At 75.4% G+C, this 57,090-nt stretch carries 47 protein-coding genes and 1 pseudogene (1 of these 48 only partly in view); 24 read left to right on the top strand and 24 right to left on the bottom strand.

Translation table 11 applies throughout. The annotated features are described in order from the left end of the window. Together AB0D45_RS17370 and AB0D45_RS17365 are read right to left on the bottom strand one after the other, a co-directional pair. On the bottom strand, nucleotides 1-31 hold the beginning of the coding sequence (locus tag AB0D45_RS17370) for a hypothetical protein (RefSeq protein WP_362459675.1). Its footprint begins 623 nt before the window's first position; the window shows 31 of its 654 coding nt (coding positions 1-31); it begins with the start codon at nucleotides 29-31; its stop codon lies off the left edge, out of view. Nucleotides 32-195: 164 nt separating this feature from the next. Further along, complete coding sequence (locus AB0D45_RS17365; RefSeq protein WP_362459672.1) at nucleotides 196-1,476, bottom strand: amidohydrolase; 1,281 nt, start codon at nucleotides 1,474-1,476, stop codon at nucleotides 196-198. Nucleotides 1,477-1,687: 211 nt separating this feature from the next. On the opposite strand from AB0D45_RS17365, the gene AB0D45_RS17360 reads away from it, so the two are divergent. Continuing rightward, nucleotides 1,688-1,861, top strand: coding sequence for a thiazolylpeptide-type bacteriocin (locus AB0D45_RS17360; RefSeq protein WP_007268044.1), 174 nt, complete (start codon nucleotides 1,688-1,690; stop codon nucleotides 1,859-1,861). 115 nt (nucleotides 1,862-1,976) lie between these two features. Here the strand turns inward: AB0D45_RS17360 and AB0D45_RS17355 are convergent, their stop codons facing one another. The 11 genes from AB0D45_RS17355 to AB0D45_RS17305 all read right to left on the bottom strand — a co-directional run bounded on the left by AB0D45_RS17355 (nucleotide 1,977) and on the right by AB0D45_RS17305 (nucleotide 19,038). Beyond that, nucleotides 1,977-3,941, bottom strand: a complete 1,965-nt coding sequence (locus tag AB0D45_RS17355; protein ID WP_362459669.1) for a TOMM precursor leader peptide-binding protein — start codon at nucleotides 3,939-3,941, stop codon at nucleotides 1,977-1,979. Continuing rightward, nucleotides 3,938-4,693: an ABC transporter permease gene (locus AB0D45_RS17350; RefSeq protein WP_362459666.1), complete on the bottom strand. Its 756-nt coding sequence runs from the start codon at nucleotides 4,691-4,693 to the stop codon at nucleotides 3,938-3,940. The genes AB0D45_RS17355 and AB0D45_RS17350 overlap by 4 nt, the downstream gene beginning before the upstream one ends. Further along, nucleotides 4,690-5,658, bottom strand: a complete 969-nt coding sequence (locus AB0D45_RS17345; protein WP_362459663.1) for an ABC transporter ATP-binding protein — start codon at nucleotides 5,656-5,658, stop codon at nucleotides 4,690-4,692. Before AB0D45_RS17345 ends, AB0D45_RS17350 begins: the two co-directional genes overlap by 4 nt. A gap of 109 nt (nucleotides 5,659-5,767) precedes the next feature. Then, nucleotides 5,768-6,874: a peptidase M50 gene (locus AB0D45_RS17340; RefSeq protein ID WP_362459660.1), complete on the bottom strand. Its 1,107-nt coding sequence runs from the start codon at nucleotides 6,872-6,874 to the stop codon at nucleotides 5,768-5,770. Continuing rightward, nucleotides 6,871-7,899, bottom strand: a complete 1,029-nt coding sequence (locus AB0D45_RS17335) for a lantibiotic dehydratase C-terminal domain-containing protein (RefSeq protein ID WP_362459725.1) — start codon at nucleotides 7,897-7,899, stop codon at nucleotides 6,871-6,873. Before AB0D45_RS17335 ends, AB0D45_RS17340 begins: the two co-directional genes overlap by 4 nt. 26 nt (nucleotides 7,900-7,925) lie before the next feature. Continuing rightward, a complete protein-coding gene (locus tag AB0D45_RS17330; protein WP_362459657.1) occupies nucleotides 7,926-10,688 on the bottom strand; it encodes a lantibiotic dehydratase in 2,763 nt (920 codons plus the stop codon). Between the two features lie 30 nt (nucleotides 10,689-10,718). Then, entirely contained in the window at nucleotides 10,719-12,263 is a 1,545-nt protein-coding gene (locus AB0D45_RS17325) for a SagB family peptide dehydrogenase (RefSeq protein ID WP_362459655.1), read from the bottom strand. Between the two features lie 48 nt (nucleotides 12,264-12,311). Continuing rightward, nucleotides 12,312-14,210, bottom strand: coding sequence for a TOMM precursor leader peptide-binding protein (locus AB0D45_RS17320; protein ID WP_362459652.1), 1,899 nt, complete (start codon nucleotides 14,208-14,210; stop codon nucleotides 12,312-12,314). Next, the gene (locus AB0D45_RS17315) at nucleotides 14,200-16,392 is read right to left on the bottom strand and encodes a TOMM precursor leader peptide-binding protein (RefSeq protein ID WP_362459650.1); all 2,193 of its coding nucleotides are present in this window, start codon (nucleotides 16,390-16,392) and stop codon (nucleotides 14,200-14,202) included. The genes AB0D45_RS17320 and AB0D45_RS17315 overlap by 11 nt, the downstream gene beginning before the upstream one ends. Nucleotides 16,393-16,467: 75 nt before the next feature. Beyond that, nucleotides 16,468-18,180, bottom strand: a complete 1,713-nt coding sequence (locus AB0D45_RS17310) for a BTAD domain-containing putative transcriptional regulator (RefSeq protein WP_362459648.1) — start codon at nucleotides 18,178-18,180, stop codon at nucleotides 16,468-16,470. A gap of 237 nt (nucleotides 18,181-18,417) precedes the next feature. Further along, entirely contained in the window at nucleotides 18,418-19,038 is a 621-nt protein-coding gene (locus AB0D45_RS17305) for an L-threonylcarbamoyladenylate synthase (protein ID WP_361611159.1), read from the bottom strand. A 179-nt stretch (nucleotides 19,039-19,217) separates the two neighbouring features. Here AB0D45_RS17305 and AB0D45_RS17300 point away from each other — a divergent pair, with 179 nt between their 5' ends. From AB0D45_RS17300 to AB0D45_RS17290, 3 genes are read left to right on the top strand one after another with little or no spacing between them, the layout of a single operon-like run. Continuing rightward, entirely contained in the window at nucleotides 19,218-20,630 is a 1,413-nt protein-coding gene (locus tag AB0D45_RS17300) for an Ig-like domain-containing protein (protein ID WP_362459645.1), read from the top strand. Between the two features lie 13 nt (nucleotides 20,631-20,643). Further along, nucleotides 20,644-21,957 carry an MFS transporter gene (locus AB0D45_RS17295; RefSeq protein WP_362459642.1) on the top strand — a complete coding sequence of 438 codons (1,314 nt, stop codon included), beginning with the start codon at nucleotides 20,644-20,646 and terminating at the stop codon, nucleotides 21,955-21,957. Beyond that, entirely contained in the window at nucleotides 21,954-23,138 is a 1,185-nt protein-coding gene (locus AB0D45_RS17290; RefSeq protein ID WP_362459639.1) for an anhydro-N-acetylmuramic acid kinase, read from the top strand. The genes AB0D45_RS17295 and AB0D45_RS17290 overlap by 4 nt, the downstream gene beginning before the upstream one ends. A 3-nt stretch (nucleotides 23,139-23,141) precedes the next feature. On the opposite strand, the gene AB0D45_RS17285 is transcribed toward AB0D45_RS17290, so the two are convergent. Further along, nucleotides 23,142-25,076: a hypothetical protein gene (locus tag AB0D45_RS17285; protein ID WP_362459722.1), complete on the bottom strand. Its 1,935-nt coding sequence runs from the start codon at nucleotides 25,074-25,076 to the stop codon at nucleotides 23,142-23,144. Between the two features lie 455 nt (nucleotides 25,077-25,531). Between AB0D45_RS17285 and AB0D45_RS17280 the strand changes: the two genes are divergently transcribed. From AB0D45_RS17280 to AB0D45_RS17255, 6 genes are all read left to right on the top strand, one after another. Next, the gene (locus AB0D45_RS17280; protein WP_362459636.1) at nucleotides 25,532-27,001 is read left to right on the top strand and encodes a multicopper oxidase domain-containing protein; all 1,470 of its coding nucleotides are present in this window, start codon (nucleotides 25,532-25,534) and stop codon (nucleotides 26,999-27,001) included. Nucleotides 27,002-27,115: 114 nt separating this feature from the next. Beyond that, nucleotides 27,116-30,310 (top strand): amidohydrolase family protein, encoded by a 3,195-nt coding sequence (locus AB0D45_RS17275; protein WP_362459633.1) that lies wholly within the window; start codon nucleotides 27,116-27,118, stop codon nucleotides 30,308-30,310. A gap of 72 nt (nucleotides 30,311-30,382) precedes the next feature. Further along, nucleotides 30,383-31,897, top strand: a complete 1,515-nt coding sequence (locus AB0D45_RS17270; protein WP_362459631.1) for an alpha/beta hydrolase — start codon at nucleotides 30,383-30,385, stop codon at nucleotides 31,895-31,897. Between the two features lie 147 nt (nucleotides 31,898-32,044). Then, a complete protein-coding gene (locus AB0D45_RS17265) occupies nucleotides 32,045-32,851 on the top strand; it encodes an MBL fold metallo-hydrolase (RefSeq protein ID WP_362459628.1) in 807 nt (268 codons plus the stop codon). A 112-nt stretch (nucleotides 32,852-32,963) separates the two neighbouring features. Continuing rightward, nucleotides 32,964-33,623: a DUF2278 family protein gene (locus AB0D45_RS17260; RefSeq protein ID WP_362459626.1), complete on the top strand. Its 660-nt coding sequence runs from the start codon at nucleotides 32,964-32,966 to the stop codon at nucleotides 33,621-33,623. A gap of 11 nt (nucleotides 33,624-33,634) precedes the next feature. After that, nucleotides 33,635-34,507: a methyltransferase domain-containing protein gene (locus AB0D45_RS17255; protein ID WP_362459623.1), complete on the top strand. Its 873-nt coding sequence runs from the start codon at nucleotides 33,635-33,637 to the stop codon at nucleotides 34,505-34,507. Here the strand turns inward: AB0D45_RS17255 and AB0D45_RS17250 are convergent. Both AB0D45_RS17250 and AB0D45_RS17245 read right to left on the bottom strand, forming a co-directional pair. Beyond that, complete coding sequence (locus AB0D45_RS17250) at nucleotides 34,410-35,471, bottom strand: N-acetylmuramoyl-L-alanine amidase (RefSeq protein WP_362459620.1); 1,062 nt, start codon at nucleotides 35,469-35,471, stop codon at nucleotides 34,410-34,412. The two genes, AB0D45_RS17255 and AB0D45_RS17250, sit on opposite strands and share 98 nt — an antisense overlap. A 235-nt stretch (nucleotides 35,472-35,706) precedes the next feature. Further along, nucleotides 35,707-36,141: a CBS domain-containing protein gene (locus AB0D45_RS17245; protein WP_361611193.1), complete on the bottom strand. Its 435-nt coding sequence runs from the start codon at nucleotides 36,139-36,141 to the stop codon at nucleotides 35,707-35,709. Nucleotides 36,142-36,323: 182 nt separating this feature from the next. On the opposite strand from AB0D45_RS17245, the gene AB0D45_RS17240 reads away from it, so the two are divergent. Further along, nucleotides 36,324-36,908, top strand: coding sequence for a TetR/AcrR family transcriptional regulator (locus tag AB0D45_RS17240; protein WP_362459617.1), 585 nt, complete (start codon nucleotides 36,324-36,326; stop codon nucleotides 36,906-36,908). 114 nt (nucleotides 36,909-37,022) lie between these two features. Then, a complete protein-coding gene (locus tag AB0D45_RS17235) occupies nucleotides 37,023-37,781 on the top strand; it encodes an SDR family oxidoreductase (RefSeq protein ID WP_362459614.1) in 759 nt (252 codons plus the stop codon). Here AB0D45_RS17235 and AB0D45_RS17230 read toward each other — a convergent pair. From AB0D45_RS17230 to AB0D45_RS17220, 3 genes are all read right to left on the bottom strand, one after another. Continuing rightward, on the bottom strand, nucleotides 37,709-39,346 hold the full coding sequence (locus tag AB0D45_RS17230; RefSeq protein ID WP_362459611.1) for an alpha/beta hydrolase: 1,638 nt from the start codon (nucleotides 39,344-39,346) through the stop codon (nucleotides 37,709-37,711). The genes AB0D45_RS17235 and AB0D45_RS17230 overlap by 73 nt on opposite strands. 116 nt (nucleotides 39,347-39,462) lie before the next feature. Then, the gene (locus AB0D45_RS17225) at nucleotides 39,463-40,044 is read right to left on the bottom strand and encodes an FABP family protein (protein WP_361609924.1); all 582 of its coding nucleotides are present in this window, start codon (nucleotides 40,042-40,044) and stop codon (nucleotides 39,463-39,465) included. A gap of 108 nt (nucleotides 40,045-40,152) precedes the next feature. Further along, a complete protein-coding gene (locus AB0D45_RS17220; RefSeq protein WP_361609925.1) occupies nucleotides 40,153-40,827 on the bottom strand; it encodes a hypothetical protein in 675 nt (224 codons plus the stop codon). Between the two features lie 253 nt (nucleotides 40,828-41,080). Between AB0D45_RS17220 and AB0D45_RS17215 the strand changes: the two genes are divergently transcribed. The 3 genes from AB0D45_RS17215 (at nucleotide 41,081) to AB0D45_RS17205 (ending at nucleotide 42,927) form a co-directional block, all read left to right on the top strand. Further along, the gene (locus AB0D45_RS17215; protein WP_362459608.1) at nucleotides 41,081-41,581 is read left to right on the top strand and encodes a hypothetical protein; all 501 of its coding nucleotides are present in this window, start codon (nucleotides 41,081-41,083) and stop codon (nucleotides 41,579-41,581) included. Nucleotides 41,582-41,616: 35 nt separating this feature from the next. Next, on the top strand, nucleotides 41,617-41,754 hold the full coding sequence (locus AB0D45_RS17210; protein WP_362459605.1) for a hypothetical protein: 138 nt from the start codon (nucleotides 41,617-41,619) through the stop codon (nucleotides 41,752-41,754). Nucleotides 41,755-41,832: 78 nt separating this feature from the next. Continuing rightward, nucleotides 41,833-42,927, top strand: coding sequence for a cation diffusion facilitator family transporter (locus AB0D45_RS17205; RefSeq protein ID WP_362459602.1), 1,095 nt, complete (start codon nucleotides 41,833-41,835; stop codon nucleotides 42,925-42,927). Here the strand turns inward: AB0D45_RS17205 and AB0D45_RS17200 are convergent. Beyond that, a complete protein-coding gene (locus tag AB0D45_RS17200; RefSeq protein ID WP_362459599.1) occupies nucleotides 42,924-43,892 on the bottom strand; it encodes an alpha/beta hydrolase in 969 nt (322 codons plus the stop codon). The genes AB0D45_RS17205 and AB0D45_RS17200 overlap by 4 nt on opposite strands. Nucleotides 43,893-44,069: 177 nt before the next feature. Here AB0D45_RS17200 and AB0D45_RS17195 point away from each other — a divergent pair, with 177 nt between their 5' ends. Next, nucleotides 44,070-44,540 (top strand): hypothetical protein, encoded by a 471-nt coding sequence (locus tag AB0D45_RS17195; RefSeq protein WP_361609929.1) that lies wholly within the window; start codon nucleotides 44,070-44,072, stop codon nucleotides 44,538-44,540. 136 nt (nucleotides 44,541-44,676) lie between these two features. Next, the gene (locus AB0D45_RS17190) at nucleotides 44,677-45,531 is read left to right on the top strand and encodes an SDR family NAD(P)-dependent oxidoreductase (RefSeq protein WP_362459596.1); all 855 of its coding nucleotides are present in this window, start codon (nucleotides 44,677-44,679) and stop codon (nucleotides 45,529-45,531) included. Between the two features lie 16 nt (nucleotides 45,532-45,547). On the opposite strand, the gene AB0D45_RS17185 is transcribed toward AB0D45_RS17190, so the two are convergent. Next, nucleotides 45,548-46,657 carry a mechanosensitive ion channel family protein gene (locus AB0D45_RS17185; RefSeq protein WP_362459593.1) on the bottom strand — a complete coding sequence of 370 codons (1,110 nt, stop codon included), beginning with the start codon at nucleotides 46,655-46,657 and terminating at the stop codon, nucleotides 45,548-45,550. A 387-nt stretch (nucleotides 46,658-47,044) separates the two neighbouring features. Here AB0D45_RS17185 and AB0D45_RS17180 point away from each other — a divergent pair, with 387 nt between their 5' ends. Beyond that, nucleotides 47,045-47,953: a hypothetical protein gene (locus AB0D45_RS17180; RefSeq protein ID WP_362459590.1), complete on the top strand. Its 909-nt coding sequence runs from the start codon at nucleotides 47,045-47,047 to the stop codon at nucleotides 47,951-47,953. Between the two features lie 60 nt (nucleotides 47,954-48,013). On the opposite strand, the gene AB0D45_RS17175 is transcribed toward AB0D45_RS17180, so the two are convergent. Further along, nucleotides 48,014-48,787 carry a polysaccharide deacetylase family protein gene (locus AB0D45_RS17175; RefSeq protein WP_361609745.1) on the bottom strand — a complete coding sequence of 258 codons (774 nt, stop codon included), beginning with the start codon at nucleotides 48,785-48,787 and terminating at the stop codon, nucleotides 48,014-48,016. 306 nt (nucleotides 48,788-49,093) lie between these two features. Between AB0D45_RS17175 and AB0D45_RS17170 the strand changes: the two genes are divergently transcribed. Further along, a complete protein-coding gene (locus AB0D45_RS17170; protein ID WP_361609757.1) occupies nucleotides 49,094-49,726 on the top strand; it encodes an NAD(P)H-dependent oxidoreductase in 633 nt (210 codons plus the stop codon). A gap of 24 nt (nucleotides 49,727-49,750) precedes the next feature. On the opposite strand, the gene AB0D45_RS17165 is transcribed toward AB0D45_RS17170, so the two are convergent. Further along, nucleotides 49,751-50,182: a VOC family protein gene (locus AB0D45_RS17165; RefSeq protein ID WP_362459587.1), complete on the bottom strand. Its 432-nt coding sequence runs from the start codon at nucleotides 50,180-50,182 to the stop codon at nucleotides 49,751-49,753. 499 nt (nucleotides 50,183-50,681) lie between these two features. On the opposite strand from AB0D45_RS17165, the gene AB0D45_RS17160 reads away from it, so the two are divergent. Continuing rightward, entirely contained in the window at nucleotides 50,682-51,260 is a 579-nt protein-coding gene (locus tag AB0D45_RS17160) for a sigma-70 family RNA polymerase sigma factor (protein ID WP_362459584.1), read from the top strand. A 920-nt stretch (nucleotides 51,261-52,180) separates the two neighbouring features. Further along, a pseudogene (locus AB0D45_RS17155) lies at nucleotides 52,181-52,897 on the top strand (IclR family transcriptional regulator C-terminal domain-containing protein); the annotation flags it as partial. Nucleotides 52,898-53,099: 202 nt separating this feature from the next. Here the strand turns inward: AB0D45_RS17155 and AB0D45_RS17150 are convergent. Beyond that, nucleotides 53,100-54,044 (bottom strand): nucleoside hydrolase, encoded by a 945-nt coding sequence (locus tag AB0D45_RS17150; protein WP_361609751.1) that lies wholly within the window; start codon nucleotides 54,042-54,044, stop codon nucleotides 53,100-53,102. A 245-nt stretch (nucleotides 54,045-54,289) separates the two neighbouring features. Here AB0D45_RS17150 and AB0D45_RS17145 point away from each other — a divergent pair, with 245 nt between their 5' ends. From AB0D45_RS17145 to AB0D45_RS17135, 3 genes are all read left to right on the top strand, one after another. Next, nucleotides 54,290-54,952 (top strand): DUF4360 domain-containing protein, encoded by a 663-nt coding sequence (locus AB0D45_RS17145; protein ID WP_362459581.1) that lies wholly within the window; start codon nucleotides 54,290-54,292, stop codon nucleotides 54,950-54,952. A 183-nt stretch (nucleotides 54,953-55,135) separates the two neighbouring features. After that, nucleotides 55,136-55,309 carry a hypothetical protein gene (locus tag AB0D45_RS17140; RefSeq protein WP_362459578.1) on the top strand — a complete coding sequence of 58 codons (174 nt, stop codon included), beginning with the start codon at nucleotides 55,136-55,138 and terminating at the stop codon, nucleotides 55,307-55,309. A gap of 276 nt (nucleotides 55,310-55,585) precedes the next feature. Further along, nucleotides 55,586-57,016, top strand: a complete 1,431-nt coding sequence (locus AB0D45_RS17135) for a nucleobase:cation symporter-2 family protein (RefSeq protein ID WP_362459575.1) — start codon at nucleotides 55,586-55,588, stop codon at nucleotides 57,014-57,016. The last annotated feature ends 74 nt before the right edge of the window (nucleotides 57,017-57,090 follow it).

Genomic DNA, 57,090 nt, shown 5'->3' with positions numbered 1-57,090 from the left:
CCTGCGGGCCGGCGGTGGCGTGCTGAACCATGGTGTTCCTTCGTCGGTGGAGGGTACCGCCGTCCGAGCGGTGCCTGGTGAGATGGTGTCGCCCGTCCGGGGAAGGCACAAGGGCGCGGCCGGCCCGGTGCAGGCCAACGGGCCCCGGAGGGCGCGGAATCGGGGCCGGCCCGACCGGCGCGTGCGCGTACGGCGTCACCTCGCGGGCCGCTCCGCGGCGCCCGGCGCGGCCAGGCAGGCCAGGGCCGCCGCCGTCAGCGCGCCCACGCCGGCCGGGAGGGCCGTGCGCACGTCCGGGGCGAAGTCCGGGGCGTGGTTGGCGGGCAGGGCCGCCAGTTTCCCGGCGGCGTCCTCCCCGGGCGCCGCCGCCCAGGCGGACGGCCCGATCACCCCCAGCATCCAGTAGGCGAGCCGCACCCCCCGCGCGCCGTGCAGGGACCGTCCCGCGTCGCCGAACAGCCCGAAGTCCTCCGTGGCGAGGGACGGCGGCCACATCGCCACCCGCTCCGCCCCCAGGTGCGCCGTGTGCGCCGCCCGGACCGCGGCCGTCGTCGCCGGATCGGGGTGGGTGACGGGGGAGGAGCCCACGCGGGCGATCTCCGGCTCCGCGGGGCAGCCCGAGGCGGCGCACTCGGCGCGCACGATCCGTTCGAGCGCCTGCGCCGCCCGTGCGAGCGCCGCCTCGCCGGCCGCCCGTACGGTGATCCCCAGCTCGGCCCGGTCGGGCACCACGTTGGCCCGCTCGCCCGCCCGCAGCGAACCGACCGTGACGGCCACCTGCTCCGAGGGCGCCGCCTCCCGGGACACCACCGTCTGCAGGCGGGTCACCACGTGGGCCGCCGTCACCACCGGGTCGACGGTCAGGTGCGGGGCGCCCGCGTGCCCGCCGCGCCCGTGCACCACGACCCGGAAGGTCACGCTCCCGGCGGTCATCGGCCCGTACCCGTGCGCGACCATCCCGGCGGGCAGCGGGGCGGCGTGCTGCGCGAGGACCGTGTCAGGGCGCCCGGTCCGCTCGTACAGCCCGTCGGCGAGCATCGCCCGCGCCCCCTCCAGGCTCTCCTCCGCGGGCTGCCCCACCACCACGAGCGTGCCCCGCCATGCCCCGGGGCCCGCCCCGGCCAGCAGGGAGGCGGTCCCGGCGGCCGCCGCCAGGTGGAGGTCGTGCCCGCAGGCGTGCGCCGCCGGGCCCTCGCTCGCGTACGGCAGCCCCGTGGTCTCCCGGACCGGCAGCGCGTCCAGCTCGGCGCGCAGCACCACGGTGGGCCCCGGTCCCCGGCGCAGCACCCCGGCCACGCCGTGCCCGCCGATCCCGCGCGTGGTCTCGAAGCCGGCGGACTCCAGCCAGCCGGCGAACCGGGCGGCCGTGCGCCGCTCCTCGCCCGAGAGCTCGGGGTGGCGGTGCAGGTCCAGGTACAGCGTCGTCAACGGCCGCAGGAGCGCGGGGAGTCCGGAGAGCACGGCGGAGGCGGTCATGACGACCATGCTCGGCCACCAGCTCCGGCCGGGACTGTCAGGTCGCTGACACTTTCTGTCAGAGGAGTGTCAGGAGTTGAGCAGGTGAAGTGAAGGCGTGACCGGTTCTCCTGGAAGGGCACCACAGGAAGCCACCACCCGGACCCGCGCCCGGACCGGACCGACACCGGTCCGGAGCGACCCGGGACCGGACCAAGCCAAGGAGATTCCCATGGAGAAGTCGCCGCTCGCCTCGCTCGCCGACGAGATCCTGGAGCTGGAGTCGGAGACCTTCGAGATCTCGGACTACTCGGACGCCAGCGAGGTCGTGCTCGCCGGCTCCACGAGCTGCAGCTCCACCTCGACCTGTTCCTCCACCACCAGCACCACCTCCTGCAGCGCCTGACGCCCCGGCGCCGCCGCCCGTACGCACCGGATGCCCCGGACCCCGCAGGAAGGGGTCCGGGGCATCCGGCGTCGGGAGCCCCGGTCACGGCGCCGGGCGGAGCCCGGGCCCCGGGTCAGGGGAAGGGGTGCGGCACCAGCCGGATCTCCGCGTCCGTCAGGGGGCCCTCGCGCAGCCCCGCCCGCGCGGCGGCCGTACGCAGCCGCGGCATGTACGGGGCCCGCTGGCGCGACCAGCCGAAGTCGATCGGCAGCAGGCCCGGCACGATGGCGCACACCGTGCTCAGCCCCATCCGGTGCTGCTCCGGCGTGGTCTGGTCGACGACGATCACGTCGTGCCCCGCGCCCGTCAACTCCCGCACGCACACCAGCAGATCGTCCCGCAGGTCACCGGTCCTCGGGCGTCCGCCCGCCTCCCACCCCGCGTACAGATCCGCCGACGACCGCACGGCGAGCGGCTCCCGGTAGGTGCGCACGTGCGGGGCCATGGCCGGCAGCCCGTACAGCTGCGCGTGGTCCTTGAGGTGCCTGACCCGACCGAAGTCCCTTGCCATCGCCTCCAGTTCGCCCTGCCGCTCGGCCACCTGCCGGGGCAGGTGCGGGATGTAGGTGAGCACCTCCGACAGCGCGGCCTCCACCGCCGCCGCCGGATCGAGCGCCGCGCCCGCCCCGAAGGAGTACAGCCCCGGCCCGCCGTCGCGCCGTACCGCCAGCCCCGTCACCACGGGCACGGCGAGGTCGATCCGGTTGTCGAAGGCGTGCACGTCGTACCCCTGGAGGGCCGCCCGGTCCACCATCATCCGCACCGCCGGCCCCGGTACGGAGTCCAGGTCGATCTCCGTCAGCCGCTGGCCCCCGTACCAGGCGAGCAGGAAGGCGTCCCGCTCGATCAGCTCCAGCAGGGCGCCGAGCAGCGCCTCCTCCGGGCAGCCGCCGATCGCGCAGCCGTTGGAGCACTCGAAGACGAAGTTGTCGGCGGCGAGGCCCGCGCTGTAGTACGCGAGGCGCGCCGGCACCAGGACCGGCCGGTCGTCGCGCAGCGAATGCCCGTACACCCAGGGGATCGGCCGCTCGGGGTCGAAGGGCGACACCAACGGGTCGTCGCGGTAGGTCTCGGGCGGGTAGAACCCGCACTCCGCCGGGTTCAGGGCCCGCTCGCCCAGCTCCGCGTAGGAGGCGGTGAGCGGCTCGGCACCGGTGCGCCGGTGCGTGCCCGCGTACCGCTCCAGCCCCTCCAGGAAGGCGAGGTCGCGGCTGGCGGAGAAGCTGTTGGCCTGCCCGCTCCAGGTGACGTCCGTCAGCCCCGCGTAGCCCCGCATGAAGACGCTGCCCGCCACCGGAGCGGTGGTCGGCGAGGTCACGTTGATCCAGGTGCCCCCGCCGAGCACCCCCGTCACCGGGTTGGCCAGCGCCTCCCGCGGCACCGGGTACGAGGACGCCCCGCGCAGCCGCTGGGCGTCCGGGGCCGGCTTGGGCCGGGAGGCCGGGGTGAAGGGCCGCGGGGCCTCGGCGGTGCGCGGCCCGCAGTCGGGGCAGAGCGGGTCGGCGGCCAGCGGGTACGTGCGCACCTGGAGGGTCTCCAGGTCCAGGCGGGACACCTGCGGCAGGGCCCGGTCGGCGGCCGCCGCGCCCGGCGCCCGCGCCTCACCGCCGGCCAGGGCCGCGTGCAGCGCCGCCACCGCGTCCAGTACGTACGGGGACAGCCGGGGCCACTGCGCCGAGACGGGGGTGTGCGGCCCGGTGCCGGTCTCCAGCGCGTCCCGTTCGCTCTTGCTGCGCAGCCGCTGCCAGCGCATGGCCAGGCACTGCCCGCAGGCGGGGGCGCTGCCGTCACCGCCCCAGGGCCCCAGCAGGACGGCCTGCGCGCCGAGGTGGACGCCGGCGGCGGGGCGGACCGCCGCGAAGGGGTCTCCGGTGCGCGGCCCGAGGGCGTCGTGCACCCCGAGCGTGACCACGTACGGGGCCGCCCCGGCGGGAGCCGCGGCGGCCAGCGCCCGCTCCAGCTGCCGGCGGGCCGCCTCCAGCGCGGTGCCGTCGGGGGCCGCGGCCGCCCGTACGGTCTCCACTGCGGTGCCGGTCATGACTGGTTGCTCCAGCGGAAGGTCTTCAGCCCGATCCCGCCGAACAGCAGCGCGAAGCCCGCCAGCACCGCGCAGCCGGTCCCGATCGTGGCGAGGGAGCCGGATCCGGTGAGCGCCCCCGAGGCGGCGTCGTTGAGGTAGCGCAGCGGCAGCACCCGGGAGACCGAGCGCAGCCAGCCGGGCATCATGTCGAGCGGCAGGAAGGAGCCCGACAGGAACGCCATGGGCACCATCAGGCAGTTGGCGATCGCGGCGACGGCCTCGGGCGTCCTGGCGTAGTTGCCGACGATCACCCCGATCGCCATGAAGGCGGTGATGCCGAAAACCAGCGCGGGCAGCACCAGCGGCCAGCGCCCGGCCGGTTCGAGCCCGAACCCCGGCAGCATGGCCACGGCGACGAACACCGCGGCCTGTACCACGCCGACCACCAGGGCCAGTCCGTAGCGCGAGGCAAGCACCGTGGTCAGGGGCGTCGGGCTGAGCCGGATCAGCCGCAGCAGGTCGTCGCGGCGCCACTGCATCAGGGTGAAGGCGATCCCGAAGACGGCGGCGTTGGCGACGCCCCACGACAGCACGCCCGGCGCGATGTACGAGATGTAGGGGCGGCCGCTCTCCTCGACGTCCTGGCCGCTGAAGATCAGGCCGAAGACCACGAGGAACAGCAGCGGGAAGGCGAAGGTGAAGAAGAGGGTGGCCTTGTCCCGGACCTGGGCCCGGTAGCCGGCGGCGGTCAGTGCCGTGTAGGCGCTCATGCGCGGGACTCCAGGGTGTGTGCGGGGGTGTGGCCGCCGGCCCCGGTGCGTCCGGTCAGCTCCAGGTAGACGTCCTCCAGGGTGGCCGTGCGGGTCATCACCCCGTCGAGCCCGGTGAGCGCGTCGAGGGCCTGGAGCACCTTGCCGGGGACCGAGGTCTCCAGCACCAGTGAGCCGCCCTGTTCGCCGACCTGCTCCACCCCGTCCAGGGCGGCCGCCTCGGCCCGGCCGATCCGCCCCGCGGGAACCAGCAGCCGGGTCCGGGCCCCGGCGGAGGTGATCAGCCGGTGGGGGGAGTCCAGCGCGGCGATGCGGCCGCCGACCAGGATGGCCACCCGGTCGCACAGGGCCTCGGCCTCGTCGAGGTGGTGGGTCGTGTAGACGATGGTGCGGCCCTCGCCCTTGAGGGCGCGCAGCACCTGCCACAGGTCGCGGCGGGCCTGCGGGTCCAGCGCGGCGGTCGGCTCGTCGAGGAAGATCAGCTCGGGGTCGTGGACCAGGGCGGAGGCGATGGCCAGCCGCTGGCGCTGGCCGCCGGAGAGGTTCTCCACGAGGACGTCGCGCTGCTCGGTCAGCCCGACCGTCGCCAGCGTGCGGTCCGCGGCGGCCGCGTCCTTGCGGTACAGCCCGGCGACGGTGGCGAGGTGCTCGCGCGCCGTCTGCCGGACGAAGAAGGCGGAGGCCTGCGTCTGGACGCCGATCCGGGGCAGCAGGGCCGTGTTGCGCGGCCAGGGGCTGTGCCCGAGGACCTCGACCGTGCCCGAGTCGGCCTGGCGCAGGCCCTCGACGATCTCGATGAAGGTGGTCTTGCCCGCGCCGTTGGGGCCGAGCAGGCCGAAGAACTCGCCGCGGCGCACGTCGAGGGAGAGCCCGTCCACGGCCGGGCGGTCACCGTAGCGCTTGCGGACCTCCCGGACGGCGACGGCCACGGGGGCGTCGGGCGGTGGAGTGCGGTCAGTTGTCATGGGTGTGCGGTTCCCTCGGTGTGGGTCGGAATCGGGTGGGAGGAAGGCCGTTCAGGGGCGGACGGGGTGACGGGGTGGACGGGGACGGCGGTCCGGGGCGGACGGCGGGTCAGGAGCGGAGGACGTGCACGACGGCGGCCGCCAGCAGCCCGGCCAGCAGCACGACCAGCACGGCCGAGCCGATCCCGTAGCCGAGGTAGAGCCGCCGGGCCCGTACCGGGTACGCGGCCGCCGCGCCGCGGTCGCGCATCCGCAGCCGCAGGTAGGCCGAGCTGGCGGGCGCCAGGCGGGTCACGCGCAGGGCGTGCCCGAGCAGGGTGTAACCGTCCAGCGGCGGCAGCGGGACCAGGTTGACCAGGGCCTGGGCGCTGCCGAGCAGCAGCAGCGCGCCCAGCACCCGGCCGGTGGGGTCGCCCGCGGGCAGCGCCGCCCACCAGGCGCAGAAGGGCAGCAGGAAGAGGAGGTTGGCGAAGGCGCCCGCGCCGGCGACGGCCAGCTGGTCCCTGCGCCGGGGCAGGTACCGGTAGGTGTCGACCCGGCAGTACATGATCACCATCGGCAGCCGCCAGCGCAGCCCGATCTCCCCGACCCGGCCGCCCACGTGCCGGGCGGCGATCCCGTGGGCGAACTCGTGCAGGGCCGTGCTCAGCCACAGCAGCGTCGCCACGGCCAGCAGCGGTGCCGGGCGCGCCAGCAGCCAGCGCAGGTCGCCGAGCAGCTCGCCCGCCGAAGCCGCGAGCCACCCCTCCATGGCGAGGAACACGAGGAGCAGTGCGCCGAGCACCGCCGGCCGCAGCACCGGCCGCAGGACGCGGTGCAGCCGCGCTGTCGTGGCGTCGGAGTCCGCGACCAGCCGCAGGGTGCCGCGCAGCAGGGTCCCGGTCCGCTGCGGCCCGGGACCGGCCTGCGGCTGCGGTGCCGGGCCGCCCGCCAGCAGCCGGCGGGTCCCGAGCAGCCCCAGCAGCTGCTGCCAGTTCCGCTCTCCCAGCCGGCGCCCGAAGGCCCGCCCGTACGCCTCGCCGATCTCCGCGAGCGTCCGCGAGCCGTCGAGGCGCGAGACGAGGAAGTACTCCTTCGGCCCGATCTCGAACGCCGCCCCGGACACCGGGTCCTTGACCAGGTGCACGACGGCGGGGCCGTTCAGCAGCGGCGGCGACAGCAGGATCCCGGGCCGCAGCGCCGGCCGGAGCGCCGACATCCCCGGGGGCGCGGTCACGGCCCGACCGCCCCGGCCGCCGGCACGCCCTCGGCGGCGCCCTCGCGCAGCACCCGCCCCAGCAGGTGCGCCAGGTAGGCCTCGTCCCGGATCGTCACGTGCAGCCTGTTGTTGGTCATGTGCATGTACGGGGACAGCAGCAGCGGCAGCGCCACCGCCGGGTCGGTCACCCGCTCGTCGCGGCTCCCGTCCCACGACCGGAACACCAGCTCCCCGCCCACGGCCAGGGCCTGCGCGCGCCGCCGCAGCTCCCGGCAGTGCTCGGCCCACCCGGCGAGGAACCCGGGCAGCCGGCCGGTCTCGCCCGAGCCGAGCGCCTCCAGCACCGCGCCGAACCGGCGGCCGAGCCCGGGACCGGTCTGCTCGTACGTGCGGTCGTACTCGGCGGAGCCGATGAAACCGGTGCCGGGGAAGGCCCGGTGCCAGAACCGGTAGTAGCTGTCCAGGTACGTACCCAGCTCCTCCCGGTCGGGCAGGAACACCCCGGCCATCACCATCATCAGCTGCGCGGAGGTGCCCAGCAGCACCGTCCGCAGGTGCAGGTTCATCGAGCCGAGGGCGTCCATGACGAGGTCGCTGGAGTGCGCGAAGTGCCACTCCGCCAGCTCCACCCCGGCCGGGCCGCCGTACTTCCCGTACTCCGGCTCGTACGGCTCGTAGGAGAAGGAGTTGTTGGGCCGCAGGTTCATCCGGCCGTCCTCGCCCATGAAGGCGGCCCGGTCCCCTTCGGGGAACTCGATGTCGAACAGGGTGTTGTAGAACTCGTTGAGGAAACCGGAGTCCACCTCGTACAGCGCGGGTCTGGCCTTCAGGAAGGCCCCCACCGCCTCCTCGGTACGCCGGCGCACCTCCGGCTCCGCCGCCGGGCTCGCCGGCCGCAGCCGCAGCCGCACGTGCGGGCCCTCCAGCCAGTAGTTGATGAAGAAGTGCCCCGCCAGCAGCCCGTCCGCCGTGAGGGAGGCGATCAGCGGCCGCACGCACTGCACCAGCAGCGGCTGCGGGTTGGCGGCGTAGAAGACGTGCATGGCCTGCCAGGCGCCACGCGTCGGGGTCAGCTCTGACACCGGGTTGCTCCCTCCGGGGTGGGGACGGTCGTGGTGAAGGTCTCGACGGCGAGTTCGGCGACGTGCGCCCCCCGCGCCGAGCGGGTGTGCAGGCCCCCGGGGTCCGGGAGCATCTCGCGGAAGACGACCCGGTGGCCGCCCTCCCGCAGCAGCGGCTCGAACGCCGCCAGCGACAGCAGGCTGGAGAAGTCCACGTACTGCGGTTTGGCCCCCAGCGCGGACGGGCCCGCCGACACGGTCGCGAACACCCGCTCCGGCAGCCCGTGCGCCCGGCGCCACCGCTGCCACTCCAGGAAGTGCCCGGCCTCCCGCGCACCGCGCACCGGCAGTTCGCCCGCCGTGGTGCTCCAGCTGCGCCGGCTCAGCACCAGGTCCCCGTGCACCACCCGCGGACGGGCCGTCACCCCGCCCTGCGGCGCGCCCTCCGGCACTCCCGCCCAGACGTCCAGCGGCGACATGGAGGAGGGCGAGAGCAGCAGCAGGGTGCGCGGTACGGCCGGCAGCGCGAGCGGCACCAGGTACCCCAGGTAGACCGGGATCACCTCCAGGCCCAGGCGGCGCGAGCGCAGCACCACCCGGCCCGTGGCGGGGACGTGCTCCGCGTACAGGTCGTCCAGCCGCAGCAGCCGGTCCTCGGGCAGGGTCCCGCTCTCGCCCGGGCAGACGATCTCGTACTCGGTGAGCCGGCCGTGCAGGTTCAGGTTGGTGGTGACCGCCCCGCCCGTGACCTCGGCGAACACCGCGCCCTCGGGGGTCACTTCGGCGGCCGTCGCGCGCAGCTGCCCCTCCAGGGCGGCCGGCTCCGGGTAGAGGTGGGTGAACCGGCTGAACGGGAAGGAGAGCCCGCCGTACGAGCGGTTGAGCACGGTCAGCTCCGCACCCGTGCGGGGGTCCCGCGCGAACTGGAGGTGGTGGCAGCGCGGCGCGAAGCCGGGCACCACCGGGTCCAGCTCCCGCGCCACCGCCTCGACGTCCTCCCCGGAGAGCCGCAGGTCGCCGCCGGCGCCCCGCTCCTCGTACGCCGCCCAGCGCGCCCGCATCCGGCCCGTGAAGGCCCGCCGCGCCGCGTCCAGGGCCCGGATCCCGGGCAGGCCCAGCCAGTTCTCCTCCGGCACGTACTCGCCGCGCGCGTCGAAGGGCGTGCGCCGGGCGGTGAAGGACAGGTACTGGTCGAAGAAGTCCTCGTGGAAGTCGTGCACCAGGCCCAGCAGGTCCTCGCACCGTCCGCCCCGGCCGTAGCGGGCCGTGAAGAACCCCTCGAAGGTGATCCGCTGGGCCAGCGTCAGGTCGAAGGCGGGCAGGATCCGCTCGACCGAGCGCAGCGCGCCGCCGCCCACCCCCGGCTCCGCCCAGGCCGGGCGCGGCGCCGCGAGGTCCCGGCCCGCGCTCGTGTCCTCGTACACCAGTGTCTGGGGCAGCGGCGCGTCCGGCGGCGCGCCCAGTTCCTCCTGTGCCCGGCGCAGCGCGGCGCGCAGGCCGGACAGCAGCTCGCGGCGCTCGGCGCGTCCGGCGAGCGGGTAGCGCTCCAGCAGCCGGGCGGGCTCCTCCAGCAGCTCGGCCAGGCCGTCGGCCCAGGGCCGCTCCAGGCCGCGCAGGGCCCGCTGGAAGGCGCGTACCGGATCGCCGCTGTGCACGCCGGTGTCCAGGCACGGCACCCGCACCATGCCGAGCTGGAGCAGCGCGCCGATGTACGCCTCGCACTCCTCGGGCGCCGCCCCGTGCTCGGCGGCCAGCCAGTCGGCCAGCTCGTGGTGGCGCAGCTCGGGCTCGGCCCCGCCCCCGGCCGCCCGCCCGGCGAACAGGGCGAGCAGCCGGTCCAGGGTGCCGCTGCGGCGCAGGAAGAACAGCCGGTCCTTGACCGCGTCGAAGGTGACGGCGGCCGTGTCGTCGCCGGCCGTGACCGAGCGGCGCACGTACCGGATCCGGTCGTCCTCCCGGCCCCAGCCAGGGGCCGGGCGCAGCGGCAGGTCCCGCCGGCGCACCGGGTCGGCGAGGACCAGCTCGGCGAGGCGCGCCAGCACCACCACGTTCAGCCGGACGTGGCTGCTCCAGGTGTCCTCCACCCGGATCCCGTCCGGGCCGGCCTCCGCCGTGAACCGGCCGGTCGCCACCCCCGTGAAGGTGCTGAAGGGACTGGTCTTGCAGGCGGTGCGGTAGAGGTACGAGAGCACCGAACGCTCGGCCTTGCGCGCCCGGCCCCCCGGCTCCCCGCCGCCGGCCGTGGCCGCCGTGTACGCGTCGAGCTGCCCCTCCAGCACCGGCGAGGCCAGCAGCAGCCCGTGCCGCAGCCGGTCGTCCTCCAACAGCTCGCGCAGCGCGGCCCGGCCCCGCCCCAGATCGGCGGCGAGCAGCGGCTCGCCCTCGGCCAGCAGCTTCTCCAGCTCGCCCGACCGCTCCAGCCAGAGCGCCAGCCGCCCGCCCGCCGCCTCCCCCAGACCCTCGACCGCACGCAGGGCGGCCCCGGGATCGGAGGGCACGCGCCCGTTGTGGATCTGGCGGCGCAGCCGCAGCAGTTCGCGCCGGTGCGCGGCGCCCGGCCCGCCCGGCTCGGGGTCGGTCGCGCCGACCGCCCGGTGCAGTGCCTCGCTCAGCCACTGCGCGTCCGCCCGCAGCGCGTCCTCGGCCGCGAGGACGTCGGCCGCCCAGCGCCCGGTGTCCGCGCAGCGCAGCGCGTCGGCCGCGGCCAGGGGCAGGCCGGCGACGCGCAGCATGAAGCGCTCGCCGGTGTGCCATGAGGTGGTGGTGTCCATCCTGGTCCCCCTGCTTCTCTCGTCGCCCGCTCAGGCGATCTCGTGGCGGAAGTCGGCGGGCCGCGGCCGCTCGTGGCCGAGCAGCATGATCAGCAGCGGCGCCTCGTCGGTGCCGGTCAGCCCCAGCTGCTCGGCGTACGAGACGTTGTCGAAGCCCAGCGCCACGCCCGCGCCCAGCCCGTGGGCGGCGGCGGTGGTGTAGAAGGTCTGCGCGACCGCGCCGACGGCCGCCCCCACGAGGCGGTAGCCCCGGTCGCCGACCGCGTCGAGGACCGCGGTGGTCCGCACGGTCGGCACCAGGACGGCGCCCGCCTGCTCCAGGTTGTAGTTGGACAGGAAGTAGTTGGCCTGGAGGAAGGGCCCGGGCGGCCCCGGCACCACCAGCCGCAGCACGTGCGCCGCCGGGTCGTAGGCGTAGCTGCCCGGTTCGATCCCCTCGACGTGGTTGACGAAGGCGTACAGGGCGGTCAGCGGCGGCCCGCCGGGCCGTTCCGCCTCGCTCCCGGGCCGGGTCGCCGCGCAGTCCGCCAGCGCCGCCGCCAGCTGCTCCGCCGTCACCGCCCGGGTGGCGTCGAACCGGCCGAAGCTGCTGCGCCGGGCCCGCAGCGCGGCGGCCTCCCCCATCAGGGGCGCCGCCGGGACGGGCAGCGGGACCGGCTCCCCGCCCCGCGGCGGATACGCGGCCGCCGCGTCCAGCGCGCCGGGCGCGGGGCGGTCGCCGGCCCGGCCGAGGGTGGCCGCGTGGATCCGCTCCAGGGTCTCGAAGGCCAGCACGGTGCGGGAGCGCTCGGCGTCGCGGTGGCGGACCCCGGCGCCCGTCGACGGTGCCCCGGCCGGCGGCTGCCCCCCGCCCTCCCACTCCAGGGGGAGCACCGCGAAGACGCCCTCCTCCTCCGGGGCCACGCCGAGCAGCCGGGCCAGCCGCTCCTCGTCGAACCAGAGCGCGGGGGCGATCCGCAGCCCGTACGCCCGGGCCCACAGCCGCCAGGTCTGCACCAGCGCGCCCACGTCCATGCTGACGGCGTGGAAGGAGAAGCTGTTGTACTTGAAGGAGTTCTGCCAGTACTTGACGCTCAGCACCAGGTACTGCGTGTGGTCCCCGCCCGGGCCGCCGCCCAGCGCCTCCCGCACGTCACCGGTGACGTCGCCGGCCAGCAGCCGCCGCAGCCCGTGCTGGTGCGGGGCGTAGTGGTACAGGCCCGGGGTGAGGGGCCCGCCCGCACCGGCCGCCCAGTACACGCCGACCGGGTACAGCCCGCCGCCCGAGGCGGTGCCGCGCGACCAGTTGGCCTGCGTGTAGTGGGGGAGCGCCGCCAGGTCGGTGTTGGCCTGCACGGCCAGGCGCCGGCCGGTCAGCCCGTACGACTCCTGGAGCATCCCGGACAGCAGCGGCAGGGTGAACCCCGGCGCGGGGTACGGCTCGGCCGCCGGCTCCGGCAGCGGAAGGGTCTCCGCCTGCGGGTAGTACTTCGCCTTGCGGGGGCGGTCGGCCCAGTCGGGTACGAAGTCGACGGGCTCCATGGGCACCCGGCCCCGGTACATGATGGCGCTGGCGTAGTCATGGGCGTAGCCCACGGGTCCTCCTCGGTTCGTGCGGCCGTGCCGGGCGCGCCGGCGGCGAGATCAGGGGAAGGGGTGCGGGGCCGGGTTGAGGTCGGCGGGCTCCAGATCGCGCTCGCGCAGCCCCGCCTCGCGCAGGGCCGTGCGCATGCGCGGCATGCCCAGCGCGCGCTGGCGCGACCACCCGAAGTCGATCGGCAGCAGCCCCGGCACCAGCACGCTCACGGTGTGCAGGCCCAGCGCCCGCTGCTCCGGCAGCGTCTGGTCGACCACCACCACGTCGAACCCTCGGGCCGCGACCGCCTCGACGCACCGCGCCAGGTCCTCCCGCACGTCGTCCGACGCCGCGGGGCCCCGCAGCGCCGACACCGGCCGCAGCGGCCCCCGCGAGGGCCCGCGCAGCAGGAAGTCCGCGTGGCGGCCCATCTCCGGCACCCCGTACACCAGCGGATGGTCGTGCAGCGCGGTGACCAGGTCGAAGTCGGCCGCCATCGCACGCAGGCGCTCCTCGTCCCGCTCGGTGCGCCCGGGCAGGTTCACGGCGTCCGTGGCGATCTCGCACAGCGCCGAGTCCAGCGCCGACTCCGGGTCCAGCCCGGCCCCGGCCCCGAAGCACATCCGCCCGGTGCCGCCGTCGAACCGCTCGGCGACGGCGGTCACCACCGGGATCGGGAAGCTGATCCGCGTGTCGAAGAACCGCGCCCGGTAGCCGTACAGGGCGAGCCGGTCGACCATCGCCCGCGTCGAGGCCCGGTCGCTGGTGGCCGGGTCGATCTCGGGCAGCGGCTGGCGCCCGTACCAGGTGAGCAGGAAGGCGTCCCGCTCCACGACCTCCATCAGCCCGAAGTAGGCGGCCTCGGCCAGGCTCCCGCCCGAGGCGCAGCCGTTGGAGCTCTCCTGCACGAACCGGTTCTCCAGACCCGGCGCGTGGTAGTACGTCAGCACCTCGGGCACCAGCCTCGGCTGCCGGTCGCGCAGCGACCACCCCCACACCCACGGGATCTCCCGGTCCGGGTCGAAGGGCCGCACCCTCGGGTTGTCCCGGTAGAACGCCTCGCCGTACAGGCCCACCCGCCGGGGGTCGACGGCGTCGGCCCCGAACCCGTTGAGCGAGCCGGTGACGCTGGTCGTACGGGAACGCGAGCGCATGCCCGCGTACCGCTCCAGCCCCTCCAGCACCCCGACGCGGGCGCTGCGGTCGAAGGAGTCCGTGTGCCCGCCCCAGAAGGTCTCGCGCAGGTACTCGCCCGAGCGCATCGAGAAGCAGCCGATGGTCGCGGAGGTGGTGGTCGAGGAGACGTCCTGGACCAGCGAGGGACCCAGCGCCCCGCACAGCGGATTCGCGAACGCCGCCACGTCGATGGCGTACGCCTCCACCGGCCGCGTACGGAACGCCCCCGGCCGGTACTTGGGCGCCGGCCCCGGATCCAGCGCCCGGGCCGTGTCCTCCTCGGGCGTCCCGCACACCGGGCACTCCGGATCGGGCACCAGCGGGTACCCCCGCACGGTCCCGCTCCGCAGGTCCAGCACCCACACCCGCGGGAACACCCCGGACGTCTCCCCGGAGCCCGCCGAGACCACCAGCGCGGCCACCGCGTCGGCGGCGAAGGCGTGCGCGTACGGCGAACCACCCGCAGCCCGGGTCCGCCCGCCCAGCTCGAGGGCGTCCCGCAGCGCGACCGACCGCACGGCCTGCCAGCGCCGCTCCAGGCACCGCGCGCAGCCCGCCCCCTCCGCCGGGAGGGGGCCGACCACGGCCTGGTGGCCGTAGAGCGCCACCGGCACGGCGCCCGCCGGGACCTCCCGCCCGGCGGCGGCGAACGCGTTCCGCAGCCCCAGCGCCACCACGGCCACCGGGGGCCCGCCCAGCGCGGTCACCGCACGCTCCAGCAGGGCGGTGAACCGCCCGGCGGTCTCCTGCCCGAGCCCGTCCGCCGGCGCGGCGGAGCCGCTACGCGTCATCGCCGGGCTCCCGGACCGCCGCCGAGGCCAGCAGCACCCGTACGGTGTGGATGCCCACCCCGGCCAGCTCCGCCGACCCGGTCGGCACCGCGTACGCGTCGAGCCCCGCCCCGGCCAGCCGCTCCAGCACCTGCTCCCAGGAGGTGCCCGGCCCCGCCGCCAGGGGAGCGGCCGCCGCGTCCGACACCGCCAGCGCGCGCGGGTCCAGGTCCCGCAGCAGGGGATCGCGGCCCGCGTCGGCCGAGGCCGCCCCGTACTGCGCCGCGCCCAGCAGCTCCCGCAGGGCCGCGACCGCCGCCGTCCGCCGGTCCAGGCCCTCGCCCAGCGCCCAGCGCTCCCCGGCGCGCGCCAGCAGCACCTGCACCCCGGAGCGCGGGCCCTCACCGAGGTCCAGCAGCTCCGGCTCCAGCCCCAGCCGGTCCGCCGACCGCAGCAGGAAGACGAGTTCCGCGTCCTCACCGTCGCGCTTCGGCAGCGGCACCCGGTCCGAGGCCGCGCCGCGCACGGCCCGCAGCAGCGCCGCGTGCCCGAGGGCCGACAGCAGCCCGGCCGCCGCCGCGTCGGCGGGGGAGGGGCCGGCCCCGGCCCCGGCGCGGGTCCGTTCGAAGAGCCGCTCCGCGTTGTGCGGGCCGAACGGCCGCACCGCGCCCGCCGGGACCAGCACGGGCTCCTTCGTCAGCAGGGACACCGCCCGCTGGTACGCCGTCGCCGCGCCCGGCAGCCCGGAGGCCGTCGCCAGCCGCGCCGCGGCCACCGCGCCCGGCTCCCCGGCGCCGCCGACCACGTCGCGGGCCGGCACCACGTGCTCCGCGTACACCAGGGCCGCCGCGTCCAGGGCGCGCATCCGCGCCCCCGCCACGTGGTGGACGTCGAACGCGGCCACCGTGCGGGTCTCCCCGTGCCCGAGGCCCAGCTCCACCACCCCCGCCTTCAGCGGGATCTGGGTGAGCTCCTCGTCCGCGTACCGGGTGAACACCCCCGCGTACGGGCGCACCACGGCCGAACGCCGGTTCAGCTCCTCGACCAGCTCGTCCGCGTCCCGGGCGGTCTCCAGCGTCGGCAGCGCCGGTGTGCCCGAGGCGCCGGCGGCGGACAGGTCCAGGGGCGCCGCCTCCGGCTCCGCGGGCGCGCAGAACGGGCAGCGCGGGTGCGGGAAGAGCGGCTCGGCGGTCACGTCCAGCGAGGCCGTGTCCTGGACGAGCAGCCGCCCGGCCGTCTCGGCCGGCAGCGAGCCGGAGGCCACGCGGAACACCTCGTAGCCCAGCAGGTTCCCGATCATCGCGGCCAGCGGCCGCCCCGGCACCGGGCCCGTCGCGAGGGCAGCCTCCGGCAGCGCCAGGGCGCTCCACAGCCCGGCCGCCGCGGCGCCCCCGCGCGCCGCGCCCAGCCGCAGGGCCGCGCAGGACCAGCAGCCGGCGGTGCCGTGCGCCATGAGCGGGCCGACGACGGCGTCGTTCCCGTACGACCAGGCGGGCAGCAGGGTGCGCCCCTCGGGTACGCCCGCGCGCAGCAGCGGCAGCAGCCGCGCCGGCGCCTGCGCGCCACCGGTCACCACGACGACGTCGTACGACTCCAGCCCGGCCCAGTCGAGGGGGCCCTCGGGCAGGGTGCGGATCTCCACCGGGCAGCCGTCGGCGACGGCCTCGGCCGCCTCGGCCCGCACCCCGCCGGCGTCCGCCCCCGGCAGCACGCCGACGACGGCGCAGCCGTTGCGCACCAGGCTCAGCGCGCACCAGCGGGCCACCGCGTCCTCGCCCAGGACGGCGACCCTGGTGTCACGGAAGCGCAGGAAGCGGGCCTCGGCGTCATCGGCGTAGTGGTCGGCGTAGGCGATCTGCGGTGCGTATCTGCGCGCCACGTCCGGCGGCGGGGCCGCGGCCCGCCGCACCGGCCCGGGCCCGGCGACGGAACGGGCGAAGTCCCGTTCGTACAGGGTCTTGACGAGTTCGCCGACCATCGCGCGCTGCGCGTCGCCCAGGCCCTGGCAGAGCTCGGTGACGGTGTGCTCGCCCGTCAGGTGCGGGACGATCAGGGTGGCGAACCGGTACGCGGTCCGGGCGGTGAGGCGGAAGCCCCCGTCGGAGTTGTGGAACAGCACCCCGTCGGGCGTCTCGGTGAAGAGCACGTCCCGGCGGATCCTGGGGCGGGTCGCGGCGACGTGCTGGTAGCTGTCCAGGGACATGGAACACCTCTGATTGCGGTCTGGTGGGGACGAAGGCGTGAGGTGGGAGATGTCGGGGAGGCGGCCGGGGCCGCCTCAGCGGGGCAGGAGGGCCGCGGCGCCGTCGCGGCCCTGGGCCAGCCACCGCGCGTAGACACGGAGGAAGGCGTGGATCCGGTAGGGCTCGCCGGGCGGCCCGTCCTCGAGCATCCCGGCCTCCACGAGCTGTTCGAGCACGCTCTCGCTCCCGGCTGTGGCCGGACCGGAGTGCGGCTCGAGCGAGCCCAGCCGCAGGAACGCCTCCCGCAGCGCGGGCGGCAGCGCCGCGACGGCCTGCCCGAACACCTCCGGCACCGACAGCCGGGGATCCTCGGCGAGGGCCAGCCTGCCCGGCGGGTCCTCCGCCAGCCACGCGGCGCAGTCGGCGACGGACAGGCCCGGCCGGGTCAGCAGCCGCCCGGCCGCGATGCGCAGGGCGAGCGGGAAGTGGCCGCACACGTCGGCCAGTTCGCGGACGGCCGGCTCCTCGGCGGCGATCCGCCCGGCTCCGATGAGCCCGGCGAGCAGCTCGCGGGCGTCGGCCGGGGTGAGGACGTCGAGCCGGTGCACGAAGCCGCCGTGCGTGGCGACCGCCGCCGCGAGCCCGCGCCGACTGGTCACCAGGACCACGGCGCCGCCGGTCTCCGGCAGCAGCGGCAGGACCTGCCCGGCCCCCGCCGCGTCGTCGAGGATCAGCAGCCGCCGGCCGCCGCCGCCGGGCTCGGGCAGCAGCTTGCGGGCCTCCTCGTGGTCGAGGGGGCTCCCGTCCGGCCGGGCCAGGCCGATGCCGAACACCCCTCCGGGGAAGGCCCGCCGCACCTCGTACGCGCTCTGGTGCGCGAGCGCCGACTTGCCGATCCCGGGTGCTCCGGAGACGACCAGCAGCCGGGGCCCGTCGGGGTCCGTGAGGCGCAGGGCCAGGGCCCGCAGGTCCGCCCCGCGCCCGGCGAACCCGGGCACCGGCGGTGGCCCGGCGGGTTCGGGGGCACGGCCGGAGGGGGCCGGCGCGGGACGCGGCGGGGCCGGCGCGAGGTCTCCGGCGCGGGTGGCCGGTCCCAGCTCCTCGGCGCGCAGGATCGACAGTTCCAGGCGCCGCAGCCCCGGCCCGGGGTCCACGCCCAGCTCTTCGCGCAGCCGTTCGCGGACGGTGCGGTACTCGGCGAGCGCCTCGGCCTGCCGTCCGGTGCGGTAGAGGGCCTCGACGAGCTGCTCGGTGAAGCGCTCGCGGACGGGATGGCGGCGGGCGCTCTCGTAGAGGTCGACCAGGACCTGATGGCAGTTCCCGGCGGCCAGTTCGAGATCGCACACCCGCTCCAGCACCCGCAGCCGCTCCTGTTCGAGGGCGGGTACCGCGTCCCGCTGGAGCATGCGCGAGGCCACGTTGGCCAGGGGCTGCCCCTGCCAGAGGGAGAGCGCCTCCCGCAGCCGGTAGAGCTCCTCGGCGGTCCCGGCGGCGGCCCGGGCCCGCGCGGTCAGCGAGCGGAACTGCGCGAGGTCGAGCGTCCCGGTGTCGTTGCGCATCCGGTAACCGCCCGGCACCGCCTCGATGGTGGTCGCGGAGATGCCGTACTTCGCGAACAGCCTGCGCAGCCGCAGCACACAGGTCTGGAGCGCGGCCCGGGCGGTCGCGGGCGGCTCCTCGTCCCATACGGCGCGCAGCAGGTAGCCGGTGGAGACCACGGCGCCCGGGTGGAGCAGGAGGGCGGCGAGGAGACTCGTCGGTTTGGACGGTTTGAGCACTACAGTCTCGGGGCCGTGGGCAATGCTCAAGGGCCCCAGAAGCTGGAACCGCATGGATGGTTCCCCCGTGTCGGATCGCGTGTGTCGCAGATGGGCGTGACGGGGGCGTCGTGCCCACCAGCCGCCGCACCGGTTCCGGCGCGCCGGGGGATCCCTTCCTCTCCGTCCCCCGGAATCCGTGCTGTTACCGCCGGTCCGCTCATTGTCTTCACACGCGGACGAGCCCCGATGGTCGGCCGCTCGAGGATCGCCGGAGGACCCGTTCCCCTATTCGAAGCGCGTGGTGTCGCCCGCCCCCCGGCGCAGGATCTCCGCCTCGCCGCCGGAGAAGTCGATGACGGTGGTCGGCCGGGTGCCGCAGTCCCCGGAGTCGACCACCGCGTCCACCACGTGGTCGAGCCGCTCCTTGATCTCCCAGCCCTGCGTCATCGGCTCCTCCTCGCCCGGCAGGAGCAGGGTGCTGGAGAGCAGCGGCTCGCCCAGCTCGGTGAGCAGGGCCTGGGTGACCAGGTGGTCGGGGATGCGGACCCCGACCGTCTTCTTCTTCGGGTGCAGCAGCTGGCGCGGCACCTCCGAGGTGGCCTTGAGGATGAAGGTGTAGGGGCCCGGCGTCGCCGCCTTGACGGCCCGGAACACGTCGTTGTCCACGTGGACGAACTGCCCCAGCTGGGCGAAGTTCTGGCACACGAGGGTGAAGTGGTGCCGGTCGTCCAGGTTGCGGATCGACCGGATCCGCGTGATGCCGTCACGGTTGCCCAGCTGGCACCCCAGAGCGAAACAGGAGTCGGTGGGGTACGCGATGAGCGCGCCGGAGCGGATGCTGTCCGCCACGCTGGTGAGGGTGCGCCGCTGCGGGTTCTCGGGGTGCACGTCGAAGTATTTCGCCATCCGCCGAGCCTACGGGACCGGACCGCTGCGCTCCGCCCTCCCGCCCGTGCCCGGTGCCGTACTCCGTCCGGGTTCACTTGGGGTGCCCGTTCGGAGGCAGAGCCGAGTTTATGATCATCGTTTCGGCTTCCGGTCCTCTTTGATGCTGCCATCCGGCGTGGGACGACTGGGAGGGCTGCGTGGCGAAGTCACGGACGAAGGCGTGGAGTGCGGTCGCCGCGGTGACGGGGGCCGCACTGGCCCTCGCCACCGCACCGGGCCGCACGGCCGAGGCGGTGGCGGCCCCCGGCCCCGCCCCCGAGGCGGCGGTCACCCTGCTGGTGGGCCACGCCGTGGAAGGGGGCGGCGGCGCGGACGCCGCCACGTGGTGCGCCGCCGGGGCCTTCCGCGGCGGCCGCTGCGGCACCTGGCAGCAGCAGCGGGTGCTCGCCACCGCGCGCGGCGGCTCCGTCCTGTGGGACCCGGCGCTCGGCGAGGCCGGCGAACTCCCCACGGACGCGGGCGCGCCGCTGGAGATCGCCCTCGCCCGCCCGGAGGCCGGCCGTCTCACCGACGTGACCGTCACCGACGGCCGCGGCCGCCACCTCGCCGGCGCCCTCGGCCCCGGCGGCGGACACTGGCGCAACACCGAACCGCTGCGCGCGGGGCAGGCCTACACCGTCCGGGTCGGTGCCCAGGACGGCGCCGGCGCCCCCGTCGGCGTGAGCCTGCTGTTCAGGACCGCACCGCCCGACGACGGGGGCAGGCTCACCGCCGAGTTCGGCCCCCGCCCCGGGACGTACGGCGCCGGCGAGATCGTCACCGCCGACCTCAGCCACCCGGTCCCCGCCGACGCCCCCGAGGCCCGCGCCCGCGTGGAGCAGGCGCTCCAGGTGACCTCGCAGCCCCACACCGAGGGAGCCTGGCACTGGGTCGACGACTCGACCCTGCACTACCGGCCCCGCACCTACTGGCCCGCCCACACCGTCGTCCGCGTCCGCAGCGGCCTCGACGGGGTCGAACTCGGCGAACACGGCTACGGCGGCCCCTCCGAACCCCTCGAGTTCACCGTCGGCGACCGGATCGAGGCCGTCACCGACTCCGCCGCCCACGTGATGACCGTACGCCGCAACGGACGCGTCATCAGGACCATCCCGGTCACCACCGGCAAGGAGGGCTTCCGCACCCGCAGCGGGGTCAAGGTCGTCCTGGGCAAGGAGTACAAGGTCCGCATGCGCGGGGACACCGTCGGCATCCAGAAGGGCACCAAGGAGTTCTACGACCTCCCCGTCTTCTACGCGACGCGGGTCACCTGGAGCGGCGAGTACGTCCACGCCGCGCCCTGGTCGGTCGAGGCGCAGGGCGAGGAGAACGTCAGCCACGGCTGCACCGGCATGTCCACCGCCGACGCCGCCTGGTTCTTCGACACCGTCCGCGAGGGCGACATCGTCGAGGTGGTCAACAGCGGCGGCGAGAAGATGCCCCCCTTCGGCAACGGCATCGGCGACTGGAACCTGGACTGGCGCACCTGGCTCTCCGGCAGCGCCCTGACGCCCGCCGCCGCCCCGCACCAGCCGCCGGGCGGCCCCTCCCGCCTCGACCCGACGACATGAGGACCTGAGAGCGGTGGCCCCCCTCGCGGTGCGCCCCGCCCCGCCGGCCGCCGCGGGCCCGCGCCGGGTGCTGCTGGCGGGCGCCGCCGGGAACTTCACCGAGTGGTACGAGTTCGGCGTCTACGGGGCCTTCGCCACGGTCATCGCCGACCGGTTCTTCACCCCCTCGGCGGCGGCCGGCCAGGGCGGCGCCGGCCCGCTGCTCGCCACGTACGCCTCCTTCGCGGTGGCCTTCTTCTTCCGCCCCGCCGGAGCCCTCCTCTTCGGCCGCCTCGGCGACCGGACCGGCCGCCGGCCCGCCCTGGTCCTCGTCATCGCCCTGATGACCCTGGCCACCACCCTGATCGGCCTCCTCCCGTCCCGGGACACGCTGGGGGCCGCGGCCCCGTGGCTGCTCACCCTGCTCCGCGTCGTCCAGGGGCTGTGCGCGGGAGGGGAGTTCGGCGGCGCGGTGGCCCTGCTGACGGAATCCGCGCCCCCGGGCCGCCGCGGCCGCCACGGTGCCTGGCAGTCCTTCACCGTGGCCCTCGGCCTGCTCGCCGGCGCGGGCGCCGCCGCCCTCCTGGCCGCCCTCCTCTCCCCGGCGGCCCTGTACGCCTGGGGCTGGCGGATCCCGTTCCTGCTGGCCCTGCCGCTCGGGCTGGCCGCGCTCCGGCTGCGCCGGGGACTGCCCGACGCACCGCCGCCCGCGCCGGCCGCACCCCCGCCACCGGGAGCCGGCCCGCCCGCCGCAGCCGTCACGGCGCGGACCGTCGTCCTCGGCGTCGGGCGGCTCATGGGCTGGTCCGCGGCCGGGTACACCTTCCTCGTGGTGCTGCCCTCCTACCTCCAGGCCACCCTCGGCGCCTCCTTCCGGCAGGCCCTGCTCGCGACCACCCTCGCCAACCTCGGCTTCGCCGCCGCCATCCTGCCCGCCGGCATCCTCAGCGACCGCGTCGGCCGCCGCCCCGTCATGCTCGCCGGCGCCCTCACCGTCACCTTCTGCGCGCTCCCGCTCCTCCACCTCCTCCAGGACCCCGCCGCCCCCGCCCCCGCCCGGGCCGCCGCCGTCCTCGGCGCGGGCGCGGCGGTCGGCCTGCTCGCGGGCCCCGGACCCGCCATGCTCGCCGAGATGTTCCCCGCTCGGGTGCGCTGCACCGGCCTGGGACTGGCGTACGCCCTCACCGGCGCCGTGTTCTCCGGCTGCGCGGGCCTCGTCATCACCGCCCTGACCGCCGCCACCGGGGACCGCGACATCCCCGCCTACTACGCCGCCGGCACCTGCGCCCTCAGCGCCCTGGCCCTGTCCGGCCCGCGCGGCGACGACCACCGGAAGCCCCTGCGGTGAACGTGATCGGCCTGATGTCGGGCACCTCGTACGACGCGGTCGACGCGGCCGCCGCCCACCTCACGCTCGAGGACGGCGGCGAGACCCTGCGGCTGCTGCCGCTCGGCACGCTCAGCACCCCGTACGAGCCCGCCCTGCGCGACGCCCTCGCGGCGGCCCTGCCGCCCGCGCCCACCACCCTGGCCGACGTGTGCCTCCTCGACACCCGCATCGGCCAGGCCTTCGCCGCCCTCGCGGCCCGCGCCGACCGCGACCTGTGCGCGGGCCGCGCCGAACTGATCGCCTCGCACGGCCAGACCGTCTACCACTGGACGTCCGCCGGGCAGGTCCACGGAACCCTCCAACTCGGCAGCCCCGCCTGGATCGCCGAGACCACCGGCCGCCCCGTCGTCGCCGACTTCCGCCCCCGCGACATCGCGGCCGGGGGCCAGGGCGCCCCCCTCGTCAGCCTCGTCGACCTGATGCTGCTGCGCGGCCGCCCCGGCACGCCCGCCGCCCTGAACATCGGCGGCATCGCCAACCTCACCGCCGTACCCCCGGCCGGCCCGCCGGTGGCGTTCGACACCGGCCCCGGCAACGCCCTGATGGACGCCGCCGTACGCGAAGCCACCGGCGGGCGGCTGGCGTACGACGAGGACGGCGCCCTCGCAGCCGCCGGCCGGGTCCACGAACCGCTCCTGCGGCGCCTGCTCGCCGAGCCCTACTACCGGCTGCCCGCCCCCAAGACCACCGGCAAGGAGCTGTTCCACGCCGGCCACCTGCGCACCGCCCTCGCCGGCTGCGCCGCCCTCCCGCCGCAGGACCTCCTCGCCACCCTCGCCCGGCTCACCGCCCGCACCGTCGCCGACGCCCTGCGCCCGCTGCGCGTCACCGAGGTCATCGCCTCCGGAGGCGGCACCCGCAACCCGGCCCTGATGGCCATGCTCCGCGAGGAACTGCCCGCGCGCACTGCCCTGCTGGACTCGGCGGCGCTCGGCCTGCCCGCCGCCGCGAAGGAGGCGTACGCCTTCGCCGTCCTCGGCTTCCTCACCCTGCACGGCCTGCCCGGCAACGCCCCCGCCTGCACCGGGGCCCTGGGACCCCGGGTCCTCGGCTCCCTCACCCCGGGGCGCGGGCCGCTGCGGCTGCCGCCCCGGCCGTCCCGTCCCCCGCTGCGGCTCGCCGTCGGCCCGCGCCCCTGAGCGTCACCGCGCCGCCCCGTCCGAGCTCCCCGCGGTACGAGGGGCCGGCGGCGTCGGCAGCGGAGCGCCCTCCTGCTGTACGAGGGCCAGCAGGACCAGCGCGTCGGTCCAGCCGAGGGGCGCGACGGCCTTCGGCAGGCCCTGCGCGTCCACCGTTTCGGGCAGTTCACCGAGGACGTTGCGCTGCGCCAGCACCCAGTCGAGCACCGCGCCGCCCTTCTCGCGCTCGCCCGTGGCCGACCAGGCGAGCGCGAAGAACGAGGTGCTCGCCGTCCACGTGATGTTCCCCCACCCCGCGTCCGGGTCACTGCCCGGCACCAGCCCGCCGTTGGACCGCAGCAGGGCCCGGTACGTCGTGTCGAGCGCCTGCGGCAGATCGGCCGGAGCCGTGTTGAACGGGGGCGCCATGAACGCGGCCGCGCTGTCATAACCATGCCGCCCGTCGACGGTGCGCTGGTAGCCGAGCGGCGCGAACCGCCGGGCGATGCCCTGCTCCAGCCGCCCCGCGGCCGCCGTCCAGCGTGCGGCGTCCTGCGTCCGCCCGAGCCCGGAGGCGAGGTCGGCGGCGGCCCGCAGCCCCGACAGCAGCGGCGCCGCGGTGCCGATGTTCGCGGTGGTCGTGGGCAGCTCCCAGTAGTCGGGGGAGGCGGGCGGCAGCCCGTCGTCGTCCAGCGAGGCCGCCGTGTAGTCGGCCGCCTTCACGATCGCCGGGTACAGCGCGCGCAGCCGCTCCTCCCGGTCCGCCCGGGGAGCCGTGCGGTACCACTGCCAGGTCGCCCAGGGCACCCAGCCGTTCGCGTCCAGCTGCCACTGCCGGGAGTCCGGCGGCCCCGAGCCGTCCAGCAGCGTACGGGCCTCCCACGTGCCGTCGGGCCGCTGCGTGCGCGCGCTGTAGCGCAGGATCCGGTAGGCCTCCTCGTCGTGCCCGGTGTGCGCGAACGCGGCCGCTGCGAAGGCCGAGTCGCGCGGCCACGAGTAGTCCCAGAAGGTGGACCACGCCGCGGCGAACGCCCCGTTCGGCCGCAGCAGCGCCCGCAGCGACAGCAGCGCCCGCTCCGCGGCCTCTCGCCGCTCCCGCGCCGCCCCGGGCACCAGCCCCTGCTCCAGCCACCGCCGCGAGGCGGCGATCTGCGCCAGCGCGCCCGCGTCCCCGGCCTCGACCACCCGGGACTTCACCGCGCCCTCGGGCAGGTAGCGCCAGCGGCCCGACGGCAGCGCCAGCACGTTGCTGCCCTCCACGTAGCGGGCGCCGACCGCGAAGGGCGGGTCGACGGACTCCACCGCCTGCCCGTTGGACAGCAGCCCGGCCGTCCGGCCGGGCCGCAGGGAAACCGGCACGAAGCAGGCCTCGGTCTCCCCGCACCGCTCGGAGCCGGCCGGGTTCACGTAGAACGCCAGCCGGCCCGTGCCCGTCTGCCACCCGCCCCGCTCCCGGTCGTACGGCGCGCCCGCCGGCGAGCCGGCCGCGACGGCCCGGGTGCCGTGCCAGGTGACCGCCTTGTCCTCGGCGGCGGAGGCCTGAGCGAACAGGTAGTAGCGGGCGCCGGGCCGCAGTGCGGCCGTCAGCGGGACCTCGACCCAGCCCGTGCCCGGTCCGCCCAGGGCGGCCAGGTCGACGCTGCCCCAGGCGATGGCGGAGCCGGCGTCGTCCCGGGCGGTGCGCACCTGCACGTTCAGCCTCCCGGCCGCCGCCCCGCTGCTGAGGAACAGCGAGACCCGCGAGAGCCGGTCGTCGTCGGTGCTGAACTCCTGTGCGGCCGCGCGTCCGGCGCTCCCCGCACCCGTGATCCCGTACAGGGCCACATCGTGCCCCGCCTGCCCGTCGTACGCCGCCCGCCCGCCGGGGGAGCGGGATCCGCTCGCGGCGGCCACCCCGTCCGCCGTGTGCAACAGCGTCGCGAGCAGGGCGGTGGCCACCAGAACGGACCGTGTGCGCATCACGCATTGCCTCCACTGTGATGAAGCGTCAAGAAGCCTGGCAGAGCGCGTGGGCGGCGCTATTCATCCAATATCCCCGGCCGTGCCGCCCTGGAAGGGGACGCGATCGCTCCTGCCGCGCATGACACCCCGAACGCCGCCCGAATGGTCCAACGTCCGCTCACCAGCCGGGGTAACGGTCCAGCCCGTACGGGTCCCGGCCGTGCGCCCGGGGCCCCCGCGCTCCGACAGCCGGGGCCCGCCCCACCTCCCCTCGCCCCGGGAGCGAAGCCGCCGCGTACAGCCCCCAGGAAGAGCGGTCCACGCCGACGGCCCGGGCGCCTCACCGTCCCTCCACAGCCGCACCAGCGCGACACCACCGCGTGCGAACAGGCTCTCCCCGTCCACCAACGCGCACACGCGCCCACCCGAACCGACCGGCACACGAGGCGCCGGGCCAGACCCACGGGGGAACAGTGATCACTCGACGGACCGCACTCCGGGCAGGCGTCGCCGCCACCAGCATCGTCGGCACCGGCGGCATGCTGCTGCCCGTCGTGAACGCCGTCGCGACCGAGCCGGCCGGCACCGCCGCGGCCGAGCTCGACGCCGCGTCCATAGCCAAGTTCACCCAGAGGATGCCGCTGCCCCCGGTCCTCCAGCCCTACCTGAACACGGGCACCACCAGCTACTACCGCATGACCCTGAAGGAAGCCTCCAAGGAGATCGTGCCGGGCCTGAGAACCCCGCTGCGCACCTTCAACGGCTCCTTCCCCGGCCCCGTCATCAAGGCCGAGTCGGGCCGGCGCGTCGTGGTCAAGCAGACCAACTCCCTCTCGGTCCCCACCTCGATCCACCTCCACGGCGCCCACGTCCCCCAGGACAGCGACGGCTCCCCGATGGACCTGATCGCGGCCGGCGGCGGTACCAAGACGTACACGTACCCCAACACCCAGCCGCACGCGAACCTGTGGTTCCACGACCACGCCCACCACATGGAGTCGGAGAACGTCTTCCGCGGGATGACGGGCACCTACATCCTCACGGACGACACCGAGCGCCGCCTCGGCCTGCCCTCCGGCCAGTACGACGTGCCGGTCTCGCTGCGCGACGCCCGCTTCCTCGAGAGCGGCGAGCTCGTCTACGCGATGGGCGACTTCATGAAGCGCAACGTCGTCCTCGCCAACGGCAAGGCCTGGCCGTTCTTCGAGGTCGCGGCGCGCAAGTACCGCTTCCGCCTCACCAACACCGCCAACCAGCGCTTCTTCGACCTCCACCTCGCCGACGACTCCGAGCTCGTCCAGATCGGCACCGACGGCGGGCTCCTCCCCGCCCCGCACCGCACGAACGTGGTGTCCATCAGCCCCGGCGAGCGGGCCGACGTCGTCATCGACTTCTCCCGCTACCCCGTCGGCACCGTCATCGAGCTGCGGAACAAGGAGGTCGCGCCCTTCGAGTCCGCGGACGTGGTCGGCCGGGTGCTCCAGTTCCGGGTCACCCGCACCGCGCAGGACCGCAGCGTCGTCCCGGACCGGCTGCGGACCCTGCCGCCGCTCGGCCAGGCCACCGTCAACCGCGAGTTCGACATGCGGATGGACGAGGCTCCCGGCGGCAGCGCGTACATCAACGGCAAGACGTACGAGATGGACCGCATCGACACCGAGATCGCCTACGGTGCCACCGAGATCTGGACCGTGACGAACAGCAACAAGGTCGCCCCGCACAACTTCCACATGCACCTGGTGCAGTTCCGGGTGCTGGAGCGCAACGGCAAGCCGGTCACCTCCGGCCCCGAGACCGGTCTGAAGGACACCGTGCCGCTCAAGCCGGGCGAGACCGTGAAGCTCCAGGCGACCTTCGACGGCTACCGCGGCACCTACGTCTACCACTGCCACCTGTTCGACCACGGCGCCATGGGCATGATGGCGAACATGCGCATCTCCTGACCCCCGCCCCCGCTCCGCCCCGGCCCCCCGTTGCCGAACCCGGGCCGTGATCGTTTGGCCGTCCGACGGGCAGTCGGGCAGGAACGACACACGAGACGGGTGGCCGGGGTGCGGATGAGGCGCAGGACGGTTCTGCGGGCGGCTTCGGCCGGAGCGCTGACGGCGGCCACCGGGCTGCGGCCCCCGTCCGGGGCGGCGGCCGCCCCGCCGGCCGGTCCGCCCGCCGGGCCGGAGGCGGGGGACCGGGCCGTGCTGCGCTTCACCCGCGCGACCAACGGCGCGGCCACCGCCACCGCCGACGGGCAGCGCGTCGTCGCCGAGGTGCAGAACGTCCTGTGGGCGCTGCCCGCGGACGGCTCCCCCGCCACCGCGCTCACCCCGCCCGACCTGGAACCCGGCCGCCCCGTCTTCTCCCCGGACGGGCGCCGCGTGGCCATGAGCGCCTACCGCGGCGGCACCTTCCACATCTGGGTGATGCACGCCGACGGCTCCGGCCTGCGCCGGCTCACCGACGGCCCCCACGACCACCGGGCACCCGCCTGGTCCCCCGACGGCCGCACCCTCGCCTTCTGCTCCGAACGCGGCGGCGACCCCGTCGCCGGCAGCCCGTACCGGATCTGGACCGTCTCCCTCGCCGACGGAGGCCTGCGCCGCCTCACCGGACTGCCCGGCCAGGCCGGACCCTGCCAGGACGGCCCGTGGGAGGACCTCGACCCGGTCTTCTCGCCCGACGGCAGCCGCGTACTGTTCCTGCGCGCCACCCTGACCGGCGAGACCCTCACCGCCCGCACCCTCGCCTCCGTCGCCGCCGGCGCGGCGGGCCCCGTACGGACCGAACACACCGTCACCGGCGGCAGCCTGCTGGCCCCCGCCCTCTCCCCGTCCGGCCGCACCGCCTGGCTGTCCGCCGCCCCCGGACCCCGCAAGGCCGAGAAGCTGACCCTGTACGCCGACGGCCGCCCGGTCGCCCTCGCCGGCGACCTCGCCCCCGCACCCCCGCGCTGGATCGGCGACGACCGCCTCCTGATCACCCTCGACGGCCGCTTCCGGGTGGTCCGCCCGCACCGCGAGGACGGCCCGGGCCACGAGATCCCCCTCGACGCCACCCTCGAAGTGGCCCGCCCCCGCTACCGGGTCAAGGAGTACGACCTGGAGGCCGAACGGCCCCGCCCCGTCCGCGGCGTCCACCTGCCCGCCCTCTCGCCGGACGCCCGCAGCGTCGCCTTCGCCGCGCTGGGCGCCCTCTGGGTCGCCCCGGTCGCCGGGGGAGCCCCGCGCAGGGTCCTCCAGGCCCCCGCCACCGCCTACGTCCAGGGCCCGGTGTGGACCCCGGACGGCCGCGCCCTGATCTACACCGACGACCGCGACGGGCTGAACACCGTACGCCGCAGGGAACTCGCCGACGGCCGCGAGAGCGTGCTCTCCCCGCCCGGCCGCGTCTACGGCTCCCCCTCCCCGGACGGCACCCGCCTCGCCGCCCTCGACCTCGCCGGGCGGCTGATCGTCCGCGACCTCGCCGCCGCCGCCGACACCCCGCTCGTGCCGGCCCTGGGCGGCGGCGGCCTGCCCGGCCCGCCCAGCTGGTCCCCCGACGGCCGCCACCTCGCCCTCTGCGACCGCAACCGGCTCAGCCTCCGCTTCCGCGAGGGCTACAACCTCATCCGGATCGTCGACACCGCCACCGGCACCGCCCGCCTCCACGCCCTCGCCCCGCACACCTCCCTCTCCGACCGCTACGCCAGCGGCCCGGTCTGGTCCCCCGACGGCCGCTTCCTGGCCTGCGTCGCCGAATCGGCCCTCTGGCTGCTCCCCGTCACCCCCGACGGCACCCCCGCGGGCCCCGCCCGCCGCCTCACCGGCGAACCGGCCGACCACCCCTCCTGGTCCGCCGACTCCCGCACCCTGCTCTACCAGTCCAACGCCCGCCTGCGCCTGCTCGCCCTGCGCGCCGACGGCACCCCCGACGGAGCCCCCCGCACCGTCCCGGTCTCCCTGTCCTACCGGCGCCCCGAGCCCGTCGACACCGTCGTGCACGCCGGACTGCTGTGGGACGCCACCGGAACCGCGCCCCGCGCCGACGTCGACGTCCTCATCAGCGGCGGCCGCATCACCGCCGTCGCACCGCACCGGCCGCGCCGCCGCACCGCCCGTACGATCGACGCCTCCGGCGGCACCGTCCTGCCCGGCCTGTGGGACTCCCACGTCCACCCGTACCCCTACACCTACGGGGCCCGCCAGGGCGCCCTGCTGCTGGCCTACGGGATCACCACCGCCGTCTCCCTCGGCGGCTCCGCCTACGAACAGGCCCGGCTGCGCGAGGACGTCCGCTCCGGCCGGCTCGCCTCCCCCCGGCTGCTGGCCGGCGGCGAACTCCTCGACGGCTCCCGCGTCGCCTACAGCATGGGCCGCGCCCACCGCACCCACGAGGGACTCGCCCGCTCGCTGGCCCGCGCCGAAGCCCTCGACTGGGACTTCGTCAAGACCTACGTCCGCGCCCCGTACGCCTTCATGGAAGAGGCCGCCCGCTTCGCCCGCGAACGGCTCGGCGTCCGCACCGGCTCCCACCTGTGCGCCCCCGGCATCCAGTCCGGGCAGGACCTCACCACCCACCTCGTCGCCACCGAACGCGCCGAGTACGGGCACGGCGCGACCCCCGCCGGCCACACCCACCAGGACACCCTGGAGGTCTACACCCGGGGCGGCTTCGACCTCGTCGCCACCCCCTTCACCGCCCTGCCCCTGATCGGCGCCGACCCGGCGCTCGCCGCCGAACCGCGCGTCACGGCGATGATGCCGCCCTGGGACGCGGCCACCGTCCGGGCCGCGGCCGCCCACCCGCCGACCCCCGACCAGGACACCGCCCTGGAACGGGAGGTGGCCGCCTACCGCAGCGTCCTCACCGGCGGCGGCCGCGTCGCGCTCGGCACCGACGCCCCCCTCACCCCCGTCGGGCTCCACCTCCACCTCGCCCTGCGCGCGCTGCACCGCCACGGCCTGTCACCCGCCGAGGCCCTCACCACCGCCACCCGCACCCCCGCCCGCGTCTTCGGCGCCGAAGACCGGCTCGGCACCGCCGAACCGGGCAAGCTCGCCGACCTCACCCTCGTCGACGGCGACCCCTTCACCGACTTCGCCGACCTCGTCCGCGTCCGGGCCGTGCTGCGCGCCGGCACCCTGTACGAACGCGCCGCGCTGGAAGCCGCCTTCCCCCGCCCCGCCGGCCCCGCCCGCTCCTGGCGCCCCGTCCTGCACCAGCTGCACGGCGACTCCTGCTGCACCGCCCACCCGGTCAACGGGCGACTCCTGTAGGGGGGTTACCCCCACCCCGGGCGGCAGGCGTACCGGATGGGCTCCCGGGGCGGCTTCGACCAGGCTTGCCCCATGACCACTCCACTGAACAAGGCCCTCCTGCTCACCCTCTCCGCCGCGGCCGCCGCCACCGCCCTCACCGCCACCGCCCTCCCCGCCCAGGCCGCCGGCGGCCCCCGCCCGCAGACCCCCGCGCTCAGCTGGCACCCCTGCGCCAAGCCGGGCGGCCCCGCCACCCAGGAGTGCGCCGACCTCCCCGTACCGCTCGACTACGACGACCCCGACGGCCCGCAGATCACCGTGGCCGTCTCCCGCGTCCGCAGCGACCGCCCGCAGGCCCGGCGCGGCACCCTCGTCGTCATCCCCGGCGGACCGGGCGGCTCCGGCGTACAGCGCCTGACGCAGAAGGGCGCCGCACTCCAGCAGCAGCTCGCCGGCGCCTACGACCTCGTCGCCTTCGACCCGCGCGGGGTCGGCGGCTCCACCACCGCCACCTGCGGCCTCGCCCCCGACGACCGCTACCTCACCAGCCTGCGCTCCTGGCCCGGCCCGGACGGGGACGTCACCGAGAACCTCGCCCGCTCCCGGCGCACCGCCGAGGCCTGCGCCCGCAACGGCGGACCCGTGCTGCGCAGCTTCACCACCCTCAACCAGGTCCGCGACATGGACCGCCTGCGCGAGGTGCTGGGGGAGCGCAAGCTCTCCGCCTGGGGAGTCTCGTACGGGACCTACGTGGGCGCCGTGTACGCACAGACGTACCCCGGGCGCACCGACCGCTGGGTCCTCGACAGCAGCGGCGACCCGGACCCCAAGCGCGTCGCCCGCGGCTGGCTCGCCAACATGGGGCAGGGCGCCGACGACCGCTTCCCCGACTTCGCCGCCTGGGCGGCCCACCCCGACCGCGACAAGGACGGCCTGCGGCTGGCGCAGCGCCCCGAGGAGGTGGAACCCCTCCTGCTCTCGCTCTTCGCCTCCCTCGACCGCGCACCCCGCCCGTCCACCACCCCGGGCGTGCCCCTGACCGGCAACGGCCTGCGCCAGGCCCTGCAGAACACCCTCTACAGCGACTCGGCCTTCCCCGGCTTCGCCCGGCTCGTCGCCGCCCTGCGCGACCCGGCCCACACCCCCGCCCTCCCGCCGGAGCTGGCCCGGCCGCTGCGCGACGAGGACGCCGCCCAGCTGGTCGCGGTCCTGTGCAACGACGTCACCTGGCCCGCCGGCTCCGCGGCCGACTACCGGCGCGCCGTCGACGAGGACCGGGCCCGCCACCCGCTGACGGCCGGGATGCCGGTCAACGTGTCCCCGTGCTCCTTCTGGAAGGACGCCCCCGAGCACAAGCCCGTCAAGATCACCGGCCACGGCCCCTCCGGCATCCTGATGATCCAGAGCCGCCGCGACCCGTCCACGCCCCACTCCAAGAGCCTGAAGATGCGCCAGGCCCTCGGGGACCGGGCCGTACTCGTCACCGTCGAGCAGGGCGGCCACGGCGTCTACCTCGGCAACGGCAACGCCTGCGGCGACCGCACCGTCACCCGGTTCCTCACCACCGGCCGGCGCCCCGCCCAGGACACCAGCTGCGCGAACTGAGCGCCCGGGCCGCGCGGCGCGCGGGCGCCCCCGTACGGCGTCACGATGGAACGAGGGCATGTCCTTCCCGGAGGTCCCCTTGCCACCCGCAGGTCCCCTTGCCACCCGCGGGTCCCCCTTCCTACCCGCAGGGCCGTGGAGATCATCATGAGCACGCACCAGGTGGGCTCCGACACCACCGTTCTCGCCGACTGCCTGGAAGTCCCCGGAATCGGCTTCGTCCCCGTCAACGCCTTCGTCCTGCACGCCCGGGAGCCGGTCGTCGTCGACACCGGGCTGGGCCTGCCCGACCGGGACTTCCTGGCCGCCCTCGCCGGCGCGGTCGATCCGGCCGACGTGCGCTGGATCTGGCTGACCCACCCCGACCGCGACCACACCGGAGGCCTCTTCGCCCTCCTGGAGGCAGCGCCCCGGGCGCGCGTGGTCTCCACGTTCCTCGGCGTCGGGATCATGTCCACCGAGCACCCGCTGCCCCAAGACCGCGTGTTCCTGCTCAACCCCGGCCAGAGCCTGGACGTCGGAGACCGCACACTGCACGCCTTCCGGCCGCCGCTGTACGACAACCCCGCCACCGTCGGGTTCTTCGACGACCGCACCGGCACCTGCTTCAGCTCCGACTGCTTCGGCGCCCCGCTGCCCACGGCCGACCTCGCCACCTGCGACGACGTCGCCGACGTGGGGGCCGAGGACCTGAAGGCCGCCCAACTGCTCTGGGCGAGCGTGGACAGCCCCTGGGCCCAGGTGGCGGACCGCGACGCCTTCCTCGCCACGGCCGACCCGCTGCGCTCCGCCGACCCGCGGACCATCTTCTCCACCCACCTGCCGCCGGCCTCCGGCCTCACCCCGCGCTTCCTCGACACCCTCACCGCGGTCCCCGGCCTGACCCCCTTCACCGGCCCGGACCAGGCCGCCCTGGAGCAGATGCTCGCCGCCTTCGCGCCGGGCCCCCGGTAGGACCGGCCGCGCGACCCCCGGTGACGGACACCGGTAGGGCCGCCCGAGGGCCCGGGCGCCGGAACCCCGCGCGTCACACCACCGCGCCCGCGGGCGGTGGTTGACTGGCCGCATGCCGCTCGACGCCTACGGGGTGCTGTCAGGGACGCTGCACCGCCACTTCCGCGACCAGCCCGACACCCAGGGGCGCTGGTTCCACGTCAACCTGGAGGTGGACGCGCCCGCCGGCCGCCACCGGTGCGCCGTCGACGTGGACAGCAAACAGTCCACGACCGGCGTCCAGTGGAAGGTGTTCACCCTCGCCGCCTCCGTGCTCGACCCGGTGCCCTCCCTGGACCCCGGCTACCACGACCTGTCGGCCTCCCCGGGTTCCGGAGCCCTCGACTACCTCCGCCACCCCGGCCTCCAGCACCGCCCCGGCTGCGCCGGCGTCATCCGGCCGCCCGCACGGCTCCGGGAGCTGCTGAACCGGCTGAACCCGCCCCGCCCCTGGACCTCCGGCTCCAACCTCGACGCCGCGCAGGCGCTGGAGCCGTTGCTCGTGCCCGGCCGGGAGATCCTGGTCTTCGGCGAGCCCTTCGACCACGGGCTCGGCATGCACAACATCCACCAGAACCAGGGCGATCCGTACGGCAGCCAGTGGTGGGACGACAACGGCACCTGGCAGGACGGCGCCACCCTCACCCGCCGGCCCGACGGCCACTACGACGTCTTCCTCAACAAGTTCTCCAGCCAGGCCGGCCACACCGGGCCCGACGGCCACCCGGCATAGGCGGCCGCCGCGTGGAGGAACGCTTCGACACCTGGGCGGCCGGGGACGGTTACGAGCGGTACATGGGCCGCTGGAGCCGGCTGGTCGCCGACGCCTTCGCGGCCTCGCTGGACGTGGGGCCCCGGGCCCGCTGGATCGACGCCGGGGGCGGTACGGGCGCGCTCGCCCGGGCGGGGGCGGCCCGGTGCCGGCCACGGCTGGTGCTGGGCGTGGACCGGTCCGCGGCCTTCGTGGCCGCGGCCCGCGCCACCGCGCCCGGCACGGCGGCCTTCGCGGTGGCCGACGCCCAGGCGCTGCCGGTGCGCGACGGGGCATGCGACGCCGTCGTCAGCGGCCTCGCCCTCAACTTCCTGCCCGCGCCGGGAGCGGCGGCCGTCGAGGCGGCCCGGGCGGTGCGGCCGGGCGGGCTGGTCGCCGCGTACGTGTGGGACTACGCGGAGGGCATGGGGCTGCTGCGCCGGTTCTGGGACGCGGCCGCCGCCGTGGACCCGTCGGCGGCCGCCCTGGACGAGGGCCGCCGCTTCCCCCTGTGCCGCCCGGAGCCGCTGCGGGCGCTGTGGACGGGGGCGGGCCTGACGGCGGTGGAGGTCGTCCTGGTCGAGGTGCCCACCGTGTTCACGGGCTTCGCGGACCTGTGGGATCCCTTCCTGGCCGGGCAGGGCCCCGCACCCGGCTACGTCGCCTCCCTAGCCCCCGCGGCCCGGCGGCGGCTGCGCGACACCCTGGCCGGGGCCCTGCCGGCACGGCGCGACGGGTCCATCGCGCTGACGGCCCGCGCCTGGGCCGTCAGCGGCCGCCGAACAGGCCGCCGAACGGGCCCGTCGCCAGCTTGCGGACGGCAGGGAGCTGCCGGTGCAGGGCCTTCCCCGGGCACTCGGTGCTGAACACGTCGCGGTGGCCGGAGATCCGCTGCACCGTGACCCGCTCCCCGGCCTTGAAGCGCCCGTTGTCCAAGGAGGCGCTGAGGGTGACGGTGCCGGCCGGGTCGTACCCGTAGCGGCCCAGCGCCCAGGCGGCCAGCCGCGCGACGGCCGCCACGGCCCCGGGTGGCGCCTGGCGGTCGGAGTACCGGCCGATGACCGCGACGCCCAGGGTGCCGGTGTTGAAGCCGAGGGTGTGCGCTCCGGTGACCGGCCGGCCGGAGCCGCCGGCACGGCCCTCGAAGACCGTGCCGCACTTGTCGACCACGTAGTTGTAGCCGAGGTCCTTCCAGCCGTTGACCCGCTGGTGGAGGGCCTGCAGACCGCGTACGACCGCCGGGGAGTCCGCGCAGTCGTAGTCGTTGCTCTGAGCGGTGTGGTGGACGAACACGGCCCGCACGTCCCGGCCGTACACCACCGGCTCGGCGGGATCCTCCGTCGCGCCCCAGCGGGCGCGCGTGACGATCCGGGGCCGGGAGGCCGGCCCGCCCGCCCCCTCGTACGCGGCCGGCTCCGCCGCGCCCGCCCGCCGGGGGCCCGGGTCGACCAGGTCCAGGCGCAGCCCGGCCGGCAGCCGGGCCCCGGCGCGGCCCGCGCGCACCTCCACCGCGTCGGACGGCCCCGCCCACCACGGCTCCCCGGCCTCCACCTCCGTCCAGGGGGTCCAGTCGCCGGAGCCCCGCTGCCGGGCGCGGACCCGGTACGCCCCGCCCGGCCCGTCGGGGCCGCCGGCGGGCGCGGTGACGGCGAGCATGCTGAAGGGGGTCCGGTCGTCCGCGAGGACGGCGGCGGCGCCGGCCGAGGTGAGGGTGACGGCATGCGGCGGCGGGGGAGGCCCGGCCGGTGCGCCGCCGCTCGCGGCGAGGGTGACGAGCGCACAGGTGAGGGCGGCGGTGAGGGGCGTCAGCGGGATCCCGCGGGTGCGCACTCGGCTCTCTCCTGGATCCCGGTCGGATGACGGAGGACGACGGGAACCGGAACCAGTGGCTTCTGCGGCGGGCCCCGAACCGTTCCCCGGCCCCGAGGACACAAGGCGCCGGCCGGACTGGAAGTGCCCGGCCGGCGCTCTGCGTACTTCGCTGACCGCCCCCTTCAACGAGCCCGGGGCCCGTCGGTCACGGGTGGCGGCCGGCGGCTCGTGCCCCCGGGGGCGGATGAGCGGCTCAGTTGGCGGCGTACACGCGGACCGCGAACTCCGCGATGTCCTCGTCCGAGAGGTTCTTCGCCAGATCGGCCTCGGTGATCATGCCGATGAGGCGCCGGCCGCCGGCCATGTCGATGACGGGCAGCCGCTTGATCTGGTGGACCTCCATGGTGTCCAGCGCCTCCTGGGCGTTGCTGTCGGCGTCCACCCAGTGCAGGGTGCCGGCGAGTTCCCCGGCCCGGACCGTCGCCGGGTCCCTGCCCTCGGCGCAGCACTTGACGACGATGTCGCGGTCGGTGATCAGTCCCTGGAGCCGCTCGTCGTCCCCGCAGATCGGCAGACAGCCGACGTTCATGTCGCGCATCATCCGCGCCGCGTCCTGAAGGGACTGGTCCTCGCGGATGCACTGCACGCCCTTGCTCATGATGTCCCGGGCCCGCAGGTTCCTGTTCATGGTGCCTCCTCGGCTTTCCGAGTGCGTTCCGAAACCCTCCCGTGCCCTCCTCCGCCCCCTCCATGCCCTCCCCCTACGAGGACAGCACGGATGGACGGGCGGGGCGCGTCGGACGGTCCCCCTGGGGCGGGACGCCAAAACGTAGTTGACCGTTCGTTCCAGATAGCCTTACGATCTTCGGCATGGCCAGGACCAGGGAATTCGATCCGGACGCCGTGCTCCAGTCGGCCCTCGAGCTGTTCTGGCGGCGCGGCTACGAAGCGACGTCGGTCGCCGACCTCGTCGAGCACCTCGGCATCGGCCGGGCCAGCATCTACGCGACCTTCGGCAGCAAGCACGAGCTCTACCTGAAGGCCCTGGACCGGTACGCGGAGGCGCACCACCCGCTGCTCCTGGCCGAGCTCTCCGCGCCGGGACCGGCGCTGCCCGCCGTGCGGGCCGTGGTGCGCCGCTTCGCCGCGGAGGCCGCGTCCCCGGGAGTGCGGCGCAGCGGCTGCTTCGTCACCAACACGGCGGCCGAGCTGGCCCCGCACGACTCGGCGGCCGCCCGCCGGGTCGAGGTGAGCTGGGACCGCCTCGAGACGCTGCTCCACTCGGCGCTCGTACGGGCCCAGGGGCAGGGGGAGCTGGACGCCGGCCGTGATCCGCGCGCGCTGGCCCGGATGCTGCTGGTCCTGCTCCAGGGCGTCCGCGTCGTCGGCAAGGCCTCGGACGACCCCGCGCGGGTGCGGGACGCGGCCGAGCAGGCGCTGGCGCTGCTGGCCTGACGGCGCCGGCCCGTACCACCCCGCCCATGCCCTCTGCGGGCCTTTTCGCAGGCCCGGATACTGAACCGTTCGTTCCAATATGGGGTTCACCGCCCCGCGAGGGAGTCACCGAAGATGAACCGCTTCACCGGCAAGACCGTCCTGGTGACCGGCGCCGGCTCCGGCCTCGGCCGGGCCATCGCGCTCGCCTTCGCCGCCGAGGGGGCCCGTGTCGTGGCCGCGGGCCGCACCGCCGCCACCCTGGACGAGACGGTCGCCCTCATCGGGGCGGCCGGCGGCACCGCCGCGGCCGTCACCGCCGACGTCACGGACTCGGCCCGGCTCCGGGACCTCGTCCGCGAGAGCGCCGCCCGCTTCGGCGGACTCGACGTCGCGGTCAACAACGCGGGCATACTCCGGGGCATCGGACCGGCCGGCGACATCGCCGAAGAGGACTGGGACGCGGTCCTGCGCACCAACGTCACCGGCGTCTGGCTGGCGATGAAGCACCAGATCGCGCACATGCGGGAGAACGGCGGCGGCGCCATCGTCAACATCTCCTCCAACCTCGGCGCGCACCTGCGGATCCCGAACGCCGCCGCCTACATCACCTCGAAGGCGGCCGTCTCCGCCCTCACCCGCGCCGCCGCCCTCGACCACATCCACGAGGGGATCCGCATCAACGCCGTCAGCCCCGGCGCCGCCGCCGGGCCCATGTCGCTGGGGCCGGGCGAGACCGAGGCGGACCGCGCCGAGCGGATGAAGTCGCAGAACCCGCTCGGCCGCGTCGCGGAGGCCGAAGAAGTGGCCGCCGCCGTGCTCTACCTCGCCTCGCCCGCCGCCGGTTCGGTGGTCGGGACCGACCTGGTCATCGACAGCGGCTCCTCCGCCTGAGCGCCCCGCTGCCCGCCCCCGGCGCCCCGCGCGGCCGGATCCGGCAGCGGCTTGCCCGCACAGGAGGCGTCCGCCTGCGGCATCCGGCCGTCGAGCAGGAAGTCCTCGACGTAGCGGTCCACACAGGCGTTCTTCGCCTGGTAGGTCCCGTGGTCACCGCCCCCGACCGTGATCAGGCGCGATCCCGGCAGCCGCTCGTGGGCCCGGACGGCTCCCTCGTAGTACGTCGCCGGATCGTGCCGCGAGTTGAGCATCAGGACGGGCGGCAGTTCCGCGGCGGCCACCTCGGCGCGCGGAGCCCCGGAGCGGGGCCAGGCGGCGCAGACCGAGGCGTAGGCCAGCTCGCGCGCGCCGGCCAGCGGGTGGGCCCGGCTGTCCGCCGCGCTCCTGCGCACCCAGTACGCGCGGCCGCGGGTCCAGGGCGTGTCCTGGCAGACCACGGAGAAGAAGTCCGCGGCGAACGCCGCCCCCAGAGGGTGCTTCAGCTTCTGCGCCAGGGCCCGCCGGGTGGCGGCCGGCACGCTCGCGGGGTCGTCCAGGACACCGAGCAGCGCGGCCAGGTCCGGGAACCGGTCACCGCTGTAGATCATGCCCGTCGCGGCCGCGTCCAGGTGGTCGGGCAGGACGCGCGTCCCCTCCAGCTCCAGCGGGCGCTCGCGCAGCGAGGCGCGCAGCCGCTCGTACGAGGCCTTGGCCTCCTCCGGGGTCCCGCCCCGGTGGTAGGTCGCGTCGTTCGCCGCCAGCCACGGCAGGAAGTCCTGCTCGAACCGGCGCTGGAAGCTCATCGGCTGGCCCGTCATGAACTCCTGCCAGCTGCCGCCGAAGTCGATGCTGCTGTCGAGCACCACCCGTTCGACGCGGTGCGGGAAGCGGGTCGCGTAGCGGGCGCCGAGGTAGGTGGCGTAGGAGGGGCCGTAGTACGACACCGTGCCGGCGCCGAGGAGCGCCCGGTACAGGTCCATGTCGTGCACGGCCTGGTCGGTGGTGATGTAGGGCAGCAGATCCCCCGAGTTGCGACGGCAGTCGCGTACGAAGTCCCGTGCGCGTTCCACCGTGGCGCGTACGGCCTGCTCCGAGCGGTCGCGCAGATCGCCGCCGCCGAACAGGGCGTCCACCTTCTCCTGGCCGGAGCACACCACGTTCGTGCTCGCCCCGACACCGCGCTGGTCGAAGCTCACGATGTCGTAGGCGGCGGCCAGCTTCGGCGCGTACGAGGCCAGTCCCGCCGGCCGCCCCAGGCCCGAGGCCCCGGGCCCGCCGGCCGCCATCATCAGGACCCCGCGCCGGGCGGCGGGGTCCGGCGCGCGGTGCCGGGACACGGCCACGGTGAGGTCCGGCCCCCGGCCGGGGTGGTACCAGTCGCGCGGTACCGCCATGGAGGCGCACTCCAGCGGGCCGGATGCGCAGGGCCGCCAGTCGAGGCGCTGGTCCGCGTACCGGCCGGGTATGGCCGGCGCCCCCGGCGCCGTGGCGGCGTTCGCCGGGGCCGCGGGCAGCGCCGCCACGGCGAGCAGCCCGCAGGCGGCGGATGCGACCCGGCGCGCGGTCTTCCTGAACAGGTGCATGTGGGGTGGTCCTCCCCCGTCGCGGTGATCGGTCGTGTCGATCCTCCGCGAACGGCGGGCCCGCGACGATCCCCCCACGACCCGTGTCCGTGGTGGTGCGGGCGCCACCCCCGCCGTCACCCGCGGCGGCGCAGACGCGTCGTCAGGTGGTGCTGGAGGGGCTGCCCCACGGCGGCCATGTCGTGGACGACCGTCAGGCCGGCGCCGTCGAGGGTGTAGTGGCGGCGGGTGCCGGTGACCTCCTTGGCCAGCGGGGTCAGCGACACGTCCTTCGTCTCGATCTCGGCCTCCAGGACCGCCGTACCGCCGGTGGCCGCCTCCGCGCCGGCCCCCGTGCCCCACACCCGGCCGGTGTACGTCTCGACGATGCCGGTCGGATGGGCCAGCACCACCTCCAGGGACGCGTCGGGCGTCACCCGCCACCACCCGGCCTCCCGCCCCGCCGGGCGCACCGGCGCACCGGCCTCGTCGATCAGCCACGCGCGGGCCTCGTAGCGCAGGAAGGGCCGGCCGTCGTGGCTGAAGGTGATCTCCTGCTCGTACCGGAAGTCCTGCGCCAGCGTCGGGTACGCGCCACGCCCCCGCCCGTGCCAGCGCCCCAGCAGGGGGAGTACCGGCGCGAGCAGCGGATGCGGGGCGGGCCCCTGGCCGAGGACGTGGCTGTCGGGGTACGGATTCTCCTGCGCCGGCTCGAACATGGTCACCTTGCCCGTCTGTGGTCGTCCCCCGCGAGCGTGCAGCGTAGCGCGCGGGGCGGAGCCGTTCCGCGGCCGTCCGCGAGCCGGACACCGCACCCCGGACACCCCCTAGACGACGAACTCCTCGTCGCCGTAGCGGACCTCGACGGAGTTCCAGTCGACCCCGAGCCGGGCCGTGAACTTCCGGGCGAGCTGCAGGTCGGCGAGCGGCGCGACGAGGATCAGCCGGCCGTCGAGGGCGACCGAGCCGCCGCCGAGCCGGCTGCGCGCCTCGGCGTCCGCGAGCAGTGCTTCGCGCAGCCGGGTGGCGGTGACCCCCTGCGCCTGGATCTCGACGGCGTCGGTCTCCGGCGACGTGCGCGGCAGGCAGCGGAAGGTCAGCACCGACTCCTGCCGGTACTGCTTGCGGACCACGTCGGCGATGTGGTGCAGCCCGTCCGCGTCGACCCGCTCCACGTCGAACTCGCGCGAGCGCTCGTAGGTGGCCTGCTGCTCCTCCTCGGACCAGAACACCCCGTCCAGCAGGGTGGAGGACCCCGGCCGGGCCCCGTGCGCACGGATGATCTCGCGCACCTCGCGGTCGAAGCGCTTCAGCCGCTTCTTGAGCCGGGTGTCGGCCGGGTCCGTGATGACCGCGGTGTTGTCGGTGGCGTAGATCTCCGCGGCCGGGCAGCCGGTGGAGCCGGACGCGGGGGGCCGCGGGTCGGCCTGCGCGGCGGTGCCCGTCCCCGCGGACGCCAGTGCCAGGACCCCGACCGCTACCAGTGCGCGCAACCGCTTCATTCCTCAACTCCCTGCCTGTGGGCCAGTACCGCGGCCCGCCCGGGGCCGCAGCGGGCCTCATCCTAGGAGCCGCGCGGGGGCCCGACGGGGCATCGCACCCCATATGGCGGATGGCGGACGGTGGCTACTTGGGTGCCGCCCGGTCGACGGCGTTAGGCGGCGCCCCCGACGGGTATGGCCCACGGGGGGAGGGGGTGCGGTGGTGCGGGGTGGTGCACGGAAGGCGGTCCGGGGCGCGGCCGCACTCGGAGCGGTGGCGACGCTCGTCCTCGCCGCCTGGCTGGTCTGGCTCCTGCCCGGACCGCAACTGGCCGCCGTACTCGGCTTCGGGCCCGTGGACGGCGTGGTGACCATCTCGGAGTGCTACGACGCCGCCGACGCGGAGGGCTATGCGGGCGGCACCGAATGCAAGGGCCGCTACGTGCGGCGCGGCAGGGGCGGGGGAGCGCCGGAGGAGATCCTGCTGGAGACGGCCGCCGCGGAGCACCGGCCGGGCTCCGAGGTGGAGGTCCGCACCGCCCGCGGCAGGGCGTACGAGCTGTCCGGCCACGCCGTGGGGAACATCGGCGTCGCGACCGGATGGCTCCTCGTCCCCTTCCTCACCCTCGCGGCCTGGCTGTCCGCCTGCGCCCGCGACGGCGGCGCGGTGGACGGGGGCGGCTTCGTACTCGCGGCGCTGGCCGCGATGGTGGCCGTCGTCGTACTGGGCCTGACGGCCGCCGTCCTCGTCGGGATCCTCACGGCCGTCCTCTGACCACCGTCGCCGCACGTCCCACCTCGCCGCGCGGGATGGGGGGCCTGTACCGGGAGTACGGCTTCACCGACGCCGACGGCACACAGCCGGACTTCGCCGCCCACCGGGCGAAGGAGCCGGAGGAGGAGCACGGGCCGCTGGGAGAGCCGATCCGGCCCTGGGGGCGGGCGTAGGTGCGAGGCCTTCGCACCTGGTCATGGCACGTATGACGGCTGTAGCCGCAATGGTCTGCCTGTGCCAACGTAGGCTCCATGGACGGCGATCGGGGCAGCAGCCGCAGCACTCCCGCAGACGGACACGCGCACGAACACGACGCACAGGAACACGAACACGGCCACGGACACGGACACGGCCACGCCACCGGGCACGAGCACGGGCCGGGCCATGACCACCGGGGAGGGCGCCGGCGGATCGCGCACCTGCTCACCCCGCACCGCCACGAAGCCGGCGACAAGGTCGACGCGGCCATGGAAGCCTCCCGCGACGGCATGCGCACCCTGTGGGTCTCCCTCGCGGTCCTGGGGGCGACCGCGGCCGCCCAGGCCGTGACCGTCGCCCTGTCCGGGTCCGTCGCGCTGCTCGGCGACACGGTCCACAACACCGCCGACGCGCTGACCTCCGTACCGCTGGGCATCGCCTTCGTCCTCGGCCGGCGGGCGGCCAACCGCCGCTACACCTACGGGTACGGCCGCGCCGAGGACCTGGCGGGGGTGCTCATCGTGGCGGTCATCGCCGCGTCCGCCGCCCTCGCCGCCTGGGCGGCCGTCGACCGGCTCCTGCACCCCCGGGAGGTCACCCACCTCGGGGCGGTGTGCGCGGCGGCGCTGACCGGATTCGCCGGCAACGAGTGGGTGGCCCGGCTGCGCATCCGCACCGGCCGGCGGATCGGCTCCGCGGCCCTGGTCGCCGACGGCCTGCACGCCCGTGCCGACGGCTTCACCTCGCTGGCCGTGCTCCTGGGGGCGGCCGGCTCCGCCGCGGGCCTGCGGGCCGCCGACCCCGTCGTCGGCCTGCTGATCACCCTCACCATCCTGCTGGTCCTGAAGGACGCCGCCCGCGAGGTCTACCGCCGTCTGATGGACTGCGTCGATCCCGCCCTCGTGGACACCGCCGAGCGCGCCCTGCGGGAGGTGGCCGGGGTGCTCGGCGTAGGGCAGCTGCGCATGCGCTGGATCGGCCACACCCTGCGCGCCGAGGCCGACATCGTGGTCGGCGCCCACCTGAGCGTCGTCCAGGCCCACGATCTGGCCGTCGCCGCCGAACACGCCCTGATCCGGGCGGTCCCCCGGATGACGGCCGCCACCGTCCACACCGACCACACGGCCGGCCGGGTCCGGACGGCCTAGGGTCGTGCCGTCACAGTTCCTCCCGGCCGGTGGGGCTCCTCGGACGACACTCCCCAGCGGCCGCCGCGTGACGCCTCCGTGCGGTGGACCAGGTCTGTGATCAGGGCGGCGATCTCCGGCCACAGGTCGCGGGGCAGGTCGTGGCCCATCCCGGGGAAGACCGCCAGCTCGGCTCCCGGGACGGCCTCGGCCGTGGCCCGGCCGCCGCTGACGTCGCACATCGGATCATCGGCGCCGTGGATCACCAGCGTGGGCAGCCGAAGGGACCGCAGCAGCGCCGTGCGGTCCCCCGACGCCACCGAGGCCACCGCCTGCCGGGCGACGCCGAGCGGATCGTAGGACCGGTCGAAGGCGCGCGCGGCGCGCTCGCGCGCCGCCGCCTCGTCGAACGCGTACCCCGGCGAGCCCAGCACCCGTACGGCGTTGACCGTCCGGTCGACCACCTCCTCGCGGCTCTTCGGCGGCGGCCCGGCCAGCGCGCTCAGGGCCGCGGTGTCCGGCAGGCCGACCGTCCGGTCACCCGTCGTGGACATCAGCGAGGTCAGCGACCGGACCCGGCCCGGGTGTTCGATCGCCATCGTCTGCGCGATCGCCCCTCCCAGCGACAGGCCGACCACGTGGGCGCTGTCCAGACCGAGCGCGTCCAGCAGGCCCACCGCGTCCGCCGCCATGTCGGACAGCGTGTACGACGCCGAGGAGAGGTCGCCGGCGAGCGCCGCCGGGACATCGGGCACGGGCGCGTCGGGAAAGTGCGAGGACAGCCCCGCGTCCCGGTTGTCGAACCGGATCAGCTGGACGCCGCGCCCCGTCAGCTCCGCGCAGAAGCCGTCCGGCCAGCCGTGCATCTGGAGGGCGATGCCCATGACCAGCAGGACGGGCGGCGCCTGCCCGTCCCCCCACCGCTCGTAGGCGACCTCGATGCCCGCCGGTCCCACGTTCACGGCCTTCTCCTCGGTCACCGTCACGCCGTCTCCTCCTGCGATGGGCCAGAGGCCGAACATACCGGTGGGGAACGGGCCTGGACGTCGTCGCCGTTCCGGGGGATGCGAGACTGCTCGATCGTGGACGGAACGAGAAGGGCGGACGGGATCGTGCGTGCGGGGCGGGGACGGGGACGGCGACGGGGAGGGCGCCCGGGGCGCATGGGGCTGGTCGCGCTGGTCCTGATGACGGCCGGGGCCTGCGCGCATCCGCTCCAGGACCTGGGGCCGCTGCCGCCGCGCTTCTCCGGGCCGCCGCTGCCGCCGGACGCGGTGGTGGCGGACCTGACCTCCGCGATGGCGGAGCAGGGGGTCGAGCTGAAGCGGAACCCGCCGGACATGCAGCTGATCGACTGCCAGGAGGTGCTGACGGCCCAGGCGCCGACGGCGACGGCCGACGCGGCGCTGAAGGGCGCCTTCGCCCGAGCCCGTTCGGGTCTCGGCTGGCAGCCCGGCCCGGACCTGGGCGCGCAGGTCCTCAGCATCCGCAAGAACAACTGGACGGCGACCGCCACCCTCACCGGAGGCACCCGGGTGTCCGACCAGCCCACCACGCCCGTCCTGATCAGCGTGCTCTGCTACGGGGGCCACTCCAAGCCCCTGCCCTCCGCCCCGGCGCCGACCGGATCCTGAGCGCCCCGGGGGCCGGACCGTCCGCGCCCGGAACCTGCCGCACCGTCGGGGGCGCGGGCCGCGACCGGCTCGCTCCGGCCGTCCGGCCACGGCATCTTGGGGTGTGCAGACAGCCCCCAGACCCCCGGAGCTTCCCATGAGCACCACCGGTACCCCGCAGACCGTCCTGATCACCGGCACCTCCTCCGGCATCGGCCTCGCAGCCGCCGTCCGCGCGGCGCAGGCCGGCCGGCAGGTCGTCGCCACCATGCGCGACACCGCGAAGGCCGGGCCGCTGCGCCGGGCCGCGGCGGAGGCAGGCGTCGAGGACCTCGTCCAGGTCAAGCGCCTCGACGTGGTCGACGCCGGCTCCATCGCCGCCTGCCTGGAGGAGGTGCTCACCGAGTACGGGCGGCTCGACGCGGTGGTCAACAACGCCGGCGCCGGCCGGGTCGGCACGATCGAGCAGGGCACCGTCGAGGACGTCCGCTCCACCATGGAGGTGAACTTCTTCGGAGTCGTCCAGGTCACCCGGGCCGCCATGCCGCACCTGCGCGCCGCGCGGGGCCGCCTGATCACGGTCACCAGCGTCGGCGGTGTGATCGGCCAGCCCTTCAACGAGGCGTACTGCGCGGCGAAGTTCGCCGTCGAGGGGTTCATGGAGTCGCTCGCACCCGTCGCCGCGACCGTCGGCGTCGCCGTCACCGTGGTGGAACCGGGCGCGGTGGCGAGCGAGTTCGTCGACACCATCGGCGTGGACGTCCCCGCGATGCTCAGCGCGGCGGGCCCCTACGCGCCGGCGCTCCGGACGTACATCGAGCGCACGGTCGCGTCCTTCGCCCAGGCGCAGACCCCGGCGGAGGCGGCCGCACCGATCATCGAGGCCCTGACCGCCGAGAAGCCGGCCTTCCGGGTGCAGACCTCGGACTGGGCCCGCGACTTCACCGGCCGCAAGCTCTCCGACCTGGACGGCTCGGCCGTCCAGGCCATGACGGCGGCCTGGGTGGGCTGACGGGCCCCGGGGCCCGCTACCGCCGCCGGTCCCCCAGCACCTCGGACGAGGCGTCCCGCTGGTGCGGGACCGGCGGGGCCGTCAGCGGCGCCCGCGCCTCGTCCTGCTGGAGGGAGACCGTGCGGGCGGGCGCCGGGATCGAGATGCCCTCCGCCCGGAAGCGCCGGTGCAGGCGCTTGATGAACTCGTGCTTGATCCGGTACTGGTCGCTGAACTCGCCGACGCCGAGGATCACCGTGAAGTTGATCCGGGAGTCCGCGAAGGTGTGGAAGCGGACCGCGGCCTCGTGGTCGGGAACCCCGCCGCTGATGTCGGCCATGACCCCGTCCACGACGTCGAGGGTCACCCGCTCGACGTGCTCCAGGTCGCTGTCGTAGCCGACCCCGGCCTGGACCAGGATCGACAGCTTCTGCTCGGGCTGGGTGTAGTTGGTCATGTTCGTCCGCGCGAGACGGCCGTTGGGGATGATCACCAGGTTGTTCGACAGGTTGCGCACCACGCTGTTGCGCCAGTTGATGTCGACCACGTAGCCCTCCTCGCCGCTGCTCAGCCGGATGTAGTCACCCGGCTGGACCGTCTTCGAGGCGAGGATGTGCACACCCGCGAAGAGGTTGGCGAGGGTGTCCTGCAACGCCAGCGCGACCGCGAGACCGCCCACCCCGAGAGCGGTGACCAGCGGGGCGATCGACACCCCGAGGGTCTCCAGGGCCACCAGGACGCCCATCGTCAGCACCACGATCCGCGTGATGTTGACGAAGATGGTCGCGGACGCCGCGACCCCGGTACGGGACGCGGCCACCGACTGGACCAGACCCGCCACCACCCGGGCCGCGCTGAGCGTGGCGATGACGATGAGCAGCGCCGTCAGCGACCGGCTGACGACACCCCCGACCCGCGCGGTCAGCGGCAGCGCCGAAGCCGCCACCGCGGTCCCGGCGATCACGGCCGCCCAGGGGACGATGGTCCGCAGCGCGTCGACGATGACGTCGTCGCCGCTCCACTTGGTTCGGCCGGCGTGCTTGGCCAGCCACTTCATCAGCGCCCGCAGCACCAGACCGGCCACGCCGCCGCAGGCCAGTGCGATGCCGGCCACCACCCAGTCGTGCAGGACGAGGTCGCGGGTCAACGCCTCGCCTCCCCACCGTGGAGGGCGGGGGAGGGAGCCGCCGCGGGCCGCCGTATGTGCTGTGTCGTCACCTTGTCACCTGTCAGGTCGTCGTGTACGCAGCCGCGTTGGAACGGACGTACGCATTCCGAACGGACTGCCATCCTGCCCCATGCGCCGCCCGCCCCCACAGCCGGACCCGCCGCCCCGGCGGGTTGCTCCGGGTTGACGAACTCCTCACCTGCCCGGCCCACACCCCCGGCCCTGTCGGGGCGGCGGGGGAGACGGGGAGCGGTGGTATGTGCTGCGCGTGGAGAGGCGCCCGGGCCGCCCAACGGGTCACGGGGGCCCACGCACCCGTTCCCTCGCACTCCCGCGGCGGTCTCAGCGCCGGCGGGGAAGGAAGTCATGAACCTGAACGCTCACAAGGTGACCCCACGGCCCCGGACGCGCTCCCGGGTGCTGCTCGCCTCCCTCGCCGCGGCGGCGGCCCTGACCGGCCAGCTGGTGGCGATCGCCCCGGCGGCGTCCGCGGACGGCCCCGGGCCCTCGGACCAGAACGCGTCGTCGGCGCAGGACAAGCAGCGCAACCCGGACAAGGACAACGGCCAGGACCACCGCAAGAAGCGGCCGACGCAGTTCCCGCACGGCTTGCGGCAGTTCACCTCCGACAACACCTTCACCGTGCCGGCGGGCGTGACGACCGTCTTCGTCCAGGCCTGGGGCGCCGGTGGTGGCGGTGGCGGCGGCGGTGGCGCCTCGACCAGCGCCCTGGGCGCGGGCGGTGGCGGCGGTGGCGGCGGCGCCGGTGGCTTCACCTGGTGCACGCTCAACGTGACCCCGCTGGCCGACTACGGCGTGGACGTCGGCGCCCCGGGCACCTCCGGCACCGCGGGCACCCCCGGCGGAACGACGGGCGGGGCCGGCGGCGCCGGCGGTACGGGCGGCACCACCACCGTCGTCTCGGCGGCGACCAACACCGCGCTCGCCACCGCGGGCGGTGGCGGCGGTGGCGGTGGCGGCGGCGGCGGTACGGCCACCGCGGGTGCCGGCGGCGCCGGCGGTGCGGGCGGCACCGGCTCCTGCTCCACGGGCGGCGTGAACCTGACGGGCGAACCGGGCGACGCCGGTGCGCCCGGCGGCACGGGCGGCGAGGGCGGCGAGGGCGGCGAGCCCGCCGACGGCATCGTCGGCCTCCCCACGCACTTCGGTGAGGGCGGCAACGGCGGCGCGGGCGGCCGTCCCACCCCTGAGAACGCCCGACCGGGCATCGCCGGCCAGCCGGGCGGCTCCGGTTACGTCGTCATCTGGTGGTAGCACCCTGACCGCCCGCTCCCGCCGCCCCCCGGGGCCGCGGGAGCGGGCGGTACCCCGGGCTCACCCGGCGGTGAGGAACGCGCGCAGGTCGACGATCTCGTACTCCTCCTCCAGGGCCGCGTCGATGATCCGGGGCAGGGCCTCGGCGTCCAGGACGACGCCGTCGCCCGCACCGCTGCCGACGTGCATCTGCAGGATGGCTCCGGGACCGAAGGCGTTCACCGCCCTGCGGACCGCCCCGTCCACCGTCATACCGCCCGCGGGCCCCAGGTAGCCGTTCGTGTCGTCGGTGAACTCGATCGCCGCGTAACCGAGGCCGTTCACGTCCTCGACCGCGTCCTGCGTGGTCGAGCTGTACGGGAACCGGAAGAACGGCAGCGGCTCGGCCCCGGACGCCGCCCGGATCGCCGCGTCGGCGGCGCGCACCTCGCGCGCCCGTTCGGCCGTACCGAGGTCGTCGAAGTACGGGTGGCTGTAGGAGTGGTTGCCGAGCCCGTGCACGGCGCCCATCGCCCGAACGGCCGCCGGATGCGCCTCGGCGAACCGGCCCGTCGGGAAGAAGGTGGCGGCCAGCCTCCGGCGCCGCAGCTCCGCCAGGACGGCGGCGAGGCCGCTCTCGTCCCAGGCGGCGTTGAAGGTCAGCGCCACCACCCTGCGGGACGTCGGCAGCCGGCGGATCTCCTGCCCCAGCAGGGAGGCCGGCGGCCGGGGTCCCGCCGCGACCGGGCCGGCCCCCTCCCGCACCGGCCCACCCGGCGCGGCCAGGGCGCTCCGCCCCGGCACCAGCCCCGCCGCCAGCAGCGCCGCCAGCGCGGCGCGTCGTCCCGCATCCACCACAGTCGCTCCTTCGCACCCGGCACCGCCCCGCGCGGCGCCGACACGACTATGCGCGGGCGCCGGACGCCGCGGCCGACCGCCGTGCCGGGCACCCGGGTGATCTCCGCCCGCCGCGCCGCCGCGGCCCGGTGCGCCCGGCCCGGGGCCGCGGCAGCGCCCCGTACAGTCCGCTGCGGGCACCTGGCCTCCGCCGCCGGAGGCGCCGCACCGGCAAGGGAGACAGCCGTGAACCCCAACGACCAGGACCGCTTCCCCCCGGACCCGGCCCGCCCCCACGACGAGGGCCTCACCGGACGGGCCTCGCTGCACGTGCTCGTGCTCTCGGGCTCCTCCCGGACCGGATCCGTCAACACCCGCCTGGCCACGCTCGTGGCGGGCCTGGTGGTCCGCGACGGGGCCACCGCCGAGCCCGTGACGATCGGCGACTTCCCGATGCCCCTGTACGACGGGGACCTGGAGGCCGAGGAAGGCGTTCCGCCGGGGGCGCTGGCCCTGCGCGAGCGGATCGAGGCGGCGCAGGCCGTGGTCATCGCCTCGCCCGAGTACAACGCCTCCGTCCCCGGCGTCGTCAAGAACGCCGTCGACTGGGTCTCGCGCATCCGGCCGCAGCCCTTCAAGGACAAGCAGGTCCTGCTGGTGTCGGCCTCGCCCTCGATGGTCGGCGGCAACCGCGGCCTGTGGGCGCTGCGCATCCCGCTGGAACACCTCGGGGCACGGGTCTACCCGGACATGTTCAGCCTGGCGGCGGCCCATCAGGAGTTCACCGAGGACGGCGCGCTCGCCGACCGGGGGCTCGGCGAGCGCCTGGCGTCCACGGTCGACGCCTTCCTGGACCTCGCCGAGGCCGACACCCGCTACCTGTGCCTGCAGCGCCGCTGGTACGAGTTCCTCGGTGACCGGACCGACGCCCCGGTCACCGCGCGCGCCCAGGACTGACGCGCCGCCGGAACCCGCCCCCCTTCAGCGCGCGGACAGCTCCGACGGCGCCTCCTGCACGACCCACCCGTTGCCGTCGGGGTCGCGGAAGGTCATGAACGAGTTCCAGGTGCCGCCCTTGCCGTCCTCCCAGCCGGCCTCCCCGAGGTGGCGCACCGGAGAGACGTCCACGCCCCGGCCCACCAGCTCCTCCCGGGCGGCCGCGATGTCGGTGACGCAGAGCTGGAGGCCGTGCAGCGTGCCCGGCGCCGTCACCTCCGTACCGGGAGCGGGCGGCATCCCCTGGAGCAGCGCCACCGAACACCGCGACCCGGCCGGGGTCAGCTGGATGATGCGCACGCCGGGGGCGACCTCGGCGTCGAGGTCCACCCCGAAGCCGATCGCGTCGGCGTAGAACTCCTTCGCCCGGTCCATGTCGGTGACGGGGACCGGGACGACTTCGAGCGTCCAGTTCACGCGGTGCCTCCTGGGCAGCGCCGGCGGACCGGCGGGACGGTGGGATCGGGTCTCCGCAGGGGAGACCCCCAGCTTGGGGCATGGACGGCGAACCGCTCCCCGGCGTGCCGCCGGCAGCGGGCGGACCAGCCCCGGGCGGGCGAGTGCGCGGGCGCCGCAACGCCGGGGGCGCGTACCCGCGTCAGGGGGCGCGCGCTGGCGCGAAGGGGCGTGCGGCGCGGCGGACGCCACTCTTCCGGAAGATTTCCGGGACCGGCTTGCACGATCGGGCGTGATTTCCGATGGGGTGGTGATGGGGGGCGCTTGCCGCTCCACGGCTGCCGCACACGGGGGCGGGCAGCCGGTCACCCCACACGCCACTTGGAAGGTTCCGCGCCGCAGTGAATGTTGCCGAGATCGTCGCCCTCGCGCTGATAGTCGCCACCACGGTCCGTGTTTTCTCGAGCGATGTGACACCCACCGCCCAGGAGGGCGGCGACGAACAACGGTGGGGGAGTGCATGAGCGAAGGCGAGTTCGACCCAGCCGGGGACCAGACGGTCTCCAGTGAACTGGCGGGCGTCCTGCCCGTGGAGTTCACCGCGTTCCACTCCCAGCAGCACCGCGCGTACCTGCGCTACGCCCACCTCCAGCTGGGCAACGCCAAGGACGCACAGGAAGTCGTCGACGACGTGTTCACCTTCCTGCTCAAGGTGTGGCGCCAGGCCCTGAAGGAGGCGAGCCTGCACGGCTTCGCCTGGGCCGTGCTGCGCGAACACGTCGAACGCCGCCTGGCCGCCCTCGGCCGCCAGGTGGCCATGGTGGAGACGGCGTGGTTCTCGGCGCTGCGCCGCTCGTCGAGGGAACGGCTCGAACTGCTGGAGTCCAAGCTCGGCCTGTACGCGGCGATCGCGGAGCTGTCCGAGCGGCAGTACGACGTGGTGCTGCTGGCCTTCCTGCTGGGCAACGACTTCGAGACGGTCGCCCGGATGATGGGGATCTCCCCAGCGACGGTCCGCTCGCACGTACGCGGCGCCCGCCGCACCCTGTCCCGCAAGCTCGGGGTGGACTGGATCCCCGGAGAGGAGAAGGACCAGTGAGCGACATGCCCGCTGACCGTGACATGCCGCTGCGCGAACTGGACGCGGCCCTGAAGGACGCCGCGGTGCTCGCAGAGGAGTACGCCGGCTACGACGAGGGCGCCGCCCGGCGCCGGATCGCCCGCCGGATCGTGGCCGACCGGGCCCGCTCGGCCATCGGCAGCGCCGCGGGGTGGGAGCCGCCCGCCCGGGGACACGCCGCGCCGGCCGAGCACGACGACCTCGTGCTGGACGCCGCCTGCCACGTCCGGGCGGCCCGCGCCCTGGACGACGTCACCTGGTCCCTGGTGGAGAGCCGGGACTTCGCGGAACTCGCCCTGCGCGCCGGAGCCTGGCCCCACGGCGTGGACTCCGCCCTGCTGTTCGGCTGCCTCCTCCACCTCACCGAACGGAGCGAGGGCGCCCGGTTCTGGTTCCAGTACGCGGCCGGCGCGGACTCCCGCACCGCCGCCCTGTGCCTCTACCTCCACCACCTCGCCCGCGCGGAGGTCCGTACCGCCCGGCACTGGAAGCAGCAGGCCCGCACCCTGCCGGCCGAAGAGCACCTGCCGCACCTGCCGCAGATCCCGGAGGACCTCGAAGAGGCCCTGACCGCCTCCGTGATCTGGGCCTCCCCGCCCATCACCACCCAGGACCTCACCTCCCTCACCACCGGGCCCGGCCGGGCCGCGCGGCCGCCCTACCGGCTGCCGGCACGGCTGCGCCAGGCCGTGGCGGCGGACCCCGGCAGGGAACACCCGGACCTGGGGGACGTGTTCACCCCCGGCCCGCCGGTCGCCGCGGCCGTCGCCCACCACGCGCGCCTCAACCCCCTGTACCTGACGGACGAGGCGAACACGTGGGCGTTCGAAGCGCTCAGGCAGCCGCAGCCGGCGCACGCCGCCCGCACGGCCCCCGCGGGGCCGCCGGCACCCGCCGCGCTGGAATCCGTACACCAGGCGCTGCGCGTCCTGGAGGTCGTCAACCGGTACTCGGGCGGTGTCAGCCTCACCCAGATCGCCCGCGAGACGAAACTGCCGCAACTGGTGCTCGCCCGGGCCGTGGAACAGCTCGTCCGGGCCAGTCTGGCCGCCCCCACCGGACCGGACGCCTACATCGCCGGCGACGCCCTGCTGCTGGCCGACGCGGCGAACGGCGAAGGCCGCGGACACCTCGGGGAAACCCTCGCCTGGGTGCGGGACGCGGTCGGCGCCGCCGTGTACGTGGCCCGCTACACCGACGGCGAGGTGTCCATCACCCAGTACGCCGACGGGCCGGGCACACCGGTCGTGGAGGAGTGGGTCGACTTCAGAGCGGCCGCCCACGCCTCCGCCGTCGGCAAGGCCCTGCTCACCCAGCTCGACCACGACGACCGCGAGGACCATCTGGACCGCCACCGGATGTCCCGGTTCACCCCCCACACCCTCGCCACCCGGGAGGCCCTCTTCCACCAGCTCGACACCCGCAGGCCCAACGCACCACTGCTCGACTTCCAGGAATACGCCCTCGGGACGGTGTGCGCGGCGGTGCCGATCACCTCGGGACCGAACGCGGAATGCGTGGCCCTGTCCATCCCCGTCCCCGACGCCGGCCGACTGCGCCAGGCCGCCCGGATCCTGCAGAGCGAGGCCGCCGCGGTCTTACTCGCACTGATCGTCGCCGGCAGCGACCAGCCCTCCCAGGCCCCGCCGCACGGCGATCCGGCCGCCCGGGGACCCCGGCGTCCGGGGGCCGCGGCGTCCGGAGCGGCGACGGCGCCCGGGCTGCACAGCCCGTTCCTCTCCACCACCGTCTAGAACGGCCGGCCCCGGCGACGGGGCCGGCCTCCGGCGCGGTGCACCGGTACGGCGACGCGGCGGCTCAGGCCCCGCGGGAGCCGAGGCGGGCCACGGCGCCGACCATGCGGTCCCAGAACAGCCCGGTGTCGAGGGTGGTGGCGACCCGGGCGTTCACGGGGCGGCCCACGTAGTCGTAGAGGTCCACGACGGTGGCCCCGCGCGTGTAGCGGCCCTGGAGCTCCACCACGACGTTGGCGTCGACGCAGCCGACGATCGCCGGGTCGATGACCCGGGCCACCGCCACCGGGTCGTGCAGCGGCGGATGGGGCATGCCCCACAGCCGGCGGTACGCGGAGGCGTAGTAGGTGAGCAGTTCCACGCAGACGGTGCCCAGTTCGGTGCCGAGGGCCGCGAAGCGGGCCAGGACCTCGGGGGTGGCCGGCGCCTGGTGGGTGACGTCGAGCCCGCACATGGTCACCGGCACGCCGCTGCCGAAGACGACGGCGGCGGCCTCCGGGTCGGTGTACACGTTGAACTCGGCCGCCGGCGTGCGGTTGCCCGGCCCCACCGAGCCTCCCATCAGGACGATCTCGCGGATGCGGGCGGCGCACTCGGGGTGGCGGGTGAGCAGCACGGCGATGTTGGTCAGCGGGGCGGTGGGCACCAGGGTGACCGGTTCGGGGTGCTCCATGAGGATCCGGTGGATGAGGTCCACCGCGTGCTCGGGCGCCAGATCCACCGTGGGCGGCGGGAACCGGGGTCCGTCCAGCCCGGATTCGCCGTGCACGTCGGCGGCGACGGCCAGCGGCTGGAGCAGCGGCCGGTCACAGCCGGCGGCGACGGGCACGTCCGTCACGCCGGCGAGGGTCAGGACCCGGCGGGCGTTGAGGGTGGTCTTCTCCAGTGTCTGGTTGCCGGCGACGGTGGTGACGGCGAGCAGGTCGACGGCGGGATCCCCCGCCCCCAGCATGATCGCCAGGGCGTCGTCGTGTCCGGGGTCGCAGTCGATGATGATCGGGACGGGCACGCGCTGCTCCTCCTCCTGGGGGCGGAGCGTCCAGTCTGCCGCCGGAGGGCTTCGGCGGCCGCCTCTTCCCGGCCACAACACGGCGCGGTGGCGGACTTCGCCCGTGGGGGCGCGGGTGACGGCCGCGCGGATTACCCCGGACGGGGGGCCTTCCGGGGTGGCGGGGACGGCGACGGCCGTGCCCGCACGGGGAGTGTGGAACGGTTCGAGCCGATCACGCACAGCAGCGATCGGAAGGACTCCCCATGCTCAGAACGGTGTTCACTGCCGGCGCGGCCGCCGCGCTCGCCGCTGCCGCCCTCGCGCCCTCCGCCGGCGCCGCGACCTCCGCCCCGGCCCCCGCACCCCCCGGCCGGATCACCATCGACGTGGTCCAGGTCAACGGGTCCGGCTGCCGCCCCGGCACCGCCACCGTCGCCGTCTCCCCGGACAACACGGCCTTCACGGTGACGTACAGCGAGTACCTCGCCCAGGTCGGCAAGGACGCCAAGGCCACCGACTTCCGCAAGAACTGCCAGCTCGGCCTGAACGTGAACGTTCCCCAGGGCTACACCTACGCCATCGCCAAGGCCGACTACCGGGGCTTCGCCAGCCTCGCACCCGGCGCGAGCGCCACCCAGAAGGCCGCCTACTACTTCCAGGGGATGTCCCAGACGGCCTACCGGAGCCACACCCTGCGCGGCCCCGCCCAGGGCAACTGGCAGGTGTCGGACACGGTGCCCGTCGAGGCCCTGGTCTTCCACCCCTGCGGCGCCAAGCGGAACCTGAACATCAACACCGAGCTGCTCACCCAGGCCGGCTCCTCCGACACGGCGACCACCACCAGCTTCCTCACCATGGACTCCACCGACGGCAGCCTCAACACCGTCTACCACTTCTCCTGGAAGACGTGCCCGCAGCGGCGCTGACACCGGCCGGACACCGAAGGGCCGTGGCCGGGGCAGTTCCCGCCACGGCCCCCGCCGTATGTCCCGGCCTGGTGTGAAGAGATGCCATAGGGGTCGTTCGGGTGGGAATGTCCCCGACCGGCAACCGGGCGCGGAGAGTGAGGAGTCATGACTTTCAGTGATGACCGATCTCCGGGAGGTTCGATGAGCACGAAGAACACCGCACCGGCGTACGGACTTTCCCCGCGGACGCCGCAGTGGGCGCTCGACCCCTACCGGTTCCCCGGCCTGCAGGACCTGGAGGAGCCCGAGACCCCCGCCGCGCCGGCCGGGGAGCCGGCCGACGATTCCGGCCCCTCGCCGCTCAGGTCGCGTTAGGAACCGGAAGCTCCGGTTACTCGCGAGGAAACCATGCCTTTGGCTATGGTGAGCGCCTTCCGGTCAAGGTCCCTTCGGATCCCATGCTCCGTCAGGGATCCGGATGGCGATCGAAGGACGTCCTGCCAATCCAGGACCCATTGCATACAGAGCGACGTGCTGTCGGCAACACCGCCCGGCGTCGGCTCCGTGCGAGCCGGCCTGCCCCCGCCCTGCCACCCAGGGCCCGAGGGCGGCGGTCTTCTCATTCACCTACCTCGCGAAGGCAAGGCAGAGATGGCAAGAGCCACCAGACACTCCTCCCGGCAGTCCTCGCGACAGGGCATACACCCCGTCGACGAACTTCTCCCCTTCCCCCAGCTCACCCTGTACGGCTTCCAGCACGTGCTCGCGTTCTACGCGGCGGCGGTGATCGTCCCCGTACTCCTCGGCAACGCCCTCGGACTCACCCGCCAAGAACTGGTCCACCTCATCAACGCGGACCTCCTGACCTGCGGCATAGCCTCGATCATCCAGGCGCTCGGCGTCTGGAAGGCCGGCGCCAGGCTCCCCCTCGTCCAGGGCGTCACCTTCACCGCGGTCTCACCCATGATCGCCATCGGCCTCGGCGCCGGCGGCGGAACCGCCGGCCTGCTCGTCGTCTACGGAGCGGTGATCACGGCCGGCATCGCGACCTTCGCCTTCGCCCCGCTCTTCAGCAAGCTGGTGAAGTACTTCCCGCCGGTCGTCATCGGCACGATCCTCACCATCATCGGCATCACCCTCATCCCCGTGGCCCTGCAGGACGCGGCCGGCGGCGCCCACCTCATCGGCACGCCCGCCTACGGTTCCGCGAAGAACCTCGCGTACGCGCTGGGCACCCTGCTCTTCATCCTCGCCCTGGTCCGCGTCGGCAAGCCGTTCCTCAGCAGCCTCGCCGTCCTGCTCGGACTCGTGGCCGGCACCGCCGTCGCCTGGCTCTTCGGGGACGTGGACTTCGGCGCCGTGGGACAGGCCGACTGGATCGGCGTCACCACGCCCTTCCACTACGGCATGCCGCGCTTCGAACTGCTTCCTATCGCCGCGATGCTCGTCGTCATGCTGATCACCATGGTGGAGACCACCGGCGACGTGTACGCCATCGGGGAGATCACCCGCAAGAGGGTCGACGCCGACACGGTCGCGCGCGCCCTGCGCGCCGACGGCATGGCGACCGTCCTCGGCGGCGTCCTCAACTCCTTCCCGTACGTGGCCTTCGCCGAGAACATCGGCATCGTCCGGATGTCGAGGGTCATGAGCCGCTACGTCGTCGTCGCGGCCGGCGTGTTCATGATCGCGCTCGGGCTGCTGCCCAAGGCCGGCAGCCTGGTCGCCTCGGTTCCCCACGCGGTGCTCGGCGGGGCGGCGGTGTCCATGTTCGGCATCGTGGCGGCCGTCGGCATCCAGATCCTGGGCAAGGCCGACCTGCGGGAGGAGCGCAACACGCTGATCCTCGCCGTCAGCCTCGGCGCGGCGCTGCTGCCGGCCACCGTCAAGCCCTTCTTCGAGCGCATGCCGGACGACGTCCGGGCCCTCCTCGACAGCGGGATCACGCTGGGGGCCCTCACCGCCATCGTCCTGAACCTGCTCTTCAACGTCTTCACCAGTCGCAGCACGATGGAGATCGACTGGGACGACATCGAGGACGGCGGTCCGCCCGGCCCGGAGGTCGCGGCGGCGGCCCGCTGACCGCCGCCCGGCCGACCTCCTGAACGCCCGGCGGGCCGGGCGGGGCGGGGGACTCCCCCCCCGGCCCCCCCGCC

The organism is Streptomyces sp. NPDC048352, assembly GCF_040651895.1.
Classification (GTDB): domain Bacteria; phylum Actinomycetota; class Actinomycetes; order Streptomycetales; family Streptomycetaceae; genus Streptomyces.
Note: the sequence above shows the minus strand (reverse complement) of the source record. Positions and strands in the feature narration are given on the sequence as shown.

Bases quoted from the DNA above. Each gene is read 5' to 3' on its own strand.
- AB0D45_RS17365 (WP_362459672.1), bottom strand. From the start codon at position 1,476: ATGACCGCCTCCGCCGTGCTCTCCGGACTCCCCGCGCTCCTGCGGCCG.
- AB0D45_RS17360 (WP_007268044.1), top strand. From the start codon at position 1,688: ATGGAGAAGTCGCCGCTCGCCTCGCTCGCCGACGAGATCCTGGAGCTG.
- AB0D45_RS17355 (WP_362459669.1), bottom strand. From the start codon at position 3,941: ATGACCGGCACCGCAGTGGAGACCGTACGGGCGGCCGCGGCCCCCGAC.
- AB0D45_RS17350 (WP_362459666.1), bottom strand. From the start codon at position 4,693: ATGAGCGCCTACACGGCACTGACCGCCGCCGGCTACCGGGCCCAGGTC.
- AB0D45_RS17345 (WP_362459663.1), bottom strand. From the start codon at position 5,658: ATGACAACTGACCGCACTCCACCGCCCGACGCCCCCGTGGCCGTCGCC.
- AB0D45_RS17335 (WP_362459725.1), bottom strand. From the start codon at position 7,899: ATGCACGTCTTCTACGCCGCCAACCCGCAGCCGCTGCTGGTGCAGTGC.
- AB0D45_RS17330 (WP_362459657.1), bottom strand. From the start codon at position 10,688: ATGGACACCACCACCTCATGGCACACCGGCGAGCGCTTCATGCTGCGC.
- AB0D45_RS17320 (WP_362459652.1), bottom strand. From the start codon at position 14,210: ATGACGCGTAGCGGCTCCGCCGCGCCGGCGGACGGGCTCGGGCAGGAG.
- AB0D45_RS17315 (WP_362459650.1), bottom strand. From the start codon at position 16,392: ATGTCCCTGGACAGCTACCAGCACGTCGCCGCGACCCGCCCCAGGATC.
- AB0D45_RS17305 (WP_361611159.1), bottom strand. From the start codon at position 19,038: ATGGCGAAATACTTCGACGTGCACCCCGAGAACCCGCAGCGGCGCACC.
- AB0D45_RS17285 (WP_362459722.1), bottom strand. From the start codon at position 25,076: ATGCGCACACGGTCCGTTCTGGTGGCCACCGCCCTGCTCGCGACGCTG.
- AB0D45_RS17275 (WP_362459633.1), top strand. From the start codon at position 27,116: ATGAGGCGCAGGACGGTTCTGCGGGCGGCTTCGGCCGGAGCGCTGACG.
- AB0D45_RS17270 (WP_362459631.1), top strand. From the start codon at position 30,383: ATGACCACTCCACTGAACAAGGCCCTCCTGCTCACCCTCTCCGCCGCG.
- AB0D45_RS17265 (WP_362459628.1), top strand. From the start codon at position 32,045: ATGAGCACGCACCAGGTGGGCTCCGACACCACCGTTCTCGCCGACTGC.
- AB0D45_RS17260 (WP_362459626.1), top strand. From the start codon at position 32,964: ATGCCGCTCGACGCCTACGGGGTGCTGTCAGGGACGCTGCACCGCCAC.
- AB0D45_RS17245 (WP_361611193.1), bottom strand. From the start codon at position 36,141: ATGAACAGGAACCTGCGGGCCCGGGACATCATGAGCAAGGGCGTGCAG.
- AB0D45_RS17240 (WP_362459617.1), top strand. From the start codon at position 36,324: ATGGCCAGGACCAGGGAATTCGATCCGGACGCCGTGCTCCAGTCGGCC.
- AB0D45_RS17235 (WP_362459614.1), top strand. From the start codon at position 37,023: ATGAACCGCTTCACCGGCAAGACCGTCCTGGTGACCGGCGCCGGCTCC.
- AB0D45_RS17230 (WP_362459611.1), bottom strand. From the start codon at position 39,346: ATGCACCTGTTCAGGAAGACCGCGCGCCGGGTCGCATCCGCCGCCTGC.
- AB0D45_RS17225 (WP_361609924.1), bottom strand. From the start codon at position 40,044: ATGTTCGAGCCGGCGCAGGAGAATCCGTACCCCGACAGCCACGTCCTC.
- AB0D45_RS17220 (WP_361609925.1), bottom strand. From the start codon at position 40,827: ATGAAGCGGTTGCGCGCACTGGTAGCGGTCGGGGTCCTGGCACTGGCG.
- AB0D45_RS17210 (WP_362459605.1), top strand. From the start codon at position 41,617: ATGGGGGGCCTGTACCGGGAGTACGGCTTCACCGACGCCGACGGCACA.
- AB0D45_RS17205 (WP_362459602.1), top strand. From the start codon at position 41,833: ATGGACGGCGATCGGGGCAGCAGCCGCAGCACTCCCGCAGACGGACAC.
- AB0D45_RS17195 (WP_361609929.1), top strand. From the start codon at position 44,070: ATGGGGCTGGTCGCGCTGGTCCTGATGACGGCCGGGGCCTGCGCGCAT.
- AB0D45_RS17190 (WP_362459596.1), top strand. From the start codon at position 44,677: ATGAGCACCACCGGTACCCCGCAGACCGTCCTGATCACCGGCACCTCC.
- AB0D45_RS17180 (WP_362459590.1), top strand. From the start codon at position 47,045: ATGAACCTGAACGCTCACAAGGTGACCCCACGGCCCCGGACGCGCTCC.
- AB0D45_RS17160 (WP_362459584.1), top strand. From the start codon at position 50,682: ATGAGCGAAGGCGAGTTCGACCCAGCCGGGGACCAGACGGTCTCCAGT.
- AB0D45_RS17145 (WP_362459581.1), top strand. From the start codon at position 54,290: ATGCTCAGAACGGTGTTCACTGCCGGCGCGGCCGCCGCGCTCGCCGCT.
- AB0D45_RS17140 (WP_362459578.1), top strand. From the start codon at position 55,136: ATGAGCACGAAGAACACCGCACCGGCGTACGGACTTTCCCCGCGGACG.
- AB0D45_RS17135 (WP_362459575.1), top strand. From the start codon at position 55,586: ATGGCAAGAGCCACCAGACACTCCTCCCGGCAGTCCTCGCGACAGGGC.